The sequence below is a fragment of the Paraburkholderia sp. Cpub6 genome (assembly GCF_014201065.1).
GTDB lineage: Bacteria > Pseudomonadota > Gammaproteobacteria > Burkholderiales > Burkholderiaceae > Paraburkholderia > Paraburkholderia tuberum.
Genome location: NZ_JACHDM010000003.1, coordinates 114,703 through 172,373 on the forward strand (window position 1 = coordinate 114,703; position 57,671 = coordinate 172,373).

Genomic DNA, 57,671 nt, shown 5'->3' on the forward strand with positions numbered 1-57,671 from the left:
TCCTTGATCGGCCTGTGGGGCATGCTGACCCACCGCAATATCCTGCGCATCATCATCGGCTTCGCGGTGATCGACACGGGCCTGCACATCGTGATGGTCGCGACCGGTTACGTCACGGGCGGCACCGCGCCGATCATCGACGCGGCGCTCAGCAAATCCGCCGCCGCGCACCGCGCGATCGATCCGATTCCATCGGCACTCGTCGTCACGGCGATCGTGATCGGGCTATCGGTCACCGCCATCATGCTGTCGTTCGCGATCCGTCTTCATGCCGCCAAAAAGACGCTTTCCATCGACGCCTTCACCGAGTCGAAATGGTAGCCGCGCTGTTTCATCCGCTGCACATCTTCATTCTCGGGCTCGGCGGCGGCTTCGTCATTCCGCTGCTGTACCGGCTTGGCAAGCCATGGCTCACGCTCGGCTTTTTCATCGCGCTGTGCGGCATCGTGCTCGTTTCCGGCGTGTCGTTCTACGGCCTGCTCGACGGCGGCGACACGATCGAGGTGCTGACCGCGGGCGCGCTGCCGCCGGTGTCGATCAATCTGCGCTTCGGCTTGTGGGAAGGCTTCTTCACGTTCAGCGTCAATGTGGTCGCGCTGCTCGGCGCATTGCATCTGTGGGACCGTCTGCGCGGCAACTACGCGGCGTTGCTGCTGTACCTGATTCTGGTGATGGGCATCGACGGCATGGTGATGACCCGCGACCTGTTCAACCTGTTCGTGTTTCTCGAGATCGTGTCGATCGCGACATACGGCATGTTCGGGCTCGAGCGCACGCCCGCCGCGCTCGCCGCCGCATTCAAGTACATCTTTGCGACCGTGATCGCGTCGACGCTCTTTCTGCTCGGCGCGGTGCTGCTCTACTACGTGAGCGGCACGCTGAACATCGACGAACTGCTGTCGCTGCGCGACCAGCTCGGCGGCCCGATCGGCACGACCGCGATCCTGCTCGTGTTCGCGAGTCTCGTGATCGAGCTGAAGCCGTTTCCGGCCAACGGCTGGGGGCTCGACGTCTACGAGACCGCGCCGAGCGGCGTCGGCGCGATGGTATCGGTCGGCGTATCGGCGGGCGTGTTTTTCGCGCTGCTGAAATTGCTGCCGCTGTTCGACGGCCTGCTGACGCTGCTCGCCGTCTCGGGCGGCGTCACGTTCCTGTTCTCGAACCTGCTCGCGATCAAGCAGACGAAACCGCAACGCTTGCTCGGCTATTCGTCGATCGGGCAGATGGCGCTGTTGATGCTGTCGCTCGCGTTGTTGCGCCAGATCGGCGCGGACGCATCGATCCCGCTCGTCGTCGGCGGGCTCTTCATCAACCATCTGTTCGCGAAGGCGGGGCTGTTCTGGCTGATCGGCGTGCTGCGTCGGCACGGCGACGATGCACGCGCGATCCTGTCGCGCAGCCCGTTGCTGATCGGCCTGCTCGGCCTCTTCATGGTCGCGATCGCGGGACTGCCGCCATTCCCCGGCTTCTGGGCGAAGTGGGAACTCGTGATGCGCCTCACCGCCGCCGGCAAGCCGTACTGGATCGTGTTGATCCTGACCGGCTCGCTGCTCGAAGCGGGTTATATGTTCCACTGGTTCGTGCGCGCATTGGCTCCGTCCGACGTCGAGGCCAAAGCCCGGCCGAACATCGCCGCGCTGTTGCCGCTGTTCGGCGTCGCCGTGCTGCTGATCGCAGCGGCCTATATGGCAGCCGTGTTCTCGGGCGTCGTGTCGGCGTGGATCTTCTCGCCGCTCGCGGCGGGTGCGCTGTTCTATGCGGCCGATCGTCTGCCGGGGCGCGTGAAAGGCGTGCTCGCGGTGCTCGCGATTGGATTGATCGGCAGTCTGCTCTGCGAGGGCTCGCGCGGTATCGCCGGACTGTTCGCCTGGCTGCTGCTCGCGGGCAGCCTCGTGATCGCAGCGGCGAGTCTCTATCGCGACGACGTGCGCGCCGGCTTCTATCCGATGCTCGTCGTGCTATCGCTGTCGATTCCGGCGCTGCTGCGCTCATCCACCTCGCTCGAGTTCTTCTATAGCTGGGAAATCATCACGCTGTCGTCGTGCTTCCTGATCGCGAAGTGCCGGCGCGCAGGACCGCACGTGCTGACCTTCCTGCTGTTTTCGCTGCTGGCTGCGTTCTTCCTGCTGGCGGGCTTCGCCAACGTCGCGGCGATCGACGACAGCATCGCGCTGTCGGCGCTGATCCGTTCGGGACCGGAGGCGAACCGCGCGTTCGTGCTGCTCGCGGCGGGCTTCCTGATCAAGGCCGGCGCGATCGGCGTGCACGTATGGCTGCCGGGCGCCTACACCGAAGCGGAAGACGACGTGACCGCGATGCTGTCGGCGGTGGTCAGCAAGGTCGCGATGTTCGGCCTGTTGATCGGCACCTATCTGACGATACGCTCGGAGGTCGGCCTCGAACTCGCGCACGCGATGACCTGGATAGGCATGCTGACGACCCTGTTCGGCGCGCTGATGGCGTTGCGGCAGAACGACTTCAAACGGATGCTCGCGCTGTCGAGCATGAGCCAGACCGGCTATATCGTCGCCGCGATCGGCCTGATGAGCCATCTCGGCTGGGTCACCGCGCTGTATCTGGTCGCCAATCACATGTTCGTGAAGGGCATCCTGTTCCTCGCGCTCGCAGGCGTGATCTCGCGCACCGGCACGCGCAACTTCGCCGATGTGGGCGGCCTCGCGCGCGAGATGCCGCTCACGTTCGCGATGGTCGTGATCGCGCTCGTCTCGATGTCGGGCCTGCCGCCGCTGATGGGCTTCGGCGGCAAATGGCTGCTGCTCAGCGCAATGACCGACAAGGGTTGGTACGGGCTCGCCGTGTGCGGGCTGATCGCGACCTGCGCCGGCTTTCTGTACATGCTGCGCCTGCTGAACGGCGTCTTCCTCAAACCGCGCCCGCCGCAGCGGCCGCAGGTGCGCGAAGCGCCTGTGATGCTGCTGGTGCCGCAGTTGCTGTTCGTGGTCGGTATCGTGGTCCTGTCGTTCTTTCCGAAGGTGTTGCTCGAACCGGTGTCGGCCGCGATCGATCCGCAGTTCGCGGCGACACTGGTGTGGGGCGGCATGTCGCTCGAAAGCATCTACGGGTTCTGGAATCCGACGCCGGTCGTGATCGTCGTGCTGATCGTCACGGCGATCGTGTTCGGGCTCGGTGTGCTGTACTACCGCAGCCGGCGCGGCAATGCGCGCAACGCCCCGGATTTTTACCACTTCTACCGGCCGATCCTGAGCCGCACGGTGCCGCCGGTCGCGCAGATGTTCTGGCGCGGCATATCGCACTTCGCGCTCGTGGCGGCGGCTCGGATACGCCGCGTCTATACCGGCAACGGGCAGACCTACGCGCTCTATGTGCTGCTGTATTTTCTCGTGATCTATTTTGCGAGCACGGGGCTGAGTCCAGCGGGGACACCGTAAGGGTGCACCTGGTCCTGGCGCAGCGGCATGGACCGGCCCACGTGCGGGAACGATCGCCTCGGAGCAAGGCGTCGGCGAACTCAACGATCATCGAACGAGATATTCTTCCGCTACCCAGCCGTCCTTGGTCAAGCGCACGCCTTCGCGCAGTTGCATGGTGCCCGCGCCTTCGATCACGCGCGCCACCATGGGAAACACTCGCTGGAACTCGGGAGTCCTGGCAAAAGGCGCCGGGTCGATCTTATAGGTGTAGAGCACCGAGGTCCTGGTCTCGCCGTCGTGAGTCTGGGGCGGCTCCCAGCCCACCACCTTGTCCAGGGTCAGCGTGGCTACGCAAAAATCGGCGTCGTGCGTGACCGTCTTGCCGGGCGTCGCCACCACCACCGGCTTGTGCAGGTAGAACTTCTTGCCTTCGTCGGTCAGCACATACTCGCGTCCCGGCGCCTCGATCCTGGCCCCGTCCTCGCCAGTGCGCTCGACCGTCATGACGGTGCTCTTGACGAGGCCCAGCTTTTCCATCACCGGCAATTGCAGCGCATCGCGGGAATGCGTGACCACGATGTCCTGATCGGCCACGTGGATGGGCCAATCGTATTTCGCCACGCACAGGTGGCCGCGATCGGCCAGGTAGTGCGTGATGGTGTTGGTAAAGTTCTCCGCGGTAGGCTCGGCCTTGTTCTGGCAACCGCCCAGCAGGAACGACGCCGTCAGGGAAACCGCAATGGCAGTGCCGCGCACCGGATTCGAAAAATGCATCATCGTGGATAGTTCAAGTATTCAAAAAGATCAATTCACGCAGCTACCGCTCGTGGGCTGGGTCGCGGGAGGCTGGTAGCCGTCGCTCAAAGTATTCAGGAAGCAGATCACGTCCTGCACGTCCTGATCCGACAGTTGCGGCGCCGAATGGACAGCACGCGGCTGCGCACCGTTCAACGCGGTGGTGCCGCCCGCGTCGGTCTGGCTCTGCCCCAGCGGCAATTCCTCGTCGATATTGCCCTGGTAAGCGGCCGGCAGATCGTTGAACATGTTCACCGTCGCGCCCGCTGCATAGGTGGGTTGCAGCGCATAGCTCGGGTTGCTGGTCAGCTTGGTCGAATCACCACCCGTGGACGGATACCAGTACTCGGGGTTGGTGTCGCGCGTGTTGTAGAAGCGCACCACCTGCTCCAGCGAGTGGAACACGCCGTTGTGGAAGAAGGCGCTGCGCGCGGCGACGTTGCGCAGCGTCGGCACCTTGAAGCGGCCGCAATACGGATCCGGGTTGTTCACGCCGGTAAAGGGGTCCGGGCCGGCGCCGCTGGTGGCCGAAAGCGGCGTGTGGCTGTCATAGCTGCCGTTATTGATCGGGCCGCACAGCCCCATGTCGTAGTAGCTCGCCTTCAGGTTGGCCGCGATGGGGTTCGGATTGTCCGGGATCGACGTGTCGTTGCGCGGCGCACCGATCGCCTGATAGGTGAAGTCGGTCCCCAGCGCGTTCGAGCCGTTGAAGTTGGCGCCCATGAAATGGCAGGCCACGCAGCCGGCCCCGCGAGCGGTATCGTTGAACAGGTTCATCCCGCGCAATTCGGCCGGCGTCAACGTGCCGCCGATCTTGTTGTTCGCATACAGGTCGAACTTGCTGGAATACGGCGCAAAGCTCGGGTCCTCATTCTGGTAGGCCTGCAGCGCGAGTCCGATGTCCTGGAACGCCGTGTCCGTATCGCCGAACACGGCCGGGCCGTACGCCGCCGTGAACTGTGCGGCATACGAGGAGCTCTTTACCGCCTGGACCACCGCGTCCTTGGAGGCGTTGTTCATCTCGATGGGATTGAGCAGGGGCAGCGCCACCTGGTCGGCCAGCGTCTTGCCGCGGCCGTCCCACATGAATCCGCCGCCCGGCGCGTTCGCCGTGATGCCGTCCGGGTTCGAGGCGTTGTCGTCGTAGGCCGGCGTCATGGCCTTGTAGCGCAGCGAGGGAACCGCGCGCTGGCCTTCCGATACGCCATCGGAACCCAGCTGCACCGCCAGGCTGTTGGGCGGGCCGTAGGCATACGCCGGATCGTGGCAGCTCGCGCATGCCTGGTTCTTGCCGCCGGACAGGTTCTTGTCGAAGAACATTTTCTCGCCGACCTGGGCCGCAGCGCTCAGCTTGCTCGTGGGCGCCGACCCCGTGGAGCCCGTGGAGCCCGTGCCTGCGTCCGTCGAAGCAGACTGTGACGAGCCCCCGCCCCCGCAAGCGGCCAGTGTCGACAAGATGACATAAAGCGCCCCCGCATAAACCTTGCGCATCGCTACTCCCCCGGCTTTGTTCGATAAAACAGCTGGCGGGGGAGCGGCCGAACCGCTCCCCCGCGCAGGCTACTGCTTGATGAATGGCACGCTTGCGCGTGCTTACCGTTTAGTGCTTTTTATTACTTCGTCGCCCACAGGTTCTTCTGGGTCGCGTCCGGACCAACTTGCGCCGGATCGCTCACGTCACCCGTCTGGAACTTCTGCGTGTAACCGGCCGGAATCACGTAGGCGTGGTTCATCGGACGAACCGCGTCGTAGTGCGTGTCGGCGCTGCCAGCGTACTCAGGCAGGTTGGCGATGTTCTGCGCAATGTACGACTCCGTGTACTTCGAACGGTTGGCGTACGAGGTCGGAACAGCCGGGTCGGCCAGCTGGAACATGTCCTGCACCGTGCGCACGAAGGAGAAGTGGCTGTACGTATCGCTGTCGGCGACGCCCTTCGGTGCGGCGCCCACGTCTTGCTGGTTGGTCATCAGGACGAAGATCGAGTTGCCATGGCCCTTGTTGCCGTTGCCGTACTTCGCCTGAACCGGAGTCCAGCTGCCGTCCGCGTTCTGCATCTGCGTAGCCTTGCCACCCACGTCCCAGCCGCAGCACGAGCTGCCGGCACCGTTGGACGCGCCATTGCCTTCGTCGAACATGACCACGATGGCAACGTTGCGCTGCTTGTTCTGCCACAGCGGCGAGGCCTTGATCTTCTGCACCACGGCGTTGGTGTAGTAGTCGGCGCGGGTCAGCAGCGCGTGAGCCGGAACGGTACCCGAGGCGGTCGCGCTGTCCTTACAGGTGCCGTCGCTGCCGGTGCCGTGCAGGTCATCACACTGGTCAGGCATGATGAAGTTCAGCGTACCGACGTCGCCCTTGGCCAGGTCGGTGCTGAACTGGTCGACGTTGTAGCCGGTCGGAACCTTGTAGAGCGTGGTGTTGGTCAGGTCGGCCGCGTTCGTGTAGTACTGGGTACCGAAGATCGTGCGGTTGTTCGCGAAGAACTCCGGCTGGTTACGCACGTTCTGATAGGCCATGCCCGGATGGTGCTTGGTCTTGTAGAGCGAGCCGGGCATGGCGAACGGCGTGCCCGTCACGGTGATGCTACCGTCCGTCTGGTTGTAGGCCTGCGATACACCCGTGTCACCGAGGCTGTCGGCGCGCGGATCCTGACCCGGGTTCAAGGATTCGCTGTAGGTACGCCACGTCAGGCCCGCGCTCGAAATCTGCGTGAACAGGTTCGGCGCGGTCATGATGTTGTGGTTGGCGACGGAACCGGTGCCGTCCGTCGAGCACGCCTGGTTGGCGGCCGCCGTGTAATTGGACAGCAGCGATCCAACGGCCACGGTGGCGCCGCCGGCGGTGGTACCGATGATCGGGTCGTTCGGCGTCAGCGCGACGTGGGACGGCAGGGGCTGGCCGTCGGAAGCCGTGCCGCCGGCGAAAGCCTTGTCCGTCGGGGCGTTGGCGCCGGTCGCGGCGCAACCCCACCAGTTGTCGTCGCCGATACCGAAGTCGTCGGCGCCGCCCAGGGCAGTGTAGTTCGGTTCGGACGGGCTGCCGGTCGCGAAGTAGGTCGAGAAGTAGTTGCCGTTGGTGATCATCGAGTTGACCGCCGGCATGTACGCCGAACCCTTGACGCGGTTCGTGCTGCTGTTCTCCAGCATGATCACGAAGACGTTGTCGTAACGCGGAATCGCTTCGACGTTGAACGCAGCCTGCTGGGCTTGTGCGAAGGTGATCGCCTTGCGCGTATCCGTCGGGATGGTTTCGCCAGCAGTGATGCCGGAGACGCCGGTCAGGGTGGGGTCGCCGCCGGCAACGGCCAGCGCATCGGGGTACTTGTCGCCACGATCGAGCTTCGCGGTGGCGTACGTGTAGCGGTTCGTCAGTGCGTTTTCTTCGAACAGTACCACGTACTGCTCGGCGCCGGACAGGGTGTTGGCGTCGGCCAGGACGTCGCCGGCGGAAACTGTCACGGAGGCGTTGTTGAATGCCGGGCCGGACAGACGGGTCGACAGATTAGCCTTCTCGGTCGCGTACTTGCTGCCGTTGGCTTCGACGAGGCGCTGCACTTCGCTCGACATCGGGCTGATCACGACTTTGGTGGCGCCCTGGTCGGCGATCTGGTCGGCCGAAGCGCGCAGGATCAGGTGGCTGGCGACCTTGGTGGCCGATGCCGTGTTGGTGGCCGATGCCGTGATGTCAGCGACGAGCGGACCCGTGGCGGTCGTGGTCAGCGAGAAATGGCCGTTGCTGTCGGTCTTCGCGGAGGCTTCGCCGCTGTCGAGCACGCCGTTGCCATTGGCATCGACGAACACGGTGGCGCCAGAGTAGTAGCCGGCCTTCAAGGTCGGGTTGCCGCTCGAGCTGCCCGGGACGAAGGCAGTTGCGGCGACCACGCCCGAGTAAGTCGTGCCGGCGGTCGTGCCACCGTTGTTGTTGCTGGCAGAGGGGCTATCCGAAGTTCCGCCGCAAGCTGCGAGCACACAGGCGGCGGCAACGGACGTTAGACAAAGCGCTGGGCGCATTTTGTGATGCGATGACATTTGGGGACCCTTTGTTAGTTGTATCGGCAACCGCTTGTGTGGGGCAAGACTTAGTAAAACGAGCGAATAATATGAAGGGTTTGTGTAACGCGTATGTCTGCTCACGATAAGGATTGGAGTGAGAACCTGGATTGGTTCTGATCACATCTTTTCGAAAAGCCGTAATGCACGGGCAAGCAACGAAGACGGAAATAAAGCTGAGAACCAATCGTCGTACTTGTTGCGGGTGCAACGAAAATGCTCTCTCAATGCCCCGCTACTATTGATACACAGTCGGAATACTTCGCGTGTGCGGTGCAGCATCCGAGTGTGTTGCGGTTTGGACTTTCGAGTACCGGGTGGTGGCGCATGCGCCGCGGCGGTGGGTCTGATGCGAGCACTGGTGGGGCGAGGCTGAAGAAGCGAGATGACGGGACCGCTATCCGGCGGTGGCTGAATGCTTTGCCACGGCCTGCTGGAAGTCGCTGCAGGCGGCCCGCGTATGGGGAGTAGTCTCGCGATAAGAGTAGCGCAATGGAATACTTCGTTTACCAACGATGACTTACGTTATCGGCGAGTACAAGTGAGCCAAATACCAGCGCCGGATAACGAGGACGCGCTGCTTGCATGACGAATCACTCGCTCGTCGAATCGACCGGCAATTGCGAGTCGCTCTCTCGCAAGGGACGCTGCACGGCGCGAACGAGCCCGCTGCCGCCGCCTCCGCAGAAGAACAGATCCGCGCCGTTCGATTCGAGTCCGGAAATGCCAGCGCCGGCCGGCATCTCGACGCGCTCGAGCACCTCGCCGCTGCGCGGATCGAGATGCCGCAGCTCGCTCTCGTCACCTTCCCAGGTGCCATGCCATAGCTCGCCGTCGACCCACGTGATCCCGGTCACGAAGCGATTCGATTCGATCGTGCGCAGCACCGCGCCAGTGTCCGGATCGACCTGATAGATTTTTCGTTCGGGATACTGACCGACCCACAGCGAACCTTCGGCCCATGTCAGCCCCGACTGGCCGCCGTCGCCGGGCGCCGCGATCGTCGACAGCACGCGGCCGCTCTGCGGGTCGATCTTCTGGATGCGGCCGTGCGCGATCTGGAACAGGTGTTCGCCGTCGAAGGCCGTGCCCGCGTCGGCGGGCACCGCGATCGAGCGCAGCGTCTCGCCGCTCGCCGGATCGAACGCGTCGAGCCGTTCGCCGGTCGCGATCCACACCTGTCGGCCGTCGTAGGTGACGCCATGCACTTTATCGACGCCCGTAAAGGGCCCATATTCACGGACGATTCTGGCGGCGGAGCGGTTCATGGTGGCCATCCTAATCATGAAGGGAACGGGGAAGGGAGTAACAAAGCCGTCGCGGTTCCGGCCAGGGGCGGCGTCATCCAGCGGCGCGCGCGCCCCTCGCCCACTGGCTGCACCTTGCCGGCCGCGGCGAGCGAGTCGAGTGAGCGCTGCACGGTACGCTGACTCGCGCCGAGCACGAGGGCAAGCGCGGAACTCGACCACGCTTCTCCATCCGACAGAAACGCGAGCAGCGCCGCATGCTCGCCTTCGACCGGCGGCGCCAGCACGACGACCTCGCGAGCGTGACGCGGCGCGAGCGCGAAGCCGCGCGGCGTCGCGCTGACGCTCGCGAGCGTGCCGAGCGCCGTGCGCAGCCGGCCGATCTCGACGCGCAGCCGCGCGCGATGCGATTCGTCGGCGCGTTTGGCGCGGAACGCCCGTGCGACGAGCGCGTCGCGCGGCACGTCGTCGGGCCATGCCTCGCCGAGCATGCGGGCGAGCACAAACAGCACCGGTCGGCTCGCGAGCGCAACCGCCGCGTTCGCATCGCGGATCGCGTAGCGGCAAGCGTCGACGATCAACGCGCCGCCAGCGCGATTCGAGGTCAACAGCTTCTCGACTTCATCGAGCAGAATCGGTTCTTCTTCGCCATGCGCGATCATGCGCGCCGCCGGTTTGCCCAGTGCCACCGACGCGCTTTCGACTTCCGCGATCAACGCCGGAATGCCAGCCTCGCGTGCCGCGCGTCCGGCCCGCGCCAGCGCGGCACGGGCGGCGCTGCTGCGCAAACGCCGCAGCGCAACTCCCGCGACCACCAGTTCATGCGCGGCACGCAGTGCGGGCGGAAACGGCCGGGGATCGAGCGCGGCAAGCTTGCGCTCCGCTTCGTCGAGACGGCCGATCAGCAGCAGACGCCGCGCCGCGAGATACCGCGCATGCGCGGCATTGATGCGATCGCCGTACGCGTCGAGCGTGGCGGTCGCGGCGTCGAGTGTTTTGGCGGGCCATGCGAGATCGCGCGACGCCAGCGCGATCTCCGCTTCGGCGACCACGCATCTCGCGCGCGCCACCGCATGCTGCGCGCCGAACGCGCGCGCGGCGTCGCGCACCAGCGCCTTTGCGCGCCCGAAATCGCCGAGCTGCGCCATCGCGATGCCGCGCAGCGCGAGCGCCGGCGCGTCGTCGCGCAACGCGACGCGGTCGAGCGCGCCAAGCGGATCGCCGGCCGCGAGCGCGCGCGCCGCCGCCGAAATCAGCGCGTCCACGGCGTGCGAGTCCGCGCGTAGCACGTCAATGCATCAAGTGAATCCCGCCACACTTGTCACTCCCACCCGATGGATGCCCGGCCCTAATCTAGCACGACCATCAACCGTCACCGACGCCGTCGGGCAAGGGTTCGCGCGGCGCGGCACGACTCACGGAGGTACCCACGATGACTACGCATCCGATCGGAACACGCGAACAGTGGCTCGCCGCGCGCCGCGCGCTGCTCGACGCGGAAAAAGCCCACACGCGACAAGGCGACGAGCTCGCGCGGCAACGCCAGGCGCTGCCGTGGGTCAGGGTCGACAAGGCCTACCGCTTCGATACCGACCAAGGCAGCGCGTCGCTCGCCGATCTGTTCAAAGGACGTTCGCAGCTGCTCGTCTACCACTTCATGTTCGGCCCCGACTACAAGGCGGGCTGCCCGTCATGCTCGTCGATCGCGGACGGCTTCGCCGGCTTCGCCGTGCATCTCGCGCATCACGACGTGATGCTGACGGCGGTGTCGCGCGCGCCGCTCGACAAGCTGCAGACGTACAAGCAGCGCATGGGCTGGACGTTTCCATGGGCGTCGTCGGCAAGCGGCGATTTCAATTTCGACTTCAACGTCTCGTTCACCGAGGCACAGCAGCGCGATGGCGATATCGAGTACAACTACGCACGCAACAGTCACGCGATGGACGTGAGTCCCGCGCCCGAACCGGTCGCGCAGTTCGCGGCGACCTGCGGCACCGACGCGGCCACCTATTCGCGCGACCGGCCAGGCATGAGCGCGTTCGTGCTCGAAGACGGCGTCGTCTATCACACGTACTCGACTTACGCGCGCGGGGTCGATGCGCTGTGGGGCATGTACCAGTGGCTCGATCGCGCGCCGAAGGGGCGCAACGAGACGGGCATCTGGTGGCGCCGTCACGACGAGTACGAGCGGTCATGAGCCCGCTCGTGCGCGCTGTCTGCACGAGCGGGCAGCGCCTTGCCACACGGCGCGCGGCGCTCTCATCGCAGCGCCTGTTCGTCGGCGTCTGCCTGCTGATGTTCGCCGCAAGCGTCGCGGCGACATTGGCCCACGGCGCGTCGATGGCGGCGATGGGCGCGTTGCCGATGCCCGGCGGCTGGTCGATGTCGACGCTGTGGATGCCAACCTGCGGGCGCACGTGGGCCCGCGCCGCGGCATCGTTCATCGGCATGTGGATCGTGATGATGGCGGCGATGATGCTGCCGTCGTTGATGCCGACGCTGCTGCGCTATCGCGACGCGATCGGCTCGCGCGCAAGTGCGGAGCGACTGGCCCTGCTGACGATGCTCGTGAGTGGCGCGTATGCGGTCGTATGGACGGTGCTCGGCGTAGCCGTGTTTGCACTGGGCGCGTCGCTCGCGGCGCTCGTGTTGCGGTGGCCAGCACTCGCGCGTTCGACGCCGCTGGCGGTCAGCGTGGTCGTATTGCTCGCGGGCGCGTTGCAGTTCAGCACATGGAAAGCCCGCCGCCTCGCCTGCAGCCGCACGACACCCAGCCTTCCTGCCGATGCGCCGAGCGCGTGGAGATACGGTCTGCGCGTCGGCATCGATTGCGCCGGTTGCTGCGGGGGTCTTACGGCAATTCTGCTGGTCGTCGGCATGACGGATTTGCGCTTGATGGCCGCCGTGACGGCCGCCGTTACGGCCGAGCGACTCGCGCCGGACGGCGCACTTGTCGCCCGGGCGAGCGGCGCCATAGCCGTCGCCGGCGCGGGCTTGCTGCTCATCCAGGCCCTATCAGCCGGCTGACTCATGCGCGCCAGCTGTCGCGGATCGCTTCGCAAATCGACGCTCGACGGCCTTGCTGTCTCATTATTGTTTTGGTTTCGGAAACAGTGAGTTCAGAAATTAGGTATTTACCCTACTTTCCGCTCCCCCTAGACTGTCATCACTGCTGCAAACAAATGGTTTCGCAGCCTAACAAGACAAAACCTGGAGGTAGTAAAAATGAAATCGCTCGTTCAAGCTGTCGTTATCGCCGCTACCCTCGCTGCTCCGGTTGCCGTTTTCGCTCAATCGAACCAGCCGCTGACCCGCGCGCAAGTCCGTGAAGAGCTGGCTCAGATCGAAAAAGCCGGCTACAACCCGGTACGTTCGAACCCGAACGAATATCCGTCGAACATTCAGGCTGCCGAAGCGCGCGTCGCGGCGCAAAACGCCGCGGTCGGCGGCGTGACCAGCGGTTCGTCGCAGCAAGGTCACGCAGCGCAGTAAGGCGTTGCAGGTTGGCAAGTTGCTGTTGATGTAGCTGTACCTGCCGGAGCGCTCGGCTTAGCGCTCTCGCAGCTTCCCCTACTGGCCCGCCATCGCGACTGAATGCGATGGCGGGCCAGTTCCGTTTTGGGGACCTCGGTTGTTAGTTCTGCGTCAGACCGCGCCCGGGTTGATATACGCGGTCTTCACCAACGTATAGAACTCGCGGGCGTAGGCACCCTGCTCGCGCGGACCGTAGCTCGACCCCTTCCGCCCGCCAAACGGCACGTGATAATCGACCCCCGCCGTCGCGGTGTTGACCATCACCATGCCGGCCTGCACATGGCGGCGGAAATGACTCGCGTACTTCAGCGATGTCGTGCAGATGCCGGCCGACAACCCGAACTCGGTGCCGTTGGCAACCGCGAGCGCTTCCTGGTAGTCCTTGACCTTGATGACCGACGCCACCGGCCCGAATACCTCTTCACGGTTGATGCGCATAGCCGGGGTCGTCTCCGTGACCAGCGCCGGCGCGAGGAAATAGCCGCGCGTCGAGCCTTCGACGCGCTCGCCGCCGAACACCGTGCCGCCCTCTTCGCGCGCGATCGCCAGATAGCGCTCGTCCTGTGCCAACTGCTTGTCGTCGACGACCGGGCCGATGTGCGTGCCGTCCGCGAGCGCATCGCCAACCTTCAGCGCGCGCATGCGCGCCTTCATGCCGTCGATGAAGCGGTCATAGATCCCCGCGGTCACGATCAGCCGGCTCGACGCCGTGCAACGCTGGCCCGTCGAGTAGAACGCGCCGTTGATGCACGCTTCGATCGCGACATTGAGATCGGCGTCGTCGAGCACGACCATCGGGTTCTTGCCGCCCATTTCCAGCTGGAATTTCTTGCCCGAATCGAAGCACTTCGCGCCGATCGCGCGGCCCGTCGAAACGGAACCGGTGAAGCTGATCGCATCGACATCCGGCGACGACACGAGCGCCTCGCCAACCACCGAACCGCGCCCCATCACGAGGTTGATCACCCCCGCCGGCGCGCCCGCCTCGGCGATGATCTTGACCAGCTCCCACGTGCTGCCCGGCACCAGGTCGGCCGGCTTGATCACGACCGTGTTGCCGTACGCAAGCGCCGGCGCGATCTTCCACGCCGGAATCGCAATCGGAAAATTCCACGGCGTAATCAGGCCGACCACGCCAACCGGCTCACGCGTCATTTCGACCGTCATGCCCGGCCGCACCGACGGCATCACTTCGCCGCCGACGCGCAGCGCCTCGCCCGCGAAGAACTTGAAGATCTGCCCGGCGCGGCCCACTTCGCCGATCGCCTCGGGCAGCGTCTTGCCCTCTTCACGCGCGAGCACCTTGCCGAGCTCCGCCTTGCGCGCGAGGATCGCGCTGCCCGCCTGGTCGAGCACGTCGAAGCGCTGCTGCGGCGTGGACAACGACCACTGCGCGAAGGCCTTGCGCGCGGCGCTGATCGCGCGATGCGTCTGCTCGGCGTCGGCTTGCGCGAATTCGCCGATCACGTCGTCGAGATTCGACGGATTGACGTTGCGCGACACGCTCGCGCCGTCGACCCACTGTCCGTCGATGTAGTTTGCGAACTGACTCATGTCCTGATTCTCCTTTCGAAAATTGCAACGACAATCCGGTTATTCAGCAACGAGCAGGCCACGGGCCGCGAGATTGCGATAGAGCGCGCGCACGCCGAACGTCCACGGCTCGATTTCGGTGGACAGGCGCACCGTGTTGGTCAGCGCGCCGAGCTGCGGCGTCGAAATCGTCACGCGATCGCCGAGGTGGTGCGTGAAGCCGCCGCCGGGCGCGTCGCGGTCCTTGATCGGCGAGAACATCGTGCCGAGGAACAGCATGAAGCCGTCCGGGTACTGGTGGTGGCGGCCGCAGGTCTGCGCGACGAGGTCGGCCGGGTCGCGGCTGATCTCGCTCATGTGGCTCACGCCGTCGAGCACGAAGTCGTCGTCGGCGCCTTCGACGCGCAGCGACACGCTCGCCGCGCGCACCGAGTCGAGCGAAAAGGTGTCGTCGAACAGACGCACGAACGGACCGATCGCGCACGAGCCGTTGTTGTCCTTGCACTTGCCGAGCAACAGCGCCGAGCGGCCTTCGATGTCGCGCAGGTTCACGTCGTTGCCGAGCGTCGCGCCGACGATGCCGCCGCGGCTATTCACCGCGAGCACGATCTCCGGCTCCGGGTTGTTCCACACCGACGCGGCGAGCAGACCGACGTCCGCGCCGAAGCCGACTGCCGACATCGGCTGCGATTTCGAAAATACTTCGGCGTCCGGACCGATGCCGACTTCCATATATTGCGACCACGCATCGCGACGCTCGAGCTCGGCCTTCAGCTTCATCGCCGCTTCCGATCCCGGCTTGATCTTCGACAGATCGGTGCCGATCGTCGACGCGATCGTCTCGCGCACTTCCTTCGCCTTCGCCGGATCGCCGCCGGCCTGCTCCTCGATCACGCGCTCGATCAGGCTCACCGCGAACGTGACGCCGCAGGCCTTGATCGCCTGCACGTCGCACGGCGCGAGCACGCGCACGGCCGGTGCGCTCGCGCCCGGCAGGTTCGCCTCGATCAGCTTCGCGACCGGCCCGAGCGGCACGCCCGGCGCGCTGCGCGCAAATTGCGCGGCATCGTCGCGCTCGAACAGGTCGGCGGTAGTCGGCACGACCGCGGTGATGTCGAACACCTCGCCGCCGCGCACGACGACCACGCAAGGTCCTTCATGCTGTTCGGTCTTGCGCCACACGCGGCCGATCAGCAGTGCGTCGTTCAGATCGCCGGGAAGAAAGCTGGAGGGGAAAGTTGCGGACATGGGATGGGCTCTTTCGGATAAGTGGGAAAACGGGCAAGGCTGGGCGTCGCGTTGCGTGCGAAGCCCGGCCTTGTCACCTGCAGGTCAATGCGAATGCCGTGGGTTGCCGCGCTCGGCAATCACCTTCAGATACAGCGTCGCCGGTTCGAGGCAGCCGCCGGTCGAAAGCTGGCCGACCGTCTTGCGATACAGCTCCTGCCACGGCGTTTGCGCGGGCGGAATCTCGAAGTGCACGGTTTCGCGACGTCGCGCGAGTTCCGCTTCGTCCACCAGCACTTTGACGCTACGCGAATTCAGATCGACGCGGATGCGGTCGTTCGTGCGCAACAGCGCAAGGCCGCCGCCCACCGCCGCTTCCGGCGACATGTTCAGAATCGACGGGCTCGCCGACGTGCCGCTCTGACGGCCGTCACCGAGCGTCGGCAGCGAGGTGATGCCCTGGCGCACGAGCGCCGCCGGCGGCGCCATGTTGACGACCTCGGCGCTGCCCGGATAGCCGACCGTACCCGTGCCGCGAATCACGAGGATGCAATGCTCGTCGATTTCAAGCGACGGGTCGTTGATGCGCGCGTGATAATCCTCGGGGCCGTCGAACACGATGGCGCGCGCTTCGAAGCTGTTTTCTGCGCCGGGCTCGCTCAGGTAGGTCTTGCGGAACGCATCGCCGACCACCGACATCTTCATGATCGCGCTGTCGAAGAAGTTGCCGGACAGCACCATGAAGCCCGCGCCGTGCTTCAGCGGATCGTCGGTCGTCTTGATGACCTCGCGATCCGGCGCGGGTGCGGCGGCCGCGATTTCGCCCATCGTGCGGCCCGACACGGTCAGGCAATCCTCGTGCACGAGGCCGCCTTTCGCGAGCTCGCGCATTACGGCCGGTACGCCGCCCGCGCGATGGAAGCTCTCGCCGAGATATTCGCCGGCAGGCATGCAGTTGACGATCAGCGGCACCTGCTCGCCGACGCGCTGCCAGTCTTCGAGACTCAGCTCGACGCCCATGTGCCGCGCAATCGCGATCAGATGCGGCGGGCAGTTGGTCGACGCGCCAAGCGCCGATGCGACGACGATCGCGTTTTCGAACGCTTCTTTCGTCATGATCTTCGACGGCCGCAGGTCCTCGCGCACGAGGTCGACGATGCGCTTGCCGGTCGCGTAGGCCATCTGGCCGCGCTCGCGGTAAGCGGCCGGAATGCTCGCGCAGCCGGGCAGCGACATGCCGAGCGCTTCGGCGAGGCTGTTCATCGACAGCGCGGTGCCCATCGTGTTGCAGTGACCGATCGACGGCGACGACGCGGTAGTCAGCTCCATGAAGCCTTCGTAGTCGATCTCGCCGGCCGCCAGCAGATTGCGCGCATGCCAGATCACGGTGCCCGACCCGACGCGCTTGCCGTCGTGCCAGCCGTCGAGCATGGGACCGCCGGACAGCACGATCGCCGGCATATCGACGGTGGCCGCCGCCATCAGGCACGCGGGCGTGGTCTTGTCGCAGCCGGTGGTCAGCACGACGCCGTCGAGCGGGAAGCCGTGCAGGATTTCGACGAGGCCCAGATACGCGAGATTGCGATCGAGCGCTGCGGTCGGCCGGCGGCTCTGCTCCGCGAGCGGATGCACCGGAAACTCCATTGGAATGCCGCCCGCGTCGCGAATACCGGCCTTCGTGCGCGCCGCGAGCTCGATGTGATGCCGGTTGCACGGCGCGAGATCGCTGCCGGTCTGCGCGATGCCGATGATCGGCCGGCCCGACTGCAGCTCTTCGCGCGTCAGACCGTAGTTCATGAAACGCTCGACGTACAGCGCCGTCATATCCGCGTGCGAGGGATCGTCGAACCATTCCTGGCTGCGCAGCCGGCGCGGGGTGGATGCTGACATGATGCTTGTCTCTCTGTCTGGGTGAGGGTTTCTTATGCGTGCTCTGCTTGTTTCTGTGCCCCCGCTGTCTCGCGGCCGGGGCCGCTGCCTTCATTCGAGGCGGCCCGCGTCAGCATCGTGCGCGGCACGAGCAGGATCAGCACGCAACTGACCAGCAGACACGCACCGAGTGCGTAAGTGCCGTTGTTGATGTCGCCGGTCAAATCTTTCGCCACGGCGGTGATCATCGAACCGGTAAAGCCGGACAGATTGCCGATCGCGTTGATCATCGCGATGCCGGCCGCCGCGGCGGCGCCCGACAGCAGTTGTCCCGGGAACGTCCAGTAAATCGGCATCAGCGCAAGGATGCCGGCGGTGGCGATCGTCAGAAACGTGATCGCCCACACCACATGATGCGCCAAAGCCGCGCTCATGATCAGACCGATTCCGCCGATCAGCGCGGGAATCGCCGCATGCAGGCGCCGCTCGCCGGTTTTCTTCGAATGCGCGGCGTTCGCGAGCGTCGCGACGATCGCCACGCCGTACGGAATCGCGGTCAACAGGCCGATATGCAACGGATCCTGCACGCCGGTCGCCTTGATGATCGACGGCAGCCAGAACGCGAGGCCGTAGAAGCCGGTATTGAACGTGAGCAAAATCGCGACCAGCAGCCAGACGCGCGGATCGCGCACCGCCGAGCCGAAGCGCGCTGTCTTGTGCGCGCTTTCGCGCTGCAGATTCGCCGCGAGCAGGCTTTTCTCCTGCGGGGTGAGCCAGCGCGCGCGGTCAATGCCGTCGTCGAGCGAGAAGTACACCACGAACGCGGTCAGCAGCGACGGCACGCCTTCGATCAGCAGCATCCATTGCCAGCCCTGATAGCCGAGCAGGCCGGCCGTATGGTCCATCAGCCAGCCCGACACGATGCCGCCGAGCATCAGGCTGACCGGCATTGCGATCAGAAAGCCTGACATCACGCGACTTTGGCGCTGCGACGGAAACCAGAAGTTCAGGTACAGAATCACGCCGGGGAAGAAGCCGGCCTCGCAGAGCCCGAGCAGAAAGCGCAGGATGTAGAACATCGTCGCGGTTTCGACGTGCGCGACGCGGGCGAGCGGCGCGACGAACGCGAGCGCCATCGACACGAGCCCCCACGTGAACATGATCCGCGCGATCCAGAAGCGCGCGCCGTAGCGATGCAGGAACACGTTGCTGGGCACTTCGAAGATGAAATAGCCCCAGAAGAACACGCTCGCGCCGATCGCGTACATCGTGTCGGACAGGCCGAGATCGTCGAGCATCTGCAGCTTCGCGAAGCCGACGTTCACGCGATCCAGATACGCAACCACATAGCACAACAACAGTACCGGCAGCAGCCGGCGCACGACCTTGCGATAGGTCCTTTCCTCGAACTCGTCGACGCGCGCGGCGGGCGCGACGATGGCGGGCGGTACAGCGGTCATTCGTTTCTCCATCAGCTTGTTTTATGGTGGGAAATGCCGTTGCTTCGCGGCTCGTGCGATCCGTGCCGGCGAACCTCGCCGTTGAGTTACCGGTAACATTTCTGGCTGTGGATGTTACGCCCGGCTTATGGTCCGGGCAACCAAGGGATATCCCTGAGCTGTTTAATTAAGGGTAGTTCGAGGTGTTCGCGGCTTGCGAATTCAGCGTCGCGCCGCTGATGCTCGCCGCGTGCCCACTACGCGCTATCGCGTGCAATCACCGTGAAATCGATCTTCACCGCTTTCCTGCGCTGCACCTCGCCTGCCTCGCGATCGGCGAGCGCCGCGAGCAGCGTTTCGCCAGCGCGCAGGCCGATGCCGTACGCGTCGACCGACACCGTCGTGATGCTCGGCTGACAGCACCACGACACCTCGAAGTTGCCGAACCCGGCGACCGCGATGTCGCCCGGCACCGACAGCCCGCGCCGGTGACACTCCATGATCGCGCCGAACGCCGACATGTCGCTCACGCACATCACGGCCTCGGTATCGGGCCACGTGTCGAGCAATGCGCCGATCGCCGGTGCGCCGTGGCTCATCGTGATCGGCGAAACGCCGAGCCGGATCACGCGCGGCTCGCCGAGACCGAGCGCCTTGATTTCGGCGACGTAGCCGCGCATCCGGTCGTGCCCGCGCCGGTCGCGCTCGCTGGCACCCGCGATGAAGCCGATCCGCCGATAACCGCGCTCGTGCAGATGCCGGACCATCGCGCGCGCCGCCGCCGAGTTCGAAAAGCCGACGACCGTATCGATTGGATCGCTGGGCAAATCCCACATTTCGACGACCGGAATGCCGGCGCGCTGCAACAGCATGCGCGTCGCCTCGGTGTGCCGGCCGCCCGTCAACGCGACGCAGCGCGGCTGGTGGCGCAGCATCGAGCGCACCAGCAGTTCTTCCTGTTCCAGACGGTAGTCCGTGTCGCCGAGCAGCAGTTGCAGACCGTGCGGGCCCAGCGCGGCATTCAGTCCGCGCACGGTGTCGGAGAAGTTCGAGCTGGACAGCGACGGCACCAGCACCGCGACGAACGCCGAGCGTCCCGACGACAGCGCGCCCGCCGCCGCATCGGCGACGTAGCCGAGTTCGTCGATGACCTTCTGCACGCGTTCGCGAGTCGCCTGCGACACGTTGCGGCCGGCGAGCACGCGCGACACGGTCATCTTCGAGACGCCCGCGCGTTCGGCAACATCGGACATGCGGGGCGGGACTGGCGGCCTGGACGTCATGATAGGTATCGGGGCGAATGCGCGAGAGTCATGGAACGCACATGATAGCGGGCCGCTCCTTGCGGAGCGACCAGGCAACGTCAGGGTTGCGTTTTGCGGCCTGTCCTGTCGCTGTGTTTTTGTCGTCTAGCGCTCGAAGCCCACCGTGCAGCGCGCCTGAGCCTGCCCCGCCACCGGCGCGCGGAACGAGAACAGCCCGCCCGCCTGCGGCTGATGCTGGCGCTCGACCGCCGTCAGTCCCTTCCATGCGGTGGACACATAGACGGTTTGCAGATCGTCGCCGCCGAACGCGAGCTTCGTCACGTTCGCGCACGGCAACGGCACCTGATCGACCAGCTCACCCGCCGGCGAGTAACGCTCGATCCGCCAGCCGCCGAACAGCGCGATCCACACGAAGCCGTCGGCATCGACTGCCATGCCGTCGGGATGGCCGTCGCCGGAGATGGCGGCGAAGATGCGCTTGCCCGACAGCGTGCCGTCCGCGGCGACGTCGAAGGCATAAACCACGCGCCGCATCGTGTCGTTGTGATACAGCGTGCGGCCGTCCGGGCTCATCGCCGGGCCGTTCGTGATCACGTAGTCGTCGTCCTGCGCGATTGCCGCGCCTTGCTCGTTCACGCGATACAGCGTGCCGCTCGGCGCCTCTTCCGCATCGTCCATCGAGCCGAACCACAGGCGTCCCCGTGCATCGACGAAACCGTCGTTGAGGCGGTTGCCCGGCAGATGCGGTTCGACCTCGGCGAGCTTGCTGAACTCGCCGCTCGCCGGATCGAAGCGATGCAAGCCGGATGGCAGCCCGCATACGAACGTGCCGCCCGCGAGCGGCGCCAGAAAACCGGGCTGGTCGGGCGCCTGCCACGTCCGCTGCTCGCCGGTCGCGACGGACAGCCGATGAATCCGGCGCCCCTTGATATCGACGAAATACACCGCGTTTTCGGCGGCCTGCCATAGCGGCCCTTCGGCCAGTTCGGCGCCGACCGCCCATACGCATGCTGGGACCGGCATGCTCATTCTCCGTACCACCCTGCGTCGACGAAGTAATCGCGGCCAGAGCAGCGTGACGCGTCGTCGGAGGCGAGGAACAGCGCCATACGCGCGACGTGCTCGGGCTCGATGCGCAGTTGCAGACACTGACTCGCGACGACTTTCGCTTCGCTTTCCGCCGATTGCCACAGCTGCATCTGCCGCGGCGTCTTCACCGCCCCGGGGATGATGCAATTCACGCGGATGCCCGCGCTGCCCAGATCACGCGCGAGACCACGCGTGAGCCCTTCGATGCCAGCCTTGGCGGTCATATAGATCGCGAGGTTCGGCAGCGCGAGATGCCACGACACCGAGCCCAGATTCAGGATCACGCCGCGCCCCGCGCGACGCATACCGTTCGCGGCGGCCTGCGCGCAGAAGAACTGGTGGCGCAGATTCACCGCGATACGGTCGTCCCAGTAGCTCGCGGTAAGTTCGCCGATTTCGTGCCGGTCGTCGTTGCCGGCGTTGTTGACGAGCACGTCGATCGGGCCCGCCGCATCGACGATGTCGGCGAACGTGTGTTCGATCGCGTCGACATTTTTCAGGTCGCAGCGGCGGAACAGCGGCGGATGCTTCGCGTGGCGAAGCGTTTCCTGCAGCGCGAGCGAATCGTGCTCGGCGACGTCGAGGAAGAACACGCGCGCGCCTTGCTGCGCGAAGGCCTCGACGATCGCGGCGCCGATCCCGCCGCCGCCGCCGGTCACGACGATGGTTTTGTCCGACAGACTTGGATAGGTTGCGTACGACATCAGATTTTCCACTTGTTACGAGTAGGACCACATACAGGGCGGCGCTCGCCGCCCTGACCCGCCGCTTAGGCCACGATCTCGACCTCGCTCAGCATGCGCCAGTTGCGTTCGAGCGTTCTCGTCGCGGAGCCCGCGACGGCGACCGTGCCGCTCAGATGAATGTCGCGGCTCGAGCTGCCGACCAGCAGATCGAAGTCACCGGGCTCGACGATACGCTCGCCGCACGCGTCGGTGAAGTTCAGCATGTCCACCGGCAGTTTCACGCGCACACGCGCCGACGCACCGGCCGCGAGCGGCACGCGCGCAAACGCCTTCAGCTCGCGGACCGGCCGCGCGACCGACGCGTGCCGGTCGCGCACGTAGATCTGCACGATCTCGGTGCCGTCGCGCGCGCCGATGTTGTCGACCGTGAAGCTCAACTCGATCGTACCGTTTTCGATCGACACTTCGCTGTGCGCGAGCGCGAGATCGCCGTAACGGAACTGCGTATAGCCGAGACCGAAACCGAACGGATAGCGGCAGCCGAAATGATATGCAATCGGCGTTCCCGCGCTCTTCAGACGATGGTTATACACGTACGGCACGGCGCCCGCGCTCTTCGGCACCGACAGCGGCAGACGGCCGCTGAAATTGGCGCGGCCCACCAGCAGATCGGCCAGCGCCTCGGCGCCACGCTCGCCCGGCGCGAACGCCATGATCTGCGCGGCGATGCGGTCTTCGAGGCCGCCGAGATTGTACGGACGGCCGCCCGTCATCACGACGACCGTCGGCGTGCCGCTATCGACCACTGCCTGCAGCAACGCCTGCTGCACACCCGGCAGGTCGAGGCTGTCGGTATCGGACCCTTCGCCGACCGTGCCGGACTGGAACAGGCCCGCCAGATCGCCGACGAACACCAGCGCGACGCCCGCTTGCCGCGCGGCCTCGACCGCGGACGCGATGCCGTCGGTGTCCTTGCTGATCAGCTCATCGCAATGCGCGTCGCCGGTCAGATCGAGCGACACGTCGCCCGGGAACACCGGCGCGCCCGCGCGGCGCTCCTTGATGATGTCGCAACCCTGCGCGTGAATGACGCGCTCGTCGCCGAGCAACGCGCGCAGCGAACGCAGCGGCGTCGCGATCGAAGCAGTGGACTGCTCGCCGCTGTTGATCAGGTGCACCGGGAAGCTGTAGCCGGCGAGCAGCGCGAGCGGATCGTCGGCGGTCGGGCCGATCACCGCGATCTTTTCCGGGCCGTGCGCGTCGAGCGGCAGCACGTCGCCTTGATTGCGCAGCAGCACCGCCGATTCGAGCGCGACCTGATACGCGGTATCGCCCGCGGTCGCGCTTTTCACGTCGACGCGTTCGGGATCGACGTACGGATTCTCGAACAGGCCGAGCTGGAATTTCACGCGCAGCACGCGCGAGACGGCGGTGTCGATCGTCGCTTCGCTGATCTCGTTGCGCTCGAGCGCTTCCTTCAGATGCACCGCGCATTCGTGACCCGGCAGCTCGACGTCGAGGCCGGAGTTGAACGCGAGGGCTGCGGCCGACGCGCTGTCGCGCGCCACCGCATGATGGCTGAACAGCAGGTCGACGCCCGCGTAATCGGCGACGACGAGACCGTCGAAGCCCCATTTCTCTCGCAGCGTGTCGTGCAGCAGCGCGCGATCGCCATGACAGGGTACGCCGTCGACGTCGTGATAGGCGGGCATCACCGAGCCCGCGTTCGCGAGCTTCACGGCCATTTCGAAAGGCAGCATGAACACGTCGTTGAGCTCACGCGGACCGACATGCACCGGCGCATGATTGCGGCCGCCTTCGCTCGCCGAATGACCGACGAAATGCTTGAGCGTCGCGAGCAGATCGCGCTGTTCGCCCTGCAGGCCCTTCACGTAATGACACGCGAGCACGCCAACCAGATACGGGTCTTCGCCGAGCGTCTCCTCGGTGCGGCCCCACCGCGGGTCGCGCGACACGTCGAGCACCGGCGCGAGCCCCTGATGACAGCCGATCGAGCGTGCCTGCTCGCCGATGATCGTGCCCACTTCGCCGACCAGTTGCGGATTCCACGTCGCCGCATAGTTCAACGGCGACGGGAACAGCGTCGCGTCCTTGATCATGAGCCCGACGAGGCATTCCTCGTGTGACATCACCGGAATGCCGAGGCGCGTGTCTTCGACCATCTTGCGCTGCAGCTCGTTGAGCGCGCGTACGCCTTCTTTCGGATCGACCGTATGCGTGCCGAGCGGACGCGTGATCTGGCCGAGGCCATGCTGCAGGATCTCGTCGACCGTGATCTGGTTGGCGCTCTGCGCGAAATCGATGCTACGCGCCTTGTGATTGCCATCGGCCGAGAGCTTCAGCCACGCGGCGTGAAGCTGCGCAATCTTTTCGTCGAGTGTCATGCGCGCGAGCAGATCGGCCACGCGCTCTTCCACGGCTGCCGCTGGATTGCGGTAGAGCGGGACCTCACTTTGGCGAAGCAACATCGAAAACTCCTTTTTTTTATCCTGGTGTACGAAGCGCATGAAGCGCCGACAAATCCGTTGTTTCTGACAAGCGTGCGGCATGGCGTTGCTTCAGACCGGATGCCATCCCTTCTATTTCAGATACCTTTCCAGACTTCGCAGTCCTGCTAATCGATCGAACGCAGCCGCGACTCGAATTCGCCGTGTTTGATCGACTACGGGTCGTTCGTTGCGTCTAGCGACGCAATGCAACGGGACCGCGCTTGCTCGCGTCGTGCAAGCAGCGCGATCGCAAGCGGATCAGTGCAGACGCGGCAGCGCGAAATCCTTGTCGTCGAACACGTGGCACGCGTGCGGTGCGAACGCCAGTTCGACGCGTTCGTCGCGCGTCACGCCACCGTCGCCGGGCAGCTTGGCGATCATCGTGTTGCCGTCGCGCACGCCACCGTCCACATGCACGTAGCTGTGCTCGCCCATCCGTTCGACCAGGCGCACGGCGCAGCGGATTGTCTGCACGCCGGCCTGCGCCGACGGCAGGGCAAGATGCTCCGGCCGGATGCCGAGCGTGACCTGCGAACCGACGCGCTGCCTGCGGCCGTCGACCTCGGCGCACACGCGCTCGCCCGTGGTCAGCTCGACCTGAATGCCCTTGTCGTCGACCGCGAGCACCGTGGCCGGCATGAAGTTCATCTTCGGCGAACCGATGAAGCCAGCGACGAAGCGGCTCTTCGGCCGGTGGTACAGATCGAGCGGCGCGCCGATCTGCGCGATGCTGCCGTGTTTTTCCATGTCCGCGCCGGCGTGCAGCAGCACGATCTTGTCGGCGAGCGCCATCGCTTCGATCTGGTCGTGCGTGACGTACACCGCGCTCGCGCGGTTGAACTCGCGATGCAAACGGGCGATTTCGGTGCGCGTCTGCACGCGCAGCGCGGCGTCGAGATTCGACAGCGGCTCGTCGAACAGGAACACGCCCGGCTCGCGCACGATGGCGCGCCCGATCGCCACGCGCTGGCGCTGGCCGCCGGACAGCGCAGCGGGGCGGCGTTCGAGGTAGCTGTCGAGTTGCAGCGCGGCAGCGGCGCTGCGCACCTTCTTGTCGATGGTGGCCTTATCGACCTTCGCCTGACGCAGGCCGAATGCCATGTTCTCGTACACGCTCATATGCGGATAGAGCGCGTAGTTCTGGAACACCATCGCGACCTGGCGTTTCGCGGGTTCGACGTTGTTCATCAGTTGACCGTCGATGCGCAGTTCGCCGTCGGTGATCGATTCGAGACCGGCGATCATGCGCAGCAGCGTGGACTTGCCGCAGCCCGACGGCCCGAGGAACACGCAGAATTCGTCCCTGCCGACTTCGAGGTTGGCGTCGCGGATCACCGAGTTACCGCTCGTATAGGACTTCTGTACGTTAGTGAGAGAGATGCTTGCCATATCGTTTATGCGAAGTTCGGTGTGCGGGCCACTTTGGCCCACACGATTCGAGGTGAGGTGCGATGCGGATCAGCCCTTGAGCGAGCCGGCCATCATCCCCTTGATCACGCGCTCCTGACCGAACGCGTAGGCAACGATCAGCGGCAGCGACGTGAGAACGAGGACAGACAGCATCGAGGGTATGTTCGACGCGTATTGCCCCATGAAGTCCCAAATCGCGAGCGGCAGCGTACGGTGCTCGGCCGTCGACGTGAGCATGTACGCGAAGATGAACTCGTTCCACAAACCAATGCCGTTGAAGATCGTCACGGTGGCGAGCCCCGGTGCCGAAAGCGGGAAGAAAATACGCCAGAAGATGCGGAACGGACTGCAGCCGTCGAGCTGCGCCGCTTCTTCGAGCTCGCGCGGAATCTGGCGCATGAACTCGGTCAGGATGAAGATCGACACCGGCAGACTGAGAGCCACATAAGGGCCGAGCAGCGCGAACGCGGTGTCGTAAAGGCCGAGGTTGCGCGTGAGCAGATAGATCGGCACGAGCGTCGCATGCAGCGGCACGATCATGCCGGCGACCACCAGACCGAACAGCGTCTTGTTCAGCGAGAAGCGCAAGCGCGCAAACACGTAGGCCGCCATCGCACTGATGATGACGATCAGCAGCACCGACACGCCCACCGTGAACACGCTGTTACGGAAATAAGTGAAAAACGGCCCCTGCAGCACAGCCGCGTAGTTACCCCAATACAGGTGGCTCGGCGGCGCCCACACTGACGTCGCGAAGGTCTCTTCCTGGCTCTTGAAGCTCGATGCGACCATGAAGAGAAACGGAATCGTCGTGACGGCCAGCCAGATCAGTGCCAGCAGAGGAACCCCCACGCGGGGGAAGCGTAGTTTCTTGTTCATGGTTCAGACCTCGGTTGCATAACGGCGGGTGAAGTACATCGACACCGCCGCCACCGTGATGACGATAAGGAACATCGCCGAGCCGATGGTGCTGCCGTAGCCGAGTTGAAACGAACTGAACACCGTGCGATACATGTAGGTGGCCATCACCTCGGACGAGCCTTCGGGGCCGCCACCGGTCATGACGAAGACGAGATCGAAGTAACGCAGCGACCCGAGCACCGACAGCAGCACAGCGGTGCGCACCGTGCCTTGCAGGTGCGGCAGCTTGATGCGCCAGAAAATGGTCCACTCGGATGCGCCGTCGAGGAGCGCAGCCTCGTTGACCTCGGCCGGCATCGACGAGAGGCCGGCGAGAAACAGAATCATGTAGAAAGGCGCGTTCTGCCAGATGATCACGGCGATGGTCGCAGCCAGCGAAAAATGCGGATCGCCCAGCCAGTCCTTCGCGAGGCCATCAAGCCCGAATGCCTGCAGCGCGACATTGATCGGACCGAAATTCGGATCGTAGATTTGCTTGAACAGCACACCGATCGCCACGCTCGACATCAGCAGCGGCAGGAAATAGAGAACCTTGAGCAAGCGCGAGCCACGACCGGCCTTCTCCAGCAGCACGGCGAGCGCGAGCGCGATCGGAAGCTGGACGACGATCGACGCGACAGCAAGAATCACGTTGTTCTTCAGCGATTGCCAGAACACCATGTCGTGCGCGAGCCGCGCCCAGTTCGCGAGCCCGATATAACGGGCAGTGTTGCCGAGGCCGTTCCAGTCGAGCAGCGACAGCCGCAGGCTGGAGACGAGCGGATAAAGCAGGAACACGGCCAGCAGCAGCAGCGACGGCGCAAGAAACACAACCGTGACGAGCGTTTGCGATGAAAATCTCAGCCGGCGTTCGGGTGTAGCGGAAAGTGCGATATTCACGGGCTTGTATGCCGACCGGCACCTCGCGGTGCCGGTCGGACTTTTCTTTAGGACTGGGGATCAGCCGCCCTTCTTCGAAGCGGCTTCCATTTGCTGCGCAGCAGCCTCAGGCGTCAGCGACAGACCGAACAGTGCTTGCGTCGTGTCCTTGTGCAATTCACCGAGGGCCGGCGGCAGTGCCTGGTCGTACCAGAGCTGCACGCTCGGAGCGGCGGCAAGCATTTGCTGCAGACGCTGCGTGAACGGATCGTCGATCTTGACGTGATTGACCGGCGGGAGCTTGTGGTCATCCGACGCGCGAGCCTGCATCGCCTGTTCGTCGGTCAGTGCCTGGATCAGCTTGAACGCTGCGTCCGGCGTCTTGCACTCGGTCGAGATGCTGAGGAAGCCGTCGCCGACCGTGCCGATCAGGTCGCGCGGATCACCCTTGCCACCCGGCACGCTCGGGAACGCGAAGAAGTCGAGGTCCTTCGAGAACGTCGGATTTTCGTTCGCGATCGTCGAAGCTTCCCAGGCGCCCATCAGCTCCATGGCAGCCTTGCCCGTGTACAGCAGGCGGCGCGAGGCGCCCGAGTCGTAATCGAGACCGTTGATGCCCGGTGCGAACGCGCCAGCCTTCACGAGTTCCTGAATGCGCTTGCCGGCTTCGACGAACGCCGGATCTTCGAAGCCCTTGCCCTTGCCTTCGATCGCGTCCTTCACGACTTGCGGACCGCCGATACGGTCGACGAGGTACATGTAGTACATCGAACCGGTCCACTTGTTCTTGTTCGCGAGCGAGAACGCTGCAACGTTGTGCGACTTCAGCACTTCAACGACGTGCATCAGTTCATCCCACGTCTTCGGCGGCGTGATGCCGTACTTCCTGAAGACTTCCTTGTTGTAGAAGATCACCGCGGCCGCCGCGTTTTCGGCGGCAACACCGTAGGTCTTGCCGTCGAACGTCGTGACATTCCACGACGCTTGCATGAAGCGGCTGCGATACGCCGGATCCTTCTCCAGGTACGGCGTGAGGTCGGCGATCTGGCCGGATTTCACGTACTCGTGCAGCCCGCCGCCGCCCCAGTTCTCGAACACGCACGGCGGCTGGTTCGCGCCGAAAGCGACCTTTAGCTTAGTCTTGTATGCCTCGTTCAGGACGTGCGAATTCTCGACCTTGTAGCCCGGAACCGCCTTTTCGAATCGATCCGACGCGTCGCGAATGATCTTGCTCGACGACGCATTGGTCTGCTGGTCCCATACCGTGATCGTTTTGGAGTCCGCCGCTACGGCGTTCGAAACAACTGCAGACAACGAAAACAGCAGCGCCGTCGCGCCGATGATGGACCGCGCTTTAAACAAAGCCGGGTACGCCATGGGTGTGTCCCCTCTTCTGGATTTATAAGAAATCACCGAAACATTAACGTTAGCCTTAACGTTAGTGAATGTTAAGTCGATGCGTGAAGTAAGGCTATGCGGGATTTTACCTGGTCCCGGCGGGCTGCGACGCAACTGCCGGATAAGATGGACCGATTGTGGCAAAGCTGAAATATAAAGGGTTCTGCTAGAATAACGACTACATAAACGTTATCGCTAACGCGATTAGCGAGTCGACCCATCCAATGACCTCTCGCACACCTTCGACCCGCATGGCAAGACAGACCCCAACGCTCGAGCACGTTGCCAAGCTTGCCGGGGTGTCCCAGATGACCGCGTCGCGCGCTCTCAACGGCCGTCCCGGCGTGTCGCGCGAAACCCGCGACGAAGTCCTGAGAATCGCGTCGGACATCGGTTACGTCGTCAACCGCACCGCGCAGAAACTGTCGGGCGGCCGCAACGGCATCATCGGCATCATCACGCCGACACTCGACACGCAATTCTCCAGCGAACTGATTCTCGGCGCGGGCCGCGCGGCGCGTGGCGCAGGCTGCGAAATGCTGGTCTACACGGTGTTCGACGAAGATCGTCATACGCATCACGACCTGCTTGGGCTCATCCAGCAATTCTCCGACGGTATCCTCGCCATTCTTCCGCGCGAGTCGCTGTGCCTCGAGGCGCTCGCCACCGCGAAGGTACCGGTCGTCGTCGTCGATCAGCGCGGCACGCTGACGGGCTTCCCGTCGGTGTCGGTCGACAACTACGGCGGCGCCTGTCTCGCGGTCGAGCACCTCGCCGAGCTCGGTCACAAGCGCATCGCGTTTCTGGCCGGCGACGAAACGATCGAAGGCGTGCGCGACCGGCAACGCGGCTATCACGACACGCTGGCTCGCCTCGGCCTGCCACGCGAAGACGCGCTGGTCGCCGCGGGCGACCTGTCGCAAATGATGGCGTTCGACGTCACGTTCGACCTGCTGAATCTCGCCGAGCCGCCCACCGCGATCTTCACGGCCAACGACCAGAGCGCGTTCGGCGTGATCGCCGCGATCCGCGAAGCGGGTCTGCGCGTGCCGGACGACATCTCGGTGATCGGCTTCGACGACATCCCGATGTCCGAGCAGTTTCACCCGGCGCTCACCACGATCCGCCAACCGTTCCAGCAAATGGCGCGCTCGGCGGTCAACACGCTGCTCGCGCAGATTGCCGGGATCGACGCCGCTTCGCAGCGCATCACGCTGCCGGCGGAACTGGTGGTGCGCGATTCCACCGGCCCAGTCCGCACCAGGCAGCGCCGCGTCCGTCACCAGATCGTTTCGACGTAAGTCGACGCGCGCACCTTCGCATCCGAAGTCACGAGCGCGCCGCCATGCGTGCGCGCGGTCGCGACGATCAGGCGTTGATGCAAGGCGAGCGTGGGCGGCAGCGTGGCCGCGCGAAACGCGATCTCGGCGTCGACCGGAATCATCCGCACGCCGTCGAGCGACAGAAACGTCGACATCCAGCTGCGCGCGTCCATCGACAGCCCGAGACTGCCGACCTTCACGAACTCCGCGATTTCGAACGCACTGATTGCCGAAATCAGGATCTCGCCGCCGGCGAGCTCCCGATCGATCGCATCGTGCGCGGCCTGGCTCAGCGCTTTTTGCCTGCCGAGCCAGCACACGAGCGCAAGCGTGTCGAGCGTGATCATTACTCGTCCTGCTTGGCAGTGACAGGCTGCAACGCGTGCTTCAGGTTGAAATGCGTAATCGACGCGCGCAGCAGTTCGAGCGGGTTTTCCTGCTTGCTGCGATACGGCCGGATTTCGATGGTGGGTTGCCCGCGGTCGGTGACGACCACGGTTTCGCCCAATGCCTCGACCTGACGGAACAGCTCGCAGGCCCGGGACTTGAAAATGGCTTTAGATACTCGCTTTTCCATGACGCTCTCCACCCAGCAAAAATCCAACGGTATTTTTTGTATCGGGCCGGTGCGCCCGCAGGCGAACACCCGCGATGCGTGCCCGACATTCTTTATCAACCTTGCTCTCAGTCGTTGCTTCCCAGCCTACTGCCAGGAGCTCCCTCAAGCTCCAATCCAACTCGCGGCGACAACTACCGTAACCGCGACACAGCCTGCAACGGTCGCGCCAATTCCTGCGCGCAACCGATGCACGTTCATCTAATCAATTGGTTTTACACAGACCGCTTTGGCCATACCGGGTCGTGCCGGATAGCGGCGCGGCGCGTCTTGGGTTTGAATGTTTTGCCCCGTTTTTTAGCTCTTCGAATAGATGCAAACGTCCCGAACGTTACCCTTAACGTTAGCGGATGTTAATGGCGGACATTCGCCGCCGCCATGCGGAGTTTACCTAAGCTCCAAACCACTATCCGCCTCCCCGGACCAACGCTCTAAAGCACGCCAGGCCAGGAGAAAGTTAGATGCAAGGTCTAGACATTAAAACGTAATATTTAGCGTGCACTGGATAATATTATCCGTGCTTGCGTCACTCTTCGTCGTTCGATGCAGGGAGGCCCGGTGAAGGCTCCGCATCGAAATGCACGATCCACGCATGCAACGATTCGCGCGGCTTCTTCAGCCTGCCGCGCTGCTGCGGCTCTCGTTCGGTAGCCGGTTGCCCGCGGTCCGCGGCAGCAGCGGTTTCACCAGACGTCCGGTCGGACCGGTGTCCGGACGGATTGCTAGCCGCGGCCCCGACATCGTCGTTCGCTACATTTTTCTCCATCGCACTATCCGCCATCGGTGTACTGTTGCTCACTCGCCGACATCGGCCTGTCAAACCACCGTGCCGACGTCCTGGCCGACTTCGGGTCGCGCGAGGCTCACCGCGGCGCCGTTCGCATCGAACAGCGTGACCGACGACGACGCCACCTTGATCCCGACACGCGCGCCGACCGCGTGCTGCGCGTCCTTCTTGTCGAGCTTCAGCGCGATCGCGTGCGCCATGCCATCGAGTCGAGCATGCAGGATCGAGACGTCGCCGAGATGCTCGACCAGTTCGACACGCGCGGCGAGACCTTCGTCGAGCGAGCCGATGCCCAGATGCTCGGCGCGCACCCCGAGCGTCAACTCGCCACTGACCGGCTGCGCCAGCCGGCCGGGCAGCACGATGCGCTGGCTCGCGCCGGCGAGCGCCACGACGGTTTGCGCATCGCTTCGCGACACCAGCGTCGCGGCCAGCATGTTCATCTGCGGCGAGCCGATGAAACCGCCAACGAAGCGGTTCGACGGCCGCTCATACAGGTCGAGCGGCGCGCCGGTCTGCTCGATGCGGCCTTTGTTGAACACGACGATCTGCTGGCCCAGCGTCATCGCCTCGACCTGATCGTGCGTGACGTAGATCATCGTCGTGCCGAGTTCGCGATGCAGCTTCGCGAGTTCGATACGCATTTGCACGCGAAGCGCAGCGTCGAGATTCGACAGCGGTTCGTCGAACAGGAACACGCGCGGCTTGCGCACGATCGCCCGCCCGATCGCGACGCGCTGGCGCTGGCCGCCCGACAGCGCCTTCGGTTTGCGCTCCAGCAGATGTGTGATCTGCAGGATCTCGGCGGCACGGCCCACCGCCTCGCGCACTTCCTTTTTCGACTTGCCCGACAGCTTCAGCGAAAAGCCCATGTTTTCCGCGACCGTCATGTGCGGGTAGAGCGCGTAGCTCTGGAACACCATCGAGATGCCGCGGTCCGTGGGCTGCAGATCGTTGACGCGTACGCCGTCGATCAGAATGTCGCCGCCCGTCACCGACTCGAGCCCCGCGATCATGCGCAGCATCGTCGACTTGCCGCAGCCCGAGGGTCCCACGAACACTGTGAACTGGCCATCCGGGATGTGCAGGTCGATGCCCTGGATCACCTGCGGTCCTTCGCCATACGTCTTCGTGACGTTACGCAATACGAGTTCGCCCATTTGATGTCTCCTCCTCAATCCTTGTACTTGCAGACCCCGCGTGACGCTATCCCACTGCCGCACTACTGTCGCGCCACGCGAGGTTCGATGCGCCCGTCGCCGGGCGTGCGCCTCAGCGCACGGCCGCGACGCCGGCGTGTTGCGCGATCACGTCGCGATACCACAACGCGCTGTCCTTCAGCGTGCGCTCCTGGCTCGCGTAGTCGACGTAGACCATGCCGAAGCGCTTGTCGTAGCCCGACGCCCATTCGAAGTTGTCCATCAGGCTCCAGGCGAAATAGCCCGCCACGTCGACGCCCTGTTTCACCGCGTCCGACAAGGCGGCGAGATGCAGGTCATAGAAGCGCACGCGCTCGGCGTCGTGCACGCGGCCGTCATCGAGCACGTCTTTCGCCGCGCAGCCGTTCTCGGTGATATAGATCGGCGGCAGCTTGTAGTCGGCGTTGATGCGCGTCAGCAATTCGGTGAGACCTTGCGGATAGACTTCCCAATCCATGTCGGTGAAGCCGAGCGCGCCCGGCGGACGCTTCTCGCCCGATGCGCTCGCGAAGATCCGCGTGTAGTAGTTGACGCCGAGGAAGTCCATCGGCGTGCCGATCACGTCGAAATCGCCGCTCCGGATCACGTCTTGCGGACCGTTCGCGCCATACCATTCCAGCGCCTCGGCCGGATACTCGCCCTTGAACAGCGGGTCCATGTACCAGCGCACGAACTTCGCGTATTCGAGCGACGCGGCGGCCTGATCTTCGGGCGCATCCGTCGCGCCATGCGCCGGCGACTGGTTCAGCACGATGCCGAGCGGCGCCTTCACGCCATCGGCGCGCAGTGCCTGCAACGCGAGACCGTGCGACAGCAGCAGATGGTGCGCGACATGCGCGGCCTTCTTCAGATCGGCGTTGCCCGGCGCGAAATAGCCGGTTGCGTTGCCGAGCCACGCGGTGCACCACGGTTCGTTGTGCGTCGCGATCGATGCAACGCGATCGCCGAGCACGCTGCCGATCTTGCGCGCGTAGTCCGCGAAGCGATAAGCGGTGTCGCGGCTTTCCCAGCCGTTTTGCGTATGCTGCAGCGACAACGGCAGGTCCCAGTGATACAGCGTTGCGAACGGCTGGATGTCGCGCTCGAGCAAACCGTCGACGAGGCGCTCGTAAAACGCGAGGCCCTTGTCGTTGAATGCGCCGCGGCCGGTCGGCTGCACGCGCGGCCAGGCGATCGAAAAGCGATAAGCCTTGACGCCGAGTTCGGCCATCAGGTCGAGGTCTTCCTCGACCAGGTGATAGTGATCGCATGCGACATCGCCGTTCTCGCCGTTCAGGACCTTGCCCGGCACGTTGCAGAACGCGTCCCAGATCGACGGGCCGCGGCCGTCCTCATCCGCTGCGCCTTCGATCTGGTAGGAACTGGTGGCGACGCCCCAGACGAAGTCTTCGTTGAATCGATACGTCGACATAGATGATGTTGTCCTGAATGTCACGCCCGCGAGGGCGTGAAAAATGAAAAAGAATCTCAAGCCTTGACCGCGCCGGTCGTCAGACCGTCGATCAGACGCCGCGAGGTGAATGCGAACAGCACCAGCAACGGCAGCACCGCGACCGCGGAGCCCGCCATCACCGCGCCCCAATCCGAATTGGTCGGACTTTGCAGAATGCGCAGAGCGAGCGGCAGCGTGTACATCGACGGCGAACGCAGCACGACGAGCGCCGACAGAAAGTTGTTCCACGCCTGAATGAAGCTGATCAGTCCAAGCGTACCCAGCGCCGGACCCAGCAGCGGCATCACGATGCTCCAGTAGATGCGGAATTCACTGCAGCCGTCGATGCGCGCCGCCTCGATCAGCTCGGACGGAATCGCCGCCGCGACGTACTGGCGCATCAGGAACACGCCGAGCGCGGCGGCCGCGCCAGGTACGTACAGCGCGCGCGGCTGATCGATCCAGCCGAGCAGGTTCATCGTCATGAAGGTCGGAATCATGCCGAGGAACGGCGGCACCAGCATCGCGGTCAGCGCGATCGCGAACAGCGTCTTCTTGAAGCGGAATTCGTACATCGCGAACGCGTAGCCGGCCATCGACGTGACGAGCAGCGTCAGCACGGTTTGCATCGTGGCCGTATAGAAGCTCCAGCCGAGATTGCGCCAGAACGGAATGTGCCGCATCAGCGAGGCCATGTTGTCGAGAAACGCGCTGCCGAACCACAGAGGGGGCGGCATCGAGAAAATCTCGGAACTCGTGTGCGTCGCGAACACGAACATGAAGTAGAACGGCGAGAACATCAGCAGCGCGCCGACCACCACGATCGCGTAGCCGATATAACGGCCTTTGTTGCTCGACGATTTCATCGCTGTGTCTCCTCGTTCATGCCGCTGCGGTGAAAGATCCGCGTGTTCAACCACATCAACGCGCCGATCGAAATGAACAGCAGCCATGCGATCGAACTCGCGGTGCCGAAATCGCCGTCGTGGAATGCGGTGCGATACATATAGACGGCCGTGGTCAGACCGGACTGGCTGGTACCCATGCCTTCGTTCGGCAGCAGGATGAACGGCTCTTCGAACAGTTGCAGCCCACCGATGATCGACAGCGTGACCGCGAAGAAAATCATCGGCTTGATCAGCGGAATCGTGACGCGGGTGAACTGTTGCCAGCCGTTCGCGCCGTCGATGCGCGCGGCCTCGTAAAGGTCCCTCGGAATGGTTTGCAGCGCCGACAGATACAGCACCGTGTTCCAGCCGACATAGCGCCAGAAGATCACCACCGACACCGCCGGCTTGACGTTCTTCGGGTTATACAGCCACTCGATCGGATGCGCAGGGACGATCCAGTGCAGGCCGGGCAGCTTGCCGAGCTCGGCGATCGCGAGGTTGATCATGCCGAAGTCGGTCGAATACAGCGACGAGAAGATCAGCGCGATCGCGACGCTCGAGGTGATGAACGGCAGGAAGTACAGGCCGACCACCAGGTTGCGCCAGCGGCGAAACGCGGTTTGCAGAAAGAATGCGAGCGGCAGCGCCACCAGATGCTGCGGCACGCCGGACATGATCGCCATCGACGCGGTGTTGTACAGCGACTTCCAGTACCACGGGTCGGTCAGCGTGAACGTGAAGTTCGACAGACCCACCCACTTCATGCTCGCGAGCCCCGCCGTCGCGTCCCAGCTCTGGAACGACAGGTACAGCGAAAACAGCAGCGGGAACGCCATGAATAGCGCGAACAGCAGGAAAAATGGACCGAGAAACAGGTAGGGTGCGACTTTCACCGGATCGAGCCGCGAAGTTCTGCGCGGCGCGGCGAACGGCGCGGGCGAGCTCAGCACGTCGCTCGCGCGCGCATCGCGGGCGACCTCTGGGGTCGTGGGCAGCGGGGTGTTCATCAATAGTTCCGTCCAGTCGGGCGTGGCCGGGATCGATTACCGGCCACGCTGTTTGCAGCAGACTTGCAGCGCACTGCGACACACCTCGGTCGCGGCACGCAGCGTGCCGCGACCTTGCATCGATACCGCTTAACGGCGGACCCGATGCGCGATCTGGTCCTGCGCTTCCTGGAGAGCCGTATGCACGTCTGCACCGTCGTCGACGACCTTGTCGAGCGCCGAGTGCACCGCTTCCTCGGCGACCTGGTCGTACTTGCTACGCTGGATCGCCGGGATGTGCGAGGCTGCGTCACGCCAGATCAGACGCGCTTTCTCGTTGCCGAGGAATGCGACCGGCTCCGCGAAAAACGTGTCGTTCTGCGCGGCAAGCAGCGCGGGGAATGCGTCGATCGAACGGAACGATGCGAGCTGCGTGTCCTGGCGCGTCGTCAGGAACTTGATGAATTCCCACGAAATCGGCTTTTGCGTCGCCTTCGCCGGAATCGAGTAGAACGTGCCGCCGAACGATGCGTACGCGTTGTTCGGCAGATTGGCCGCGCGCCACAGACCCTTCGTGTCCGGGGCGATCCACGACGACAGGTGGCCACCGAGCCACGCGCCCATCATCTGCGTCGAGACGGTCCCGCGCTTGAAGCTTTCGGCCCATTCGTTCGACCAGGGCGTGATCTTCGCGTCGAGACCGAGGTCGCGTGCTTTCTTCGCGAGCTCGAACGCCTTCACGAAACGCGGCGACGTGACGACCGGATTGCCGGCCTTGTCGAAGTACACGCCATCGCCTTCCTTCAGGTCGGCGCGAATGTAGATGTCCTCGATATCGCGCGACGATGCCATCAGGTACGCACCCGTCGCCTTCTTGATCTTCACGCCCGCCGCCAGGTACGAGTCCCACGACTTCGTCAGGTCGGCTTCGGTCACGCCCGCCTTGTCGAGAAGGTCCTTGCGATAGAACAGCGTGCCCGGACCGATATCGGCCGGCATGCCGACGATCGTGCCGTCCTGCGTGGTCGCCTGCGCGAACGTGTAGTTGATGAACTGGCTTTTGTACTGGCCCGCGTTATACGGCGCCTTCGACAGATCTTCGAGACCGCCGCCCGAGGCGAAGCGGCCGATAAAGCCGACCTCCACCGCCATCACGTCGGGCAGATTGGAGCTCGTCGCGAGTGCAGTGGTCATTGCGTTGTGGTGATCGGCGATCGCGAGCGACGACACCTTGATGTCGACGTCCGGATGCAGCTTCTTCCACGCCGGAAGCGCGTCCTTGATTTCCTGATCCAGCTTCGGAAAGACCGCGACCGTCAACGTGGTGTTGGCGTGCGCGCCGACTGCGGCCAGGCTGAGCAGAACGGCAGTGGCAGAGCCTGAAAAGCGGAATTTCATTACTCGTCTCCTGAAGAACCCTGTTTGAATTGCATTCGATGAATACCCGGTTGCTGCGACCTACTTCCCCTGTTGTCTTTGTTGCTGCTTTGCTTGGTGCTGCTTTGCCTGGTGCTGAATGCTTTGCTGAATTTCTGCTTGACTGCCGATACCTGAAAGCGCTTTCACGTTGAGGCGAAAAAACAGCCGCTACGTAGGCGTATCCCCCCGTTTTACCGACGGCGTGATTCGCCGCGTGGTTTCACGCGTCACGAGCGTGAGCGGAATCGGGCTTAGCGCGATCGACTGCTTGCGGATCATCTGCACGATGCCCTGTGCGGCGAGGCGGCCGATTTCGTAAGTCGGCTGGCGGACCGTCGTCAAAGGCGGCGTCATGTACGACGATGTCGGCAAATCGTCGAAGCCGACCAGCGACACGTCGTCCGGCACCCGCACGCCGCGGCGGAACATCGCGAGACGCGCGCCGTACGCGGTTTGATCGTTTGCGCAGAACACCGCGCTGAACGATGGATGGCGCGCCATCAGGCGCTCCATCGCGGCGACGCCGCCCGTTTCGAGGTAATCGCCCTGCTCGACGAGATCGGCATCGAAGCCGATGCCCGCTTCCTCGAGCGCGGTCCGGTAGCCGACGAGGCGCTCGATCGCATCCTCGTGACTTGCCGGCCCAGCGATGAAGGCGATCTCGCGATGGCCTTGCTCGATCAGATGATGGGTCGCGTCGCGTGCGCCCTGCATGTTGTCGATCGGCAGGCCAGCGAGCGTCGCGCTGTTTTGTACCGAGCGGCCGAGTACGAGCATTGGCGCGTGCCGCGAGTAGTCGGTCAACGTCGACTCATCGAGTTGCGCGTGCAGCAAGATGATTCCATCGACGCGCCGCGCGATGAACTGCTCGAGGCGCGCCTTTTCGTCGTCGATGTTCCAGCGGCTGCTCACGAAGATCGGCGTAAAGCCCGGCTCGTACAACGACTCCTCGATGCCGCGCAGCCACTCGGCGTAAAACGGGCTCGACACCGCCTGCGTCAATACGCCGATCGTTTCGGTCCGCCCGCTCGCGAGACTGCGCGCGAGCACGTTCGGCCGATAGTTGAAACGGGCGATCGCCGCTTCCACCGCCTGCTGCTTGGCGGGAAGCACGCGCGCAGAACCGTTCAGGATCCGCGATACGGTGCTCGGAGAAACACCAGCCGCGCGCGCGATGGCTTCGAGCGTCACGTTGGGCGCAGCGGGTACGTTGGATACCTTGGGCGCGCCGGGTTTATCGTTGGAACCGTCGTGGGTCATGAGTTCTGCCTGAATCCTGTGATGAAAGCGCTTTCAGATATGAAGAGGCGCACTACGTCCGGTGATGAATTCGAAAAAAAGAAAAAGCAGCCGATGCGACGAGGGTGGAGGAGGCGTCGCACCGGCCTCTCTATGAAAGAGAAATAAACAGTCCTTGAAACAAAGAGATCACTGCGATTGCTGATCAGGCAACCTCAACTCAGAACGAGGTCATGATCCCGGCGAACACGCCGGTCTGGCTATGACCATAGTTCGGGTTGCTGTTCGACGACGTGCCCGTCACCGCATCGAAGTTGTTGTTGCCGTACGGCCCGTTGCCGAGGTTCAGGTTCGACGTCGAGCTGTTGTGCACGTAGCCGGCTTCCGTGTACAGGAACGTGCGCTTCGACAGCGCGTACGTCGCGGCGAGCGTGAACAGCGTTCCATTGCCGTTGCCGTTGTTCGCGTTGGCGTGGTAGACCGCAGCCGTCAACAGCGTGGGCGACGTGACCTGCCATGCAGCGCCGATCCATTCGTGGTTCACACTGGTCGGCGCGCTCACGCCGAGAGGCTGCGACGCATCGGTTACGCCCACGCTCGCGTTGGTCGCGTCAGGCGCGCTCAGGTGCTGGTAGCCCGCGTACAGCTTGACCGGACCTAGCACGTACGTGCCGCCGACAAGGGCCATCCGCGAAGCAGAGTAGACGTTGTTGAACGAGCCGTTGGCGCCGCGCACTTCGTCATAGATCACGCGGACGTCGCCGTTGCCCCACGTGTACACACCTTCGACCGCGTTCGTACGACCCTGGCCGGTCGGCACGCCAGCCGAGTTGACAGGCGCCGAGTTCCAGCTCGTGTTGTTGGTCAGCGAATACTGGCCCTTCAGCACGAGGCCGCCGAACAGCACCGGCGAGTTGTACTCCGCGCCGTTGCTGGTGCTCGTCCAGTTGCGGCCGCGCACCAGTGTCGAGATCGCGTAGCGCTGCATCACCTGCGGGTCGGTGCCCCAGCTGTCCTGCGCCAGTTCGCCGGCGCCGAGGTTACCGATCTTGAACAAACCCCAGTGGTCGTTCGTCAGCCCCACCGTTGCGTGACGGCCGAACAGATTGCCCGCGGATGCACCGGTCATCGTGTTGAGCTGTCCTTCGAGCTGGAAGACCGTCTTCGTGCCGCCGCCGATATCTTCGGCGCCCTGCAGGCCGAACCACGAGCAACCCCAGTCGCCGCTTTGGGCTGACCACGCATGGCCGCCCGGGAGGCCGGTTTCAAACTGGATGCCGTTGTCGATACGGCCGTACAACGTGACACTGCTCTGCGCATGGGCCACCGTCGTCGCGGCTGCCATCACCGACACAGCAATAAGCTTCTTCTTCATTTAGATATCCTATATATATTTTGGCGTCTCCAAGCCGCACAGGACGCACGCGTTCTCACACGTTTCCCCTCTTGCCGAAATGTTCGCTACTTATTTGCTTCACATTTCGAGGCGATTATAGGGATGACCTTGCGCCGCGCATCAAACTAACTGCTCAGGGAAAACGCTGTTATCGATAACAGTTGCGCGCCGGACGATCCCGCAGTAGCGCCCTGCTTTGTGACCATTACGTGATGGTCACAAGCGTCGGAAATCCGTTTGAACTCATGCACCGAAACGATGCGCCAATCCGTCTCGCGCGTCGCTCAGCGCTTGCTTAACAAGGAAAACGCGCTCGAATGCAAGCAAAATTTCGCGCTTGATGTTGCGAAGATGCAACGAGCCGCCTCGCTTGCATTGCCGGTTGGGCTTGACGAACTGGCGCAGGAGCCGCCAGCAGTGGTGGACATTAGCGACTATCATCAATGCATACGATGCCGGGCAACGAGCCGGGCTCAGCCGCGTAGCAGGCTGGGTGCAGGATTGTCGGCGCATCCGTCTGGCTCTCGCGCTCCATCACGACCGCTCCAACCAGCTCCAATCCCTCGGCTCTCGCTGTTCCCCCGCCACGCCGCACATGCGACGTCCCGTTCGAACACGCTGCCCTTGCAACTTTTCTGCGGGCGAAGGCACGACCGCCCATCGCCCCGACTGGCAAAACCTCGGCGCGCAACCGCGATAACCGCGACGCGTGCAGTGGAAAGAGGATTTTGTCCAGTGCACTTCCGACGCCTCGCATCGAGTCGAACCGGAAGATTTGCCGGCGGATTTTGCCGGCACACCTTGGCACTCTAAGGAGGTATCGTGAAAACAGCCCTTGTTTCTACACTCGCGCTGCTGATTTCAAGCGCAATAGCGCCGGCGGCCCATGCCCAGGATTCGCAAGCCACCGACCAACAACTCGCCCATAGCGTGCGGGTCGCGGAGGCGCACAGCGGAATCGGGATGTCACATGTGTTCGTCTTTGCCCACTCGGGGCAGATCACGCTGCTCGGATGGGTGCCCGAGCGGGACCATGTCGCGCGTGCCGAGCACAGTGCGATGTCGGTTCCGGGTGTCACCTCGGTGGACAACCGGCTCTCGCCCGACGCTGGCTCGCTGAACGGGCATTGAAATCAAACTGAATCGCCGCGCGGACGACGATTGAAGCAAACCCGCGCGTTGAACGGATTCGGTTTTCCTGTCTCGCCAGTTGGGATTCAGTGACTGGCGCCCTGTTTCGCGCCGTTAGCCGCGCGGCGGTTCCGTGCAATCCCCATCTGAAAGCGCTTTCAACCCACGCCGTGTCAAGCCGGTCGACTCGACGCTGATTCACCATCCATGTCTCGTCGATATGTCAGGTAAATCCCTCATAGCGGGGCTGACAGAGGCTGCTTAACATCTTCTCGGTTACCGGTAACGGTAAACATAGTTAGAGAAGACATCCGAACCGGCATTCCGTCACAAGGAGACCAGGAGTGCGTCCTTTGAGGACTTCAATGCGCATGCTCTGCGCAGCCGTCGCCGTTTGCGCGCTCGCAACCGCAGGCTGCGCGCACAACCAGGCCGCCGTCGCTCATGACGGCCAGCCGCTCGCCGCGGCGCCCGCTGAGGCGCTGCCGCCATTGCGCAGTGTGATGGCCGCGCACTTCAAGGTCGGCGCGGCGATTGAACCTGATTCAATCGACAGTCCCGCCGACGCGGCGCTCGTCGCCGCCCAGTTCTCGAGCCTTACCGCCGAGAACAAGATGAAGCCGGGCACGATCGGCGTCGCGGAAGGCAAGTACAACTTCGAACCGGCCGACAGGATCGTCGCGTTCGCGCAAGCGCACGGCATTGCGGTGCGCGGGCACACGCTTTTGTGGCACTTCAAGGCCGGCGACTGGACCGAGGCGCCGGACTGGTTCTTCGCCGGCGATCCGAAAGATCCGCTCTATCACGACATCGTCGCGAAGCGGCTCGATCGATATGTAACCGACGTCGTCACACACTTCCGAGGCAAGGTCTACGCGTGGGACGTAGTCAACGAAGTGATCAGCGACGATCCGCATCAGGTGTATCGCGAAGACAGTCCGTGGTACCGGACGCTCGGCAAGGACTACATCGCGATCGCCTTCCGCGCGGCGCGCGCGGCGGACCCGAACGTGAAGCTCTATATCAACGAGTACAACACCGACGATCCGCGCAAGCGCGCAAAGCTGCTCGCGGTGATCCGCGATTTGCGCGCGCAGGGCGTGCCGATCGACGGTGTCGGGCATCAGATGCATATCAGCGTAAATTGGCCGCCGCTGCCGAACATCAAGCAGGCGTTCGACGACGTCGCCGCGCTCGGCCTCGAAAACCAGGTGACCGAGCTCGACGTGAGTCTCTATGCCGATCCCGGTGAATGCTGGAGCGATCCGCATGCATGTCTGCCGGACCTCGGGCATCCAGTGCCGAACGACATCATGCGCGCGCAGGCCGAGCGTTATCGCGCCGTGTTCGCTCTGTTCGAGCAGGAACCGAGCATCAAGGCGGTCACGTTCTGGGGCTATTCGGACAAGCACACGTGGCTGACGTCGACGCCGGTGCCGCGCAACAACCTGCCGCTGCCGTTCGATGCGAACCTGCAGCCGAAAGCGGCGCTGTGGACGATCGTCGATTCGTCGTATCAGCCGTAACGTCGATCTTCGAGCCGAAAAGCAGGCGGCCCGCGGTAGGTGCGGGCCGTCTGGTCACATCTCGCGAGGGTGGCAGTGCAATTGCCGTCAGCTTGATTCAAAGCATCGAGATTTCAAGGCTCGTCCGAGCCGACCTGCTCGAGCGCATTCAGATTTTCGGGGAAATCGTCGGGCGGACCGTCGGCGGTTTCATGCGTGCGCGGCGGTGACTTGACGACCGGCGGCGGCATCTTGCCGATGCCTTCGTCGATACGCTGCAGCAGATACGGGAAGAACGGATTCGACGCGATGCGGAACATCGAATCGAGCGTCAGAATCAGTGTGCCGCGTTCGCCGCGCGGCGCGAGCGTGCCGAGGTTCTCGTTGAAGTTCTCCGAATCGTCCGGCGCGATGCCGTACAGCGCGTCGGTGATCGGGAATGGAATCGCGACGTGCGACAACGAGAAAATATCCTGCGGATAGTCGATATCCAGCGGCTTGACACGCGTTTGCACTTCGCCCGCATAAACGCTGCGCTCGACAGTATGCGCTGAATCCGGCGACATGTTGGTGATCACCGTCGTGCGATAGTTCTGCGGACCGATTCGCAGTAGGCGCGAGAGCGCCGTGTACGACGCGGAGCGCAGGAAGGTCCTGAAGCGCACGCTGCGGTTCACGTCGAACAGCACGATTTCGCTGCCGTTCTCCGGCAGCTTGTCGTAGAGCGCCGACATCACCGCTGGCGTGCTGACCGTGAAATCCGTCACCGACTGGAACGTCAGGATAGGCGGCAACTTATCGAGCCGGTTCTCGCGCTCGAGCCGCGCAATCTGTTCCTGAATCACGCTCGTGAGGAGAAAGGACTGTCGCGCGCCATTCACAGGAAACGAGTTGTACTTGAACGGGTTGAACTCCGGCACGATGCCGAGCCACGCGGCGCGCGCGAAGGCCGGCAGCACCGCGGGCAATCCGGCGAGACCGGCAAAGCGTGCGTAACGCGTGACGCCGATCATCGGCGAGATCAGCACGACGCGCGTCGGACGCGCGAGCGCGGGATTCTCGATCGCGTCGAGCGCATATTGCAGTGCGAGCGCGCCGCCGTTCGAAAACCCGACCAGCTCGATCGGCTTGTCCGGCCCCACGCGACGGCGCGCTTCACGCACCGCGAGCCGGGTGGCCGCGGTCCAGTCCTGCCAGTGCACGTCGACGAGCCCCGCCGGCACCGTGCCATGTCCGGGTAAGCGGATGCCGATCGCGACGAAACCGCGATCACGATATCGACGCGCGATATGCCGCATGCTGTACGGCGCGTCCGTCATGCCGTGCAGCAGCACGACCGCGCCGACGGGTGGCCCCGACGGCTCGAGAATGTACGAGTGATTCCAGTTTTCGGCGAAATGCCACGGAAAAATCGGCGAGCCCTCGTAATAGCGGTTCGCCGGAATGCGCTCGGACGGCCGCAGCTTTTCAACGACATTGACGCGCACGTCGTCGAAAATCCGATTTTCCGCCTTGATGTATGCGTTCCAGTCGGCGGTGTCCATTTCCTCGACGGTCATTTCGCGCGGCACATAGGTGTGCCATACCGACAGCTCCGGCCCGCGCTGCGAATACCACGCGCGTAGCCCCAATGCGAGCACCGCCAGCAGCACCAGAACCCATGCACTTATCTTTATCACCTTCAGCGACGTGCGCAGCATTCGTGTTCTCTTGATGAGATGAAGGTTGCACCGCGCGCAGACTGCTCTCTGCGTGGTGTGCGCATGCCGCCATCGCGGCGGCTTCCGATGTGGATATCCTAAGGGCTTTTAATCACCGGTTCAAACTTTGTCGGCCGGGCGGCCAACGCGACGTCGACAGCGGCTCGAGTTTGAACGGATTATTTTCATGACGAACTGGGGATGCGCGATGTCGCGAGCGCGAATGAATTCGCCCCATTCGCTTCGCTACTTGACATTCGACGTGAGGAAAATGGCACGGAACGCATACGGCGTCGCGGGGAAGGGAGAGGTGCCCCATGGAAGAACGGTCCTTCAGCGACGCCTCGGAAATCGCTTCACTCGACGGCCGTGGAATGCCTGATCAAGGCCTGATCGGGCCGTGCGCTTCAGTAACGAAGCCGGGACGTGACCCAGGTCGCGCCCCAGCCTTGCCTGCTCGCTGGTAATTACTGACGGCCGCGGATATTGCCGGCCACGCCGCCCGCCGCGCCGCCGATGATCGCGCCGGTCCACGCATCGCCGCCGGAGATCGCCGCGATGCCCGCACCGGCGCCCGCGCCAAGTGCCGCGCCGCTCACCGTTCCCTGCGTCTGCGGGCTCATGTCCGTGCAACCGATCATCGCAGCCAGTGCGCCAATACTGACGATCCACCCAAGTCGTTTCATGATCGTTCTCCTTACTGATTTTTCTTCAGGCCGGGCACGACCATCTGGAACCAGAGGGTCTCGATCACCGGGTGTTGGATCATCGTGGGATTGGCGGCGTAGTAGCCGTCGAGGCCTTGACGCACGCTGTCGAGTGTCTGGCCTTGCATGCCCTTGCCGAAGCGCTGTGCGATGTCATTGCTGTTCGCCGTGCTGCCGGCATAGGCGCGCTCGACGTCGATCAAATTCGAAATGCCGACCAGATACGCTTTCTTCTGCTCATCGGTCGACTGCATCCATTGCTGGCCTGTGACAATTGGAATGCTCTCCGCACGCGCGACGTTGCCCATCATTGCCAGCGATAGAAAAGTCAGAGATAACAGCGTTCGCCATTGTGGTTTGCTTGCCATCACATACTCCAAAGAAGTTATGTTCTCCAGCGGCCCGCCGACGACCGCATCCGGCGGCGTCGATCGCGTTATTTGGAAGAATGGTCTGTGTGTCTCGTCGGATCTCCTTTCAGGTTCACCGGTCGGCGTGGTTCGCCGGTTCGGCTTCTATTGGCGTTGGGTCGTATCAGCGAATAGACACCTTGATGGCAGAAAAATCTCGTGGCGGATTGGAGTGATTTGCACACATGCTGTGTGCGCGCAACGATTGGACTCGTGTTGGCGTCGCCGCGTAATACACGCTATAGAGTCTACAGCCTTTTCTGTAATTTCCAAGCCCGTTTCCTCTCGATGCGCGGCGCGTGACATTTGTGTCAAATTTCATTCAGCGAGCGAAAGGATACGATGCAATGCGCGTCAACACTCGTCAGTTATCCTGCGCTCGATTTGAGCGCCCGTGATATTGCTAGCGATTCGTTATCGACGGCCATTCAGTGTTCTGGCCACGCAATGCGAAAACAGCTTTTGTTTTGCCTGAATGCTCGGCTTCCTGATTAGTTCGTCAATCGAAAACGCTTCGGATTTATCTATTTCCGGTCGAGGCGTTGCTTCTTCTGGTGGCAGCACCAACCAGCAGTGAAACAGATGCGATTTTATGGTTGCGTTTGTCCATCATCTTTATTTTCGGTGGATCACATGTTGCCTGCGGCGGAGGGGCTGCGCAGCAGCGAAGGGGGTGGCGGTGTGCGGTTGACCGTTAGTTGCGTGATGAGTAGCGTGACGGGGCGCCGTTTCAAATGCGTCCGTGCTCGTCATTAACAGTCTTTAGCTTGTATTTGCTAAATACAGAGTATAGACTGTATCTGTTATTTACAGGTTTTGGGCTGTTACGCCGCCGCAGCCGAACCGGAGATCGACCGTGGACTACGCCATCAAGACACTGAGCCAGCTCAGACCGATCCTGCAGGGCTTCAGGAAGGCCGCCGGCCTCACTCAGGCCGCGATGGCCGCGCATCTCGGGGTCAAGCAACAGACCTACGCGCAACTCGAAGCGAATCCGGCGACCGTCAGCGTCGAACGGCTCTTCAGGGTGTTGCGAGTCTTGCAGGTCGATCTGAAGCTCGCGCAGAGCGGATCGACGCAAAGCGTGGCCGTGGAAGACGCCGCGCCGGCGCCGAACCGCTCCCGCCGCGCCGGGAGCGGAACGCAGGTCGCCGGAGCGCCGGTCGACGCAAAAGGCAACGCTAAACGCGCCACGCGCGTGACGCTCAAACCGGGACCGTCGGCGCAAAAGCCCAAAGCGGTCAAACCCGCTAAGGCAACCAAAGCGGCCAGCACCAGCAAGAAACGGGAGGACTGGTAAGCATGGCGCGCAGCACACCGAACCGTCTGAATCTGTGGATGAACGGCCTGCGGGTCGGCGCCTGGGAAACGACACGCAGCGGCGAACGTCTGAGCTATGCCGACGAATGGATCGACGATCCGCAAGGACGTCCGCTATCGCTGTCGCTGCCTTTCACACCGGGCAATCAGGCGTATCGCGGCCAGATCGTCGCCGACTATTTCGACAACCTGCTGCCCGACAGCGAACCGATCCGGCGCCGCATCGCCGCGCGCTACCGGACCGGCAGCGCCGCGCCGTTTGCGTTGCTCACCGCGCTCGGCCGCGACTGCGTCGGCGCATTGCAACTGCTGCCGCCGGACGAAGAACCGAGCGATCTGACGAGCATCCACGGTCGCGAACTCAGCGACAGCGACATCGCGGCGTTGCTGCGCGGCACGACGACGGCGGCGCCGCTCGGGCAGCACGATCCGCTCGAAGACCTGCGTCTGTCGATCGCCGGCGCGCAGGAAAAAACCGCGCTGCTCCGTCATCGCAATCGCTGGCTGCTGCCCGAAGGCAGCACGCCGACCACGCACATCTTCAAGCTGCCGCTCGGGCTCGTCGGCAACATGCGCGCCGATATGCGCACGTCGGTGGAAAACGAATGGCTGTGCTCGCAGATCGTCGCGGCCTACGGGCTCCCCGTCGCGCGTTGCGAAATCGCGCGATTCGATGAGCAGAAGGTATTGATCGTCGAGCGCTTCGATCGCCGTTTGTCGAGCGACGCCACGTGGATCGTGCGTCTGCCGCAAGAGGACATGTGCCAGGCCACTGGCACGTCGGCGCTGCACAAGTACGAGTCCGACGGCGGTCCGGGCATCGAGGCGATCATGGAGATACTCGCGAGGTCCACACGCGCGACGACGGACCGGCGCAACTTCTTCGCGACGCAGCTGGTTTTCTGGCTGCTCGCCGCGACCGATGGCCACGCGAAGAACTTCAGCATTGCGCATCTGCCCGGCAATCGCTACGAATCCACCCCGCTTTATGACGTGCTGTCCGCGCATCCGATCATCGGCAGCGGTGCGGGGCGCCTCGCGGCGCAAAAAGTGAAACTGGCGATGGCGGTTCGCGGCAAGAACGTCCACTACCTGCTCAATCAGATCCAGCGCCGGCATTGGGTGGCCGAAGGACAGCGCGTCGGTTTTTCCGCCGCGGACGTCGATACGCTGATCGATCAGTTGACCGCGCAAACGGAGACGGTGATCGACACAGTCTCGTCGCAACTGCCCGCCGACTTTCCGCTGGACGTGGCCGATGCGGTCTTCGACGGCATGCGCCGGCAGAACCGGAAGCTTGCGCAGTAAAGCGCCGCCATCCCGATCGACGCGCGGCACCACGGCAACCTCACGCACGCCGCGCCGCCGCACCATCGGTCTTCGCCGACGCACGCCACTGCACGCTCAGCAGATGCTCGCGCATGCATTGCGCGGCCGCATCCGCATCGCGCGCTTTCAGCGCATTGACGATCGCCTGATGCTGTTGCGCGAAAAACTGCCGCGTCTCCTGCGCGGACGTTTTTTCGCGCACCTCCGGCTTCACCCGCATACCGTTGATCACCTCCATCAACGCAATCAACGCGGGATTACGCGTGGCATGTCCGATCAGCAAATGAAAGCGATGATCCCATTGCTGCCACTCGTCGTCGTTTTTCGCGGCGGCATTTTTGCGTGCGCATTTCTCCAGTTCCTGCAGGTCGTCGCCACTCGCTTTCGTCGCGGCCAGCGCGGCCAGCGCCGGCTCGAACAGCAGCCGCATTTCGGCGATATCCGCGGGACTGGTGCCGGCGCGCAAGCCGCGCAGCGTCGGCGCAAACTTCAGCGGCCGCGCGCCCAGATAGGTGCCGCGGCCGACGCCGCGCCACACGCGCCCCGATGCCTCAAGCGAAGCGAGCGCCGCGCGCAGCTCGCGGCGGCTCACGTCCAGTTCCTCGGCGAGCTTTCGTTCGGGCGGCAGCGCGTCGCCGTCCTTCAACTGATGATCGGCGATGTAGTCGAGCAGCGCATCCAGTACCGATTTGTCCATGTTGTCCACTGAACCAATTTGTATTGGTTCCAACGATACCAGAATCGCGGCGGCATGACATACCAGCACCCGGTTATTTTTGATTCGCTATACTGGGTCGCATGTTGATGGTTAACACCGGGTGCAACCCGGCTTCGTTAGTTTCACGCTTTCATTTTCTACAATTGAACCATTCCATATTGGTTTCTCCATTCGGACCGTCGTCGCCAAGGAGTCGCGCATGTCGTTTACAACCCGTCCAGAACTGATCGGCACCTTCGGCATGGTGGCCTCGACGCACTGGCTCGCGAGTGCATCGGCGATGGCGGTCCTCGAAAAAGGCGGCAATGCGTTCGACGCCGCCGCCGCAGCCGGCTTCGTCCTGCAGATCGTCGAGCCGCATCTGAACGGTCCGGGTGGCGAGTTGCCGGTGGTGTTCTACAGCGCGCGCGAAGAACGCGTGCGCGTGCTGTGCGGACAAGGCGTGACGCCCGCGCGCATGACGATCGAGCGGATGCGCAAGATGGGGCTCGACGTGGTGCCGGGCACGGGCCTGCTGCCCGCGGTCGTGCCGGGCGCATTCGGCGCGTGGATGGCGCTGCTGCGCGACTATGGCCAGTTGCCGCTCGAAGAAGTGCTGAGCTATGCGATCGGCTACGCGGAAAACGGCTATCCGGTGCTGCCACGCATGGCATCGTCGATTCTCGCGATTCAGGACTTCTTCCGCACCGAATGGACGACCTCGGCCGAGCAATGGCTGCGCAACGGCGAGGCGCCGATGCCGAACCAGTTGTTCGCGAATCCCGCGATCGCCGAAACCTACAAGCGCATCCTGCGCGAGGCGAATACGCGCAGCGATCGCGCCGAGCAGTGCGAACGCGCGCGTGATGTCTTCTATCGCGGCTTCGTCGCCGACGCGATCGACCAGTACTTCCGTTCGACCGCCGTGCTCGACACCTCGGGCCTGCGCAATAGCGGTCTGCTCGATGCGGGCGATCTCGCGCGCTGGGAGCCAACCTACGAAGACCCGGTGTCTTACGACTACGCGGGCATGCGCGTGCACAAAACCGGCCCGTGGGGCCAGGGCCCGATGTTCCTGCAACAGCTCGCGCTGCTGAAGGGTTTCGATCTCGGCGCGATGGACCCCCTCGGGCCCGATTTCGTGCACACGGTGATCGAGTGCTCGAAGCTCGCATTCGCCGATCGCGAAGTGTTCTACGGCGACCCGGCGTTTTCGCATGTGCCGATGGACGTGCTGCTCAGCGACGCGTACAACGACGAGCGGCGCCGCCTCATCGATCCGCGCCGCGCATCGTTCGAATTCCGCCCCGGGCTGCTCGGCGACAGCGAGCAACGCGCCGCGCGCATCGTCGCGAATGCCGGGCGCGAGCAGGCCGGCGGCTTTGGCCAGGGTGAGCCGACCTTCGCGCCGCTGCCCGAATTGCGCGGCGATACCGTGCATCTCGACGTGGTCGACCGCTGGGGCAACATGGTGTCGGCTACGCCGTCGGGTGGCTGGCTGCAGGCGTCGCCGGCGGTGCCGGGGCTTGGCTTCAACGTCACCACGCGCGCGCAGATGTTCTGGATGGAAGAAGGCCTGCCTTCGTCACTCGGCCCGGGCCGCCGGCCGCGCACCACGCTGTCGCCGACGCTCGTCACGCGCGACGGCAAACCGTACGCGGCCTTCGGCACGCCGGGTGGCGACCAGCAGGATCAGTGGTCGCTGCAGCTGTTCCTCAAGCACGTGCATGGCGGCATGAACTTCCAGGCCGCCGCCGATGCGCCCTCGTTCCAGACCGCGCACTTCCCCGGCTCGTTCTATCCGCGCGCGATGCAGCTCGGCAAGATGTCGGCCGAGTCGCGCTTTCCGGACAGCACGCTCGCCGAACTGCACGCGCGGGGCCACGACCTCACCGTCGCGGAACCGTGGGCGCTCGGCCGGGTCTGCGCGGTCGCGATCCGCAACGGTTTGATGCGAGGCGCCGCTACACCGCGTCAGATGCAGGCCTACGCAATCGGCCGATAAGCGGCCCGAAGCATCCATCAGCGCAGAACGCGCGGCCTCGCCGCGCCATTTCCTTCAGGAGAAGTTGCCGTGTCCGCCGTCGCCGCCCGTCTTGAAAGACTTCCCCTGTCGAGCTTTCACCGCAGACTGCTGCTGATCGGCGGGCTCGGGTACATGTTCGACGGGCTCGATTCGTCGTCGCTCGCGTTCCTGCTGCCGGTCGTCAGCAAGCTGTGGCAATTGACGAGCGCTGAGACCGGGCTCGTCGCGAGCAGCACCTATATCGGCTACTTTTTCGGCGCGTTCCTGTCGGGTGTGCTCGCCGACGTGATCGGCCGGCGCCGCATCATGATGAGCGCGCTCGCCATCTATTGCGTCGCGTCGCTCGCGAGCGCGACCGCGCACGACTGGCACACGTTCTTCGCGCTGCGCGTCGTCGCGGGCTTCGGTTCGGGCGCGGAGACGGTCGTGATCGCGCCGTTTCTCGCCGAGTTCGTGCCGCGCCGCTATCGCGGCATTTTCTGCGGCGCGCTGGTCGGCTTCATGTCGTTCGGCTATCTGACCTCGTCGATTCTCGGCTTCGCGGTGGTGCGCAACTTCGTCGACGGCTGGCGCTATCTGGCCGTGATCACGTCGCTGCCCGTCGTGATGCTGCTGTGGTGGCGCCGGACGCTGCCCGAATCGCCGCGCTGGCTCGAAAGCCAGGGCCGCGCGGCCGAAGCGAACGGCATCGTCGGCCGCATCGAAGCGGCGTTCGTCGAGCGCGGCATTGCGCTTGCGCCCGTGACTGCGAACCACGCGCTTCACGCGCTGCCCACGCCGGCCTCGACGCCGGCGCGCGGCAACGCGTGGCGCAACGTGCTCACGCTGTGGTCGCCGCGACTCGCGCGCACGACCGCGGTCAGCTGGCTGATGTGGTTCTCGGTCGCGTTCGCGTACTACTCGTTCTTCGCGTGGATCCCGAGCCTGCTCGTCAAGGAAGGGCTGACGATGACGAAGAGCTTCGGCTATTCGATTGCAATCTATGGCGCGCAGATTCCCGGTTACTTCTCGGCGGCGTGGCTCAACGAAAAGATCGGCCGCAAGGCGGTGGTCGCTTCCTACATGCTGTTCGGCGGCATCGCCGCGATCACGCTCGCGTTTTCTCACACCGGCATACAGATCATGACCGCGGGCATCGCGCTGTCGTTCTTCATGAACGGCGCATTCGCCGGCGTCTACGCTTACACGCCGGAAGTGTTTCCGACCGCGGTACGCACGACGGGCACGGGCTCGTCGTCATCGTTCGGCCGCATCGGCTCGGTCAGCGCGCCGATCCTCGTCGGCCTCGTTTATCCGCTGTCCGGTTTCCTCGGTGTATTCGCGATGACCACGACGGTGCTGGTGATCGGCGCATGCGTGGTGTTCTTCCTCGGCATCGAAACGCGCAACCGCTCGCTCGAAGATATCGAGGCGAGCGAACTCGAACCGGCTCGCGACGCGCGAGGCCAGCTGAACTCCACCCGCATGCACGGCTAAACGCACTGCGACTTTTCACACTTTCCGATGCAAACGCGATGCAAATGATGCAAGGCAACCTGACCGAACCCGCACCGCACGATACGCAGATGCTGGATATCGCAGACCTCGAGCGTCTCGCGCTGGCGATGCGCCTGAAGAACCAACCGCTCGAGCTGTTCCGCGCGGTTCACGCGGTGGCGGCGAAGGCGATAGGCCTAAGCCTGTTCACGATCATGTCCTACGATGCGCGGCGTCACGAGGTCGAACGGGTCTACACGAACATGCCGGACGTCTATCCACTGGGCGGCCGCAAAAAGAAGCAAGGCACCGCGTGGGCGCGACAGATACTTCAGGATCTGAAGCCGTTTCGTGCCGCCACGTCGCAAGGCATTCGCGACGCCTTCGACGATCATGCGGTGATGACAGGTATCGGTCTCGGCTCGATCCTCAACATTCCGATCGCCTATGATGGCGTGTGCATCGGTACGATGAACCTGACCCACAAGGAAGGCTGGTACACCAGCCGTCATGAAAGCATAGGCCTCCTGACCGGCGCCTTCCTTGTCCCCGCTCTGCTCAAGCAGAATACGGCATCCCCCGCTTGCGCCGCCCGTTCATGAAAACACCATCCGACCTGCAAAACTATCGAGCGGTGACCCATTCCGCCGTCTCGCAAGGCCGCTGGGTGCTGGTCTTCGTGCTCGCCTACCTCGCGCTGATCGCCGATGGCGCCGACGTGATGATGTACGGCCTCACCCTGTCGCGCATCAAGGACGACTTCGGGCTGACCAATGTCGAAGCGGGCGCGCTCGGCAGTCTGACCTTGCTCGGCATGGCGATCGGCGGCATTGTCGGCGGCTGGGCGAGCGATCGTCTCGGCCGCGTGCGGGTCATCGCATGGGCGCTCGCGCTGTTCTCGCTCGGCGCGGGGATGCTCGGGTTCACGCACAGCTTCGTCGAATTCGCAACGGTGCGCTTTATCAGTTCGCTCGGCATTGGCTGCATGGTGCTGGTCACCACGCTCGTAGCCGAATATGTGCCGACAGAACGGCGCTCGCTGGTACTCGGCATGCTGCAAACCGGCATTTCGGCCGGCTATATCGTCGTGATCGCACTCAGCAACTGGATCCTGCCGCAGTACGGCTGGCGCACGCTGTACTACGTGTCTGCCGTGCCGGTGCTGCTCGCATTCGCGATCAAGTTCGCGGTGCCCGAACCGGCGGCATGGCTCGCGAGCCGGGCTGCCGACCATGCGAGCAAAACGCGGCTCGTCGACAATCGCTACGCGCAGATTTTCCGCGACCGCCAGGCGCGCACGATGTTCATCCTGTGGACCTTCGCGTCAGTCTTCGTGCTGTCCGGCTTTTACGGCCTGAACAACTGGCTGCCGACGTATCTCGAGAAGGAATTGCACATCAAGTTCAGCTCGCTGACCGGCTATATGATCGGCACATACGTGGTCGCCTTCATCGGCAAGATCTTCGCGGGCTGGCTCGGTGACCGCTGGAGCCGGCAGGGCGTGTACGTGCTCGGCTGTATCGGTGCGGCACTCTTTCTGCCCGTGATCATTTTCTGGCACACCCACGACAACATTTCCACGCTGATGCTTGTCTTCGGCTTTCTGTACGGCGTGCCACTCGGCACGATCGGCACATTCATGTCGGAGAGTTTTGCGACGTCGGTGCGCGGCACCGCGGTGGGCGGCTCGTATAATCTCGGGCGCTTCTGTTCGGGGGCGGCGCCGATCGTCATCGGTTTTATCGCGACGCAGTTCTCGATCGGACTTGGTTTTCTCGTGGTCGGCGCGGTGTTCTTTTTGAGCGGCGTGACTGCATTGTTCGTTCCCGACCGGCTATACGATACGCAGCATTAAATCGACGCGAAAATGACGAATCATGTCGTGTCGATGAATGGCCCAGGTTCCGGCGCTAAAACTGGTCGCCGGATAGCCCGGGCACCATGAGGAAGCATTACTGCGTTCCGGCGACAATGTCTGAAATGGTCCAGTTGTTCGTCGTTACGAGCACATAGTCGCCATTGACACCCAGCCATTTGTGCCCGCGCGGCGGCGCATTGAGGCCATGTCCGCGCCAGTCGTCCATCATGAAGTTGTAGTTACGGTATTCGGCCGGCACACGTTGACCTTTATGCCAGTCACGGTGCGGAATCGTCGGCATCACCTGCTGACGGCCCGTACCGGCCATCTGGCCGCCGCCCTCGTCCTTGGGGGGCCCAGCCGCAATCGCGAGCGCGGACATACCGGCAAACGACAAGGCGACGAGTTGCGCAACAAAGCGATTATTCATATTCGAACCTCCGTGCGGTGGAAGAAAGCTCCGAGCATTCACGCGATTGACGTGAAAAGTGATCGTCCAGCTACTCGCAGATTCATTAACTCGAACTTCATTGCAGCGATCGCTGGTCTATCGAATGTAATCTTTGCAAATCGCGAGACATCAAATTCGATAATTCAGGCGCGAAGTCGTTAAAAAGTATAGTAAAAGGAAGTTCGACTTCAAGCCGGACCTGCCCACCACTACCGCGCGCGTCAACCCGGCGATTAGCGGGGCGATTCGATTCGTCGCGTCGATCATCTGGACGGATCGCGCCGTTCCTGGCGGCGGCGGAAGCGCACGCGGCGCTGTCGCCCGCTCGCCACTTCAGCGAGCGGGCGACACTTTGCCAGTCACCGGCCAGATTGATTCGCTTGACTGATCAATAGTCGACCGCATCGCGGATGATCGGGCAGGTCATGCAGTGACCGCCGCCCCGTCCACGGCCCAGCTCCGCACCGACGATCGTAATCACCTCGATGCCCTGCTTGCGCAACAGCGTGTTCGTGTACGTGTTGCGGTCGTATGCATAGACGACGCCCGGGGCCGCGCACACGAGGTTCGCACCGCTATCCCACTGCGTGCGCTCGCGTTGATAGTCGCTGCCGCCCGCCTCGACCACGCGCAGATGCTTCAGCCCGAGCGCTTCGGCGACGACGTCGGTGAACGGCTTGTTTTCGGCGTGCAACTCGACGCCGCTCGGATGGCTGCTCGGCCGATACGAATAGGTGCGCGTCTTCGCCATGAAGTCCGGGGCGACCAGTACGCAATCGCGATCGGCGAACGTGAACACGGTATCGAGGTGCATTGCCGCGCGAATCTTCGGCATCGCCGCGACGATCACGCGCTCGGCCGCGCCCTTCTTGAACAGCATTGCAGCCAGTTGACTGATGGCCTGCCGCGAGGTGCGCTCGCTCATGCCGATCAGCACGGCGCCCTTGCCGATCGGCATCACATCGCCGCCTTCCAGCGTGGCGAGACCGTGGTCCTGAGTCGGGTCGCCCCACCACACGTTGACCTTGCCCGCGAAATCGGGGTGGAACTTGTAGATCGCCGTGGTCAGAATCGTCTCCTCGTGGCGGGCCGGCCAGTACAGCGCATTCAGCGTGACGCCGCCATAGATCCAGCACGTCGTGTCGCGCGTGTACAGCGTGTTCGGCAGCGGCGGCAGCAGATATTCGGTGCCGCCCGCCGCTTCTTTCGCGACCTCCAGCGCCTTGCCGCCATGCGTTTCCGGGAAGTCGTGAGTGGATAGCCCGCCAATCAGCGTTTCGGCCAGCTTACGATTGTCGAGCCCTTCCAGATAGCTTCTCAATTCATCGATAAAGCCGAGGCCGACCTGATTCGGCACCACCTGGTTGTCGAGAATCCACTTCTTGCCTTCGGGCACCGCGACCGTTTCGGCGAGCAGATTGTGCATCTCCACCACTTCGACGCCACGGTCGCGCATCTTCGTGACGAAGTCGAAGTGGTCGCGCTTCGCGTTCTCGACCCACAGTACGTCGTCGAACAGCAGTTCATCGCAATTGCTCGGGGTAAGACGCTGATGCGCGAGCCCCGGTGCGCAGACCATCACTTTGCGCAGCTGCCCGACTTCCGAGTAGACACCCAATTCACCCGCTTTCGTGTCCGTGTTCGCCATGATGATCTCCTGAATGCCAATGTTGGCCCGCTCTGTTCAATCGGATTTCATTAAAGCTAAATCGCGATCCTTCCGGTTACGAGGCCATAGATGCCGATGATCGCGCCAATGATCGCAACGATGAAAATGATCCAGTCGGAAACGATGAAGACATTCTTGTTCTGCTCGCGCCGAGCCCAGATATAAAGCGCCGTTCCTGGCGCATACAGCACGGCGGAAAGCAGAATGAATTTCAGGCCACCCGCCCAGATCATGAAGACCGTATAGATCGAGGCGATTGCGGCCATGATGAAGTCACGCCGGCGCTCGTCGGCGCGCACGTCGTAACCGTCGCCGCGATTCGCGTTCATGCAGCCGAACACCGCGACGAAGAGGTACGGAATCAACGACATCGCGCTCGTCAGATTCAGCATCAGCGCGAACGCATCGCGCGAGAAGTAGGTGCTGATGACGAGCAGCTGCACCACGATGTTGGTCAGCCACAATGCATTGGCAGGTACCTTGTTGGCGTTTTCCCTCGCGAATACGGCGGGCATGTCTTCGGTCTTTGCCGCCGTGAACAACACTTCGGCGCAGATCAGCGACCAGGCGAGATAAGCGCCCAGTACCGAAATCAGCAAACCTATGCTGACGAAAACCGCGCCCCAATGACCGACCACCGCTTCGAGCACCGCCGCCATCGACGGCTGCCGCATGGCCGCGATGTCGGCGCGCTGAAGCACTGCGTAAGGCAGCATCGTCACGAGCACCATCAGCGAGGTCACGACGACGAAGCCGAGAATCGTCGACTGGCCGACATCGGAGCGCTTCTTCGCATAACGGGAATAAACGCTCGCCCCTTCGATACCGATGAACACGAACACCGTGACCAGCATCGTGGCCCGCACCTGCTCGAGGATATTGCC

At 63.6% G+C, this 57,671-nt stretch carries 48 protein-coding genes (2 of these 48 only partly in view); 14 read left to right on the top strand and 34 right to left on the bottom strand.

Annotated elements, in window-relative coordinates; translation table 11 throughout:
• Both HDG33_RS07465 and HDG33_RS07470 read left to right on the top strand, forming a co-directional pair.
• Window positions 1-321, top strand: partial view of a sodium:proton antiporter gene (locus HDG33_RS07465; protein WP_184023510.1) — the 3' portion only. Its footprint begins 54 nt before the window's first position; the window shows 321 of its 375 coding nt (coding positions 55-375); its start codon lies off the left edge, out of view; its stop codon occupies window positions 319-321.
• Window positions 315-3,410, top strand: coding sequence for a complex I subunit 5 family protein (locus HDG33_RS07470; RefSeq protein ID WP_184023512.1), 3,096 nt, complete (start codon window positions 315-317; stop codon window positions 3,408-3,410). The genes HDG33_RS07465 and HDG33_RS07470 overlap by 7 nt, the downstream gene beginning before the upstream one ends.
• 87 nt (window positions 3,411-3,497) lie before the next feature.
• Here HDG33_RS07470 and HDG33_RS07475 read toward each other — a convergent pair whose 3' ends face one another.
• From HDG33_RS07475 to HDG33_RS07495, 5 genes are all read right to left on the bottom strand, one after another.
• Complete coding sequence (locus tag HDG33_RS07475) at window positions 3,498-4,169, bottom strand: hypothetical protein (protein WP_184023514.1); 672 nt, start codon at window positions 4,167-4,169, stop codon at window positions 3,498-3,500.
• Window positions 4,170-4,196: 27 nt separating this feature from the next.
• Complete coding sequence (locus tag HDG33_RS07480) at window positions 4,197-5,678, bottom strand: cytochrome-c peroxidase (protein WP_184023516.1); 1,482 nt, start codon at window positions 5,676-5,678, stop codon at window positions 4,197-4,199.
• Between the two features lie 122 nt (window positions 5,679-5,800).
• On the bottom strand, window positions 5,801-8,197 hold the full coding sequence (locus HDG33_RS07485) for an alkaline phosphatase family protein (RefSeq protein ID WP_260330347.1): 2,397 nt from the start codon (window positions 8,195-8,197) through the stop codon (window positions 5,801-5,803).
• Between the two features lie 632 nt (window positions 8,198-8,829).
• Entirely contained in the window at window positions 8,830-9,504 is a 675-nt protein-coding gene (locus tag HDG33_RS07490; protein ID WP_184023520.1) for a PQQ-binding-like beta-propeller repeat protein, read from the bottom strand.
• A 14-nt stretch (window positions 9,505-9,518) separates the two neighbouring features.
• Window positions 9,519-10,748, bottom strand: coding sequence for a helix-turn-helix domain-containing protein (locus HDG33_RS07495; protein ID WP_184023522.1), 1,230 nt, complete (start codon window positions 10,746-10,748; stop codon window positions 9,519-9,521).
• A gap of 167 nt (window positions 10,749-10,915) precedes the next feature.
• On the opposite strand from HDG33_RS07495, the gene HDG33_RS07500 reads away from it, so the two are divergent.
• The 3 genes from HDG33_RS07500 to HDG33_RS07510 all read left to right on the top strand — a co-directional run bounded on the left by HDG33_RS07500 (window position 10,916) and on the right by HDG33_RS07510 (window position 12,975).
• Window positions 10,916-11,680 (top strand): DUF899 domain-containing protein, encoded by a 765-nt coding sequence (locus HDG33_RS07500; protein WP_184023524.1) that lies wholly within the window; start codon window positions 10,916-10,918, stop codon window positions 11,678-11,680.
• Complete coding sequence (locus HDG33_RS07505) at window positions 11,677-12,510, top strand: DUF2182 domain-containing protein (protein WP_184023526.1); 834 nt, start codon at window positions 11,677-11,679, stop codon at window positions 12,508-12,510. The genes HDG33_RS07500 and HDG33_RS07505 overlap by 4 nt, the downstream gene beginning before the upstream one ends.
• 198 nt (window positions 12,511-12,708) lie before the next feature.
• On the top strand, window positions 12,709-12,975 hold the full coding sequence (locus HDG33_RS07510; protein ID WP_184023528.1) for a DUF4148 domain-containing protein: 267 nt from the start codon (window positions 12,709-12,711) through the stop codon (window positions 12,973-12,975).
• Between the two features lie 153 nt (window positions 12,976-13,128).
• Here HDG33_RS07510 and HDG33_RS07515 read toward each other — a convergent pair whose 3' ends face one another.
• From HDG33_RS07515 to HDG33_RS07570, 12 genes are all read right to left on the bottom strand, one after another.
• Window positions 13,129-14,571: an aldehyde dehydrogenase family protein gene (locus tag HDG33_RS07515; protein ID WP_184023530.1), complete on the bottom strand. Its 1,443-nt coding sequence runs from the start codon at window positions 14,569-14,571 to the stop codon at window positions 13,129-13,131.
• A gap of 39 nt (window positions 14,572-14,610) precedes the next feature.
• Entirely contained in the window at window positions 14,611-15,798 is a 1,188-nt protein-coding gene (locus HDG33_RS07520) for a fumarylacetoacetate hydrolase family protein (RefSeq protein WP_184023532.1), read from the bottom strand.
• A gap of 84 nt (window positions 15,799-15,882) precedes the next feature.
• Entirely contained in the window at window positions 15,883-17,667 is a 1,785-nt protein-coding gene (locus HDG33_RS07525; RefSeq protein ID WP_184023534.1) for an IlvD/Edd family dehydratase, read from the bottom strand.
• A 32-nt stretch (window positions 17,668-17,699) separates the two neighbouring features.
• Window positions 17,700-19,106 carry an MFS transporter gene (locus HDG33_RS07530; RefSeq protein ID WP_184023536.1) on the bottom strand — a complete coding sequence of 469 codons (1,407 nt, stop codon included), beginning with the start codon at window positions 19,104-19,106 and terminating at the stop codon, window positions 17,700-17,702.
• 236 nt (window positions 19,107-19,342) lie between these two features.
• Window positions 19,343-20,338, bottom strand: coding sequence for a LacI family DNA-binding transcriptional regulator (locus HDG33_RS07535; protein ID WP_184023538.1), 996 nt, complete (start codon window positions 20,336-20,338; stop codon window positions 19,343-19,345).
• Window positions 20,339-20,494: 156 nt separating this feature from the next.
• The gene (locus tag HDG33_RS07540; protein WP_184023540.1) at window positions 20,495-21,379 is read right to left on the bottom strand and encodes an SMP-30/gluconolactonase/LRE family protein; all 885 of its coding nucleotides are present in this window, start codon (window positions 21,377-21,379) and stop codon (window positions 20,495-20,497) included.
• Window positions 21,376-22,143, bottom strand: coding sequence for an SDR family NAD(P)-dependent oxidoreductase (locus HDG33_RS07545; protein ID WP_184023542.1), 768 nt, complete (start codon window positions 22,141-22,143; stop codon window positions 21,376-21,378). Before HDG33_RS07545 ends, HDG33_RS07540 begins: the two co-directional genes overlap by 4 nt.
• Before the next feature lie 65 nt (window positions 22,144-22,208).
• Entirely contained in the window at window positions 22,209-24,614 is a 2,406-nt protein-coding gene (locus tag HDG33_RS07550; protein WP_184023544.1) for a glycoside hydrolase family 3 N-terminal domain-containing protein, read from the bottom strand.
• A gap of 279 nt (window positions 24,615-24,893) precedes the next feature.
• Complete coding sequence (locus HDG33_RS07555) at window positions 24,894-26,024, bottom strand: ABC transporter ATP-binding protein (protein ID WP_184023546.1); 1,131 nt, start codon at window positions 26,022-26,024, stop codon at window positions 24,894-24,896.
• Between the two features lie 69 nt (window positions 26,025-26,093).
• On the bottom strand, window positions 26,094-26,924 hold the full coding sequence (locus HDG33_RS07560; protein WP_184023548.1) for a carbohydrate ABC transporter permease: 831 nt from the start codon (window positions 26,922-26,924) through the stop codon (window positions 26,094-26,096).
• A gap of 3 nt (window positions 26,925-26,927) precedes the next feature.
• A complete protein-coding gene (locus HDG33_RS07565) occupies window positions 26,928-27,845 on the bottom strand; it encodes a carbohydrate ABC transporter permease (RefSeq protein WP_244144714.1) in 918 nt (305 codons plus the stop codon).
• Window positions 27,846-27,905: 60 nt separating this feature from the next.
• Window positions 27,906-29,201: an extracellular solute-binding protein gene (locus HDG33_RS07570; protein ID WP_184023555.1), complete on the bottom strand. Its 1,296-nt coding sequence runs from the start codon at window positions 29,199-29,201 to the stop codon at window positions 27,906-27,908.
• A 272-nt stretch (window positions 29,202-29,473) separates the two neighbouring features.
• Between HDG33_RS07570 and HDG33_RS07575 the strand changes: the two genes are divergently transcribed.
• Window positions 29,474-30,523, top strand: coding sequence for a LacI family DNA-binding transcriptional regulator (locus tag HDG33_RS07575; RefSeq protein ID WP_026226194.1), 1,050 nt, complete (start codon window positions 29,474-29,476; stop codon window positions 30,521-30,523).
• Here HDG33_RS07575 and HDG33_RS07580 read toward each other — a convergent pair.
• From HDG33_RS07580 to HDG33_RS07625, 10 genes are all read right to left on the bottom strand, one after another.
• On the bottom strand, window positions 30,502-30,891 hold the full coding sequence (locus HDG33_RS07580; protein ID WP_184023557.1) for a type II toxin-antitoxin system VapC family toxin: 390 nt from the start codon (window positions 30,889-30,891) through the stop codon (window positions 30,502-30,504). The two genes, HDG33_RS07575 and HDG33_RS07580, sit on opposite strands and share 22 nt — an antisense overlap.
• Window positions 30,891-31,220: a type II toxin-antitoxin system Phd/YefM family antitoxin gene (locus HDG33_RS07585; RefSeq protein WP_409258980.1), complete on the bottom strand. Its 330-nt coding sequence runs from the start codon at window positions 31,218-31,220 to the stop codon at window positions 30,891-30,893. Before HDG33_RS07585 ends, HDG33_RS07580 begins: the two co-directional genes overlap by 1 nt.
• 466 nt (window positions 31,221-31,686) lie before the next feature.
• Window positions 31,687-31,926, bottom strand: a complete 240-nt coding sequence (locus tag HDG33_RS07590) for a hypothetical protein (RefSeq protein ID WP_184023559.1) — start codon at window positions 31,924-31,926, stop codon at window positions 31,687-31,689.
• Window positions 31,927-31,976: 50 nt separating this feature from the next.
• Window positions 31,977-33,107, bottom strand: coding sequence for an ABC transporter ATP-binding protein (locus tag HDG33_RS07595; RefSeq protein WP_184023561.1), 1,131 nt, complete (start codon window positions 33,105-33,107; stop codon window positions 31,977-31,979).
• A gap of 112 nt (window positions 33,108-33,219) precedes the next feature.
• A complete protein-coding gene (locus tag HDG33_RS07600; protein WP_184023563.1) occupies window positions 33,220-34,557 on the bottom strand; it encodes a GH1 family beta-glucosidase in 1,338 nt (445 codons plus the stop codon).
• 56 nt (window positions 34,558-34,613) lie between these two features.
• Window positions 34,614-35,444, bottom strand: coding sequence for a carbohydrate ABC transporter permease (locus tag HDG33_RS07605; protein ID WP_184023565.1), 831 nt, complete (start codon window positions 35,442-35,444; stop codon window positions 34,614-34,616).
• Complete coding sequence (locus HDG33_RS07610; RefSeq protein WP_184023567.1) at window positions 35,441-36,475, bottom strand: carbohydrate ABC transporter permease; 1,035 nt, start codon at window positions 36,473-36,475, stop codon at window positions 35,441-35,443. Before HDG33_RS07610 ends, HDG33_RS07605 begins: the two co-directional genes overlap by 4 nt.
• Before the next feature lie 129 nt (window positions 36,476-36,604).
• Window positions 36,605-37,852 carry an ABC transporter substrate-binding protein gene (locus HDG33_RS07615; RefSeq protein ID WP_184023570.1) on the bottom strand — a complete coding sequence of 416 codons (1,248 nt, stop codon included), beginning with the start codon at window positions 37,850-37,852 and terminating at the stop codon, window positions 36,605-36,607.
• Window positions 37,853-38,041: 189 nt separating this feature from the next.
• Complete coding sequence (locus tag HDG33_RS07620; protein ID WP_184023572.1) at window positions 38,042-39,133, bottom strand: LacI family DNA-binding transcriptional regulator; 1,092 nt, start codon at window positions 39,131-39,133, stop codon at window positions 38,042-38,044.
• 199 nt (window positions 39,134-39,332) lie between these two features.
• Entirely contained in the window at window positions 39,333-40,487 is a 1,155-nt protein-coding gene (locus tag HDG33_RS07625) for a porin (RefSeq protein ID WP_184023574.1), read from the bottom strand.
• Window positions 40,488-41,330: 843 nt separating this feature from the next.
• Here HDG33_RS07625 and HDG33_RS07630 point away from each other — a divergent pair.
• Window positions 41,331-41,639, top strand: coding sequence for a BON domain-containing protein (locus HDG33_RS07630; protein ID WP_184023576.1), 309 nt, complete (start codon window positions 41,331-41,333; stop codon window positions 41,637-41,639).
• A gap of 371 nt (window positions 41,640-42,010) precedes the next feature.
• Window positions 42,011-43,165: an endo-1,4-beta-xylanase gene (locus tag HDG33_RS07635; RefSeq protein ID WP_260330348.1), complete on the top strand. Its 1,155-nt coding sequence runs from the start codon at window positions 42,011-42,013 to the stop codon at window positions 43,163-43,165.
• A gap of 113 nt (window positions 43,166-43,278) precedes the next feature.
• Here the strand turns inward: HDG33_RS07635 and HDG33_RS07640 are convergent, their stop codons facing one another.
• The 3 genes from HDG33_RS07640 to HDG33_RS07650 form a co-directional block, all read right to left on the bottom strand.
• Window positions 43,279-44,844, bottom strand: a complete 1,566-nt coding sequence (locus tag HDG33_RS07640; RefSeq protein WP_184023580.1) for a carboxylesterase — start codon at window positions 44,842-44,844, stop codon at window positions 43,279-43,281.
• Between the two features lie 467 nt (window positions 44,845-45,311).
• Complete coding sequence (locus tag HDG33_RS07645) at window positions 45,312-45,530, bottom strand: YMGG-like glycine zipper-containing protein (RefSeq protein WP_018422694.1); 219 nt, start codon at window positions 45,528-45,530, stop codon at window positions 45,312-45,314.
• 11 nt (window positions 45,531-45,541) lie between these two features.
• On the bottom strand, window positions 45,542-45,919 hold the full coding sequence (locus HDG33_RS07650; protein WP_184023582.1) for a hypothetical protein: 378 nt from the start codon (window positions 45,917-45,919) through the stop codon (window positions 45,542-45,544).
• Between the two features lie 898 nt (window positions 45,920-46,817).
• Here HDG33_RS07650 and HDG33_RS07655 point away from each other — a divergent pair.
• Both HDG33_RS07655 and HDG33_RS07660 read left to right on the top strand, forming a co-directional pair.
• Window positions 46,818-47,261, top strand: coding sequence for a helix-turn-helix transcriptional regulator (locus HDG33_RS07655; protein ID WP_184023587.1), 444 nt, complete (start codon window positions 46,818-46,820; stop codon window positions 47,259-47,261).
• Window positions 47,262-47,263: 2 nt separating this feature from the next.
• A complete protein-coding gene (locus HDG33_RS07660) occupies window positions 47,264-48,589 on the top strand; it encodes a type II toxin-antitoxin system HipA family toxin (RefSeq protein WP_184023589.1) in 1,326 nt (441 codons plus the stop codon).
• Window positions 48,590-48,629: 40 nt separating this feature from the next.
• Here HDG33_RS07660 and HDG33_RS07665 read toward each other — a convergent pair whose 3' ends face one another.
• Window positions 48,630-49,307 (bottom strand): FadR/GntR family transcriptional regulator, encoded by a 678-nt coding sequence (locus HDG33_RS07665; RefSeq protein ID WP_184023591.1) that lies wholly within the window; start codon window positions 49,305-49,307, stop codon window positions 48,630-48,632.
• Between the two features lie 220 nt (window positions 49,308-49,527).
• Between HDG33_RS07665 and HDG33_RS07670 the strand changes: the two genes are divergently transcribed.
• From HDG33_RS07670 to HDG33_RS07685, 4 genes are all read left to right on the top strand, one after another.
• A complete protein-coding gene (locus tag HDG33_RS07670) occupies window positions 49,528-51,312 on the top strand; it encodes a gamma-glutamyltransferase family protein (protein ID WP_184023593.1) in 1,785 nt (594 codons plus the stop codon).
• Window positions 51,313-51,381: 69 nt separating this feature from the next.
• Window positions 51,382-52,809 (top strand): MFS transporter, encoded by a 1,428-nt coding sequence (locus HDG33_RS07675; RefSeq protein ID WP_184023600.1) that lies wholly within the window; start codon window positions 51,382-51,384, stop codon window positions 52,807-52,809.
• Between the two features lie 38 nt (window positions 52,810-52,847).
• Window positions 52,848-53,411: a GAF domain-containing protein gene (locus tag HDG33_RS07680; RefSeq protein ID WP_184023602.1), complete on the top strand. Its 564-nt coding sequence runs from the start codon at window positions 52,848-52,850 to the stop codon at window positions 53,409-53,411.
• The gene (locus HDG33_RS07685) at window positions 53,408-54,664 is read left to right on the top strand and encodes an MFS transporter (protein WP_184023604.1); all 1,257 of its coding nucleotides are present in this window, start codon (window positions 53,408-53,410) and stop codon (window positions 54,662-54,664) included. The genes HDG33_RS07680 and HDG33_RS07685 overlap by 4 nt, the downstream gene beginning before the upstream one ends.
• Window positions 54,665-54,761: 97 nt before the next feature.
• Here the strand turns inward: HDG33_RS07685 and HDG33_RS07690 are convergent, their stop codons facing one another.
• The 3 genes from HDG33_RS07690 to HDG33_RS07700 all read right to left on the bottom strand — a co-directional run.
• Window positions 54,762-55,097 carry an RcnB family protein gene (locus HDG33_RS07690; RefSeq protein ID WP_184023606.1) on the bottom strand — a complete coding sequence of 112 codons (336 nt, stop codon included), beginning with the start codon at window positions 55,095-55,097 and terminating at the stop codon, window positions 54,762-54,764.
• Between the two features lie 409 nt (window positions 55,098-55,506).
• The gene (arcA, locus tag HDG33_RS07695; protein WP_184023608.1) at window positions 55,507-56,766 is read right to left on the bottom strand and encodes an arginine deiminase; all 1,260 of its coding nucleotides are present in this window, start codon (window positions 56,764-56,766) and stop codon (window positions 55,507-55,509) included.
• Window positions 56,767-56,822: 56 nt separating this feature from the next.
• Window positions 56,823-57,671, bottom strand: partial view of a basic amino acid/polyamine antiporter gene (locus HDG33_RS07700; protein WP_184023610.1) — the 3' portion only. 573 nt of this gene lie beyond the right edge of the window; the window shows 849 of its 1,422 coding nt (coding positions 574-1,422); its start codon lies beyond the right edge, outside the window; its stop codon occupies window positions 56,823-56,825.

Coding starts and splice junctions, on each gene's coding strand:
- HDG33_RS07470 (WP_184023512.1), top strand. CDS start 315: ATGGTAGCCGCGCTGTTTCATCCGCTGCACATCTTCATTCTCGGGCTC.
- HDG33_RS07475 (WP_184023514.1), bottom strand. CDS start 4,169: ATGATGCATTTTTCGAATCCGGTGCGCGGCACTGCCATTGCGGTTTCC.
- HDG33_RS07480 (WP_184023516.1), bottom strand. CDS start 5,678: ATGCGCAAGGTTTATGCGGGGGCGCTTTATGTCATCTTGTCGACACTG.
- HDG33_RS07485 (WP_260330347.1), bottom strand. CDS start 8,197: ATGCGCCCAGCGCTTTGTCTAACGTCCGTTGCCGCCGCCTGTGTGCTC.
- HDG33_RS07490 (WP_184023520.1), bottom strand. CDS start 9,504: ATGAACCGCTCCGCCGCCAGAATCGTCCGTGAATATGGGCCCTTTACG.
- HDG33_RS07500 (WP_184023524.1), top strand. CDS start 10,916: ATGACTACGCATCCGATCGGAACACGCGAACAGTGGCTCGCCGCGCGC.
- HDG33_RS07505 (WP_184023526.1), top strand. CDS start 11,677: ATGAGCCCGCTCGTGCGCGCTGTCTGCACGAGCGGGCAGCGCCTTGCC.
- HDG33_RS07510 (WP_184023528.1), top strand. CDS start 12,709: ATGAAATCGCTCGTTCAAGCTGTCGTTATCGCCGCTACCCTCGCTGCT.
- HDG33_RS07515 (WP_184023530.1), bottom strand. CDS start 14,571: ATGAGTCAGTTCGCAAACTACATCGACGGACAGTGGGTCGACGGCGCG.
- HDG33_RS07520 (WP_184023532.1), bottom strand. CDS start 15,798: ATGTCCGCAACTTTCCCCTCCAGCTTTCTTCCCGGCGATCTGAACGAC.
- HDG33_RS07525 (WP_184023534.1), bottom strand. CDS start 17,667: ATGTCAGCATCCACCCCGCGCCGGCTGCGCAGCCAGGAATGGTTCGAC.
- HDG33_RS07530 (WP_184023536.1), bottom strand. CDS start 19,106: ATGACCGCTGTACCGCCCGCCATCGTCGCGCCCGCCGCGCGCGTCGAC.
- HDG33_RS07535 (WP_184023538.1), bottom strand. CDS start 20,338: ATGTCCGATGTTGCCGAACGCGCGGGCGTCTCGAAGATGACCGTGTCG.
- HDG33_RS07540 (WP_184023540.1), bottom strand. CDS start 21,379: ATGAGCATGCCGGTCCCAGCATGCGTATGGGCGGTCGGCGCCGAACTG.
- HDG33_RS07545 (WP_184023542.1), bottom strand. CDS start 22,143: ATGTCGTACGCAACCTATCCAAGTCTGTCGGACAAAACCATCGTCGTG.
- HDG33_RS07550 (WP_184023544.1), bottom strand. CDS start 24,614: ATGTTGCTTCGCCAAAGTGAGGTCCCGCTCTACCGCAATCCAGCGGCA.
- HDG33_RS07555 (WP_184023546.1), bottom strand. CDS start 26,024: ATGGCAAGCATCTCTCTCACTAACGTACAGAAGTCCTATACGAGCGGT.
- HDG33_RS07560 (WP_184023548.1), bottom strand. CDS start 26,924: ATGAACAAGAAACTACGCTTCCCCCGCGTGGGGGTTCCTCTGCTGGCA.
- HDG33_RS07570 (WP_184023555.1), bottom strand. CDS start 29,201: ATGGCGTACCCGGCTTTGTTTAAAGCGCGGTCCATCATCGGCGCGACG.
- HDG33_RS07575 (WP_026226194.1), top strand. CDS start 29,474: ATGGCAAGACAGACCCCAACGCTCGAGCACGTTGCCAAGCTTGCCGGG.
- HDG33_RS07580 (WP_184023557.1), bottom strand. CDS start 30,891: ATGATCACGCTCGACACGCTTGCGCTCGTGTGCTGGCTCGGCAGGCAA.
- HDG33_RS07590 (WP_184023559.1), bottom strand. CDS start 31,926: ATGGAGAAAAATGTAGCGAACGACGATGTCGGGGCCGCGGCTAGCAAT.
- HDG33_RS07595 (WP_184023561.1), bottom strand. CDS start 33,107: ATGGGCGAACTCGTATTGCGTAACGTCACGAAGACGTATGGCGAAGGA.
- HDG33_RS07600 (WP_184023563.1), bottom strand. CDS start 34,557: ATGTCGACGTATCGATTCAACGAAGACTTCGTCTGGGGCGTCGCCACC.
- HDG33_RS07605 (WP_184023565.1), bottom strand. CDS start 35,444: ATGAAATCGTCGAGCAACAAAGGCCGTTATATCGGCTACGCGATCGTG.
- HDG33_RS07610 (WP_184023567.1), bottom strand. CDS start 36,475: ATGAACACCCCGCTGCCCACGACCCCAGAGGTCGCCCGCGATGCGCGC.
- HDG33_RS07615 (WP_184023570.1), bottom strand. CDS start 37,852: ATGAAATTCCGCTTTTCAGGCTCTGCCACTGCCGTTCTGCTCAGCCTG.
- HDG33_RS07620 (WP_184023572.1), bottom strand. CDS start 39,133: ATGACCCACGACGGTTCCAACGATAAACCCGGCGCGCCCAAGGTATCC.
- HDG33_RS07625 (WP_184023574.1), bottom strand. CDS start 40,487: ATGAAGAAGAAGCTTATTGCTGTGTCGGTGATGGCAGCCGCGACGACG.
- HDG33_RS07635 (WP_260330348.1), top strand. CDS start 42,011: ATGCTCTGCGCAGCCGTCGCCGTTTGCGCGCTCGCAACCGCAGGCTGC.
- HDG33_RS07640 (WP_184023580.1), bottom strand. CDS start 44,844: ATGCTGCGCACGTCGCTGAAGGTGATAAAGATAAGTGCATGGGTTCTG.
- HDG33_RS07645 (WP_018422694.1), bottom strand. CDS start 45,530: ATGAAACGACTTGGGTGGATCGTCAGTATTGGCGCACTGGCTGCGATG.
- HDG33_RS07650 (WP_184023582.1), bottom strand. CDS start 45,919: ATGGCAAGCAAACCACAATGGCGAACGCTGTTATCTCTGACTTTTCTA.
- HDG33_RS07660 (WP_184023589.1), top strand. CDS start 47,264: ATGGCGCGCAGCACACCGAACCGTCTGAATCTGTGGATGAACGGCCTG.
- HDG33_RS07665 (WP_184023591.1), bottom strand. CDS start 49,307: ATGGACAAATCGGTACTGGATGCGCTGCTCGACTACATCGCCGATCAT.
- HDG33_RS07670 (WP_184023593.1), top strand. CDS start 49,528: ATGTCGTTTACAACCCGTCCAGAACTGATCGGCACCTTCGGCATGGTG.
- HDG33_RS07680 (WP_184023602.1), top strand. CDS start 52,848: ATGCAAATGATGCAAGGCAACCTGACCGAACCCGCACCGCACGATACG.
- HDG33_RS07685 (WP_184023604.1), top strand. CDS start 53,408: ATGAAAACACCATCCGACCTGCAAAACTATCGAGCGGTGACCCATTCC.
- HDG33_RS07690 (WP_184023606.1), bottom strand. CDS start 55,097: ATGAATAATCGCTTTGTTGCGCAACTCGTCGCCTTGTCGTTTGCCGGT.
- arcA (WP_184023608.1), bottom strand. CDS start 56,766: ATGGCGAACACGGACACGAAAGCGGGTGAATTGGGTGTCTACTCGGAA.